The organism is Phytopseudomonas punonensis, assembly GCF_900142655.1.
GTDB classification, from domain to species: Bacteria; Pseudomonadota; Gammaproteobacteria; order Pseudomonadales; family Pseudomonadaceae; genus Aquipseudomonas; species Aquipseudomonas punonensis.
In genome coordinates this window covers 362,883-420,553 of sequence record NZ_FRBQ01000003.1, presented here as the reverse complement: position 1 = coordinate 420,553, position 57,671 = coordinate 362,883, and the positions used below count along the sequence as shown (strand labels likewise).

General features: G+C 59.5%; 51 protein-coding genes and 1 pseudogene (1 of these 52 only partly in view). 20 read left to right on the top strand and 32 right to left on the bottom strand.

The window, feature by feature from the left end:
* Positions 1-849, top strand: the 3' end of a protein-coding gene (locus BUC40_RS11965) for a GAF domain-containing hybrid sensor histidine kinase/response regulator (RefSeq protein WP_425272926.1). It extends 1,680 nt beyond the left edge of the window; 849 of the gene's 2,529 nt are visible here — the last part of the coding sequence; its start codon lies beyond the left edge, outside the window; the stop codon is at positions 847-849.
* Positions 850-863: 14 nt separating this feature from the next.
* On the opposite strand, the gene BUC40_RS11960 is transcribed toward BUC40_RS11965, so the two are convergent.
* Positions 864-1,130, bottom strand: a complete 267-nt coding sequence (locus tag BUC40_RS11960) for a DUF1652 domain-containing protein (protein ID WP_244160638.1) — start codon at positions 1,128-1,130, stop codon at positions 864-866.
* A 361-nt stretch (positions 1,131-1,491) separates the two neighbouring features.
* Between BUC40_RS11960 and BUC40_RS11955 the strand changes: the two genes are divergently transcribed.
* The 3 genes from BUC40_RS11955 (at position 1,492) to BUC40_RS11945 (ending at position 3,093) form a co-directional block, all read left to right on the top strand.
* A complete protein-coding gene (locus BUC40_RS11955; RefSeq protein WP_073265878.1) occupies positions 1,492-1,668 on the top strand; it encodes a con-10 family general stress protein in 177 nt (58 codons plus the stop codon).
* A gap of 415 nt (positions 1,669-2,083) precedes the next feature.
* Positions 2,084-2,488, top strand: coding sequence for a DoxX family protein (locus tag BUC40_RS11950; RefSeq protein ID WP_073265876.1), 405 nt, complete (start codon positions 2,084-2,086; stop codon positions 2,486-2,488).
* A 218-nt stretch (positions 2,489-2,706) separates the two neighbouring features.
* Positions 2,707-3,093 (top strand): NUDIX hydrolase, encoded by a 387-nt coding sequence (locus BUC40_RS11945; protein ID WP_073265874.1) that lies wholly within the window; start codon positions 2,707-2,709, stop codon positions 3,091-3,093.
* 18 nt (positions 3,094-3,111) lie between these two features.
* Here BUC40_RS11945 and BUC40_RS11940 read toward each other — a convergent pair whose 3' ends face one another.
* From BUC40_RS11940 to BUC40_RS11905, 8 genes are all read right to left on the bottom strand, one after another.
* Positions 3,112-5,559 carry a PAS domain-containing protein gene (locus BUC40_RS11940; protein WP_073266248.1) on the bottom strand — a complete coding sequence of 816 codons (2,448 nt, stop codon included), beginning with the start codon at positions 5,557-5,559 and terminating at the stop codon, positions 3,112-3,114.
* A 196-nt stretch (positions 5,560-5,755) separates the two neighbouring features.
* Positions 5,756-7,714 (bottom strand): HAMP domain-containing methyl-accepting chemotaxis protein, encoded by a 1,959-nt coding sequence (locus tag BUC40_RS11935; RefSeq protein ID WP_073265872.1) that lies wholly within the window; start codon positions 7,712-7,714, stop codon positions 5,756-5,758.
* 369 nt (positions 7,715-8,083) lie between these two features.
* On the bottom strand, positions 8,084-10,027 hold the full coding sequence (locus BUC40_RS11930) for a response regulator (RefSeq protein ID WP_073265870.1): 1,944 nt from the start codon (positions 10,025-10,027) through the stop codon (positions 8,084-8,086).
* Entirely contained in the window at positions 10,017-10,892 is an 876-nt protein-coding gene (locus BUC40_RS11925) for a sensor histidine kinase (protein ID WP_073265868.1), read from the bottom strand. Before BUC40_RS11925 ends, BUC40_RS11930 begins: the two co-directional genes overlap by 11 nt.
* Positions 10,885-11,895: an ATP-binding protein gene (locus BUC40_RS11920; RefSeq protein WP_073266246.1), complete on the bottom strand. Its 1,011-nt coding sequence runs from the start codon at positions 11,893-11,895 to the stop codon at positions 10,885-10,887. The genes BUC40_RS11925 and BUC40_RS11920 overlap by 8 nt, the downstream gene beginning before the upstream one ends.
* Complete coding sequence (locus BUC40_RS11915) at positions 11,892-12,296, bottom strand: anti-sigma regulatory factor (RefSeq protein ID WP_073265866.1); 405 nt, start codon at positions 12,294-12,296, stop codon at positions 11,892-11,894. Before BUC40_RS11915 ends, BUC40_RS11920 begins: the two co-directional genes overlap by 4 nt.
* A complete protein-coding gene (locus tag BUC40_RS11910; protein ID WP_073265864.1) occupies positions 12,293-12,655 on the bottom strand; it encodes an STAS domain-containing protein in 363 nt (120 codons plus the stop codon). Before BUC40_RS11910 ends, BUC40_RS11915 begins: the two co-directional genes overlap by 4 nt.
* 4 nt (positions 12,656-12,659) lie before the next feature.
* Positions 12,660-13,511: an STAS domain-containing protein gene (locus BUC40_RS11905; RefSeq protein ID WP_073265862.1), complete on the bottom strand. Its 852-nt coding sequence runs from the start codon at positions 13,509-13,511 to the stop codon at positions 12,660-12,662.
* Positions 13,512-13,852: 341 nt separating this feature from the next.
* Between BUC40_RS11905 and BUC40_RS11900 the strand changes: the two genes are divergently transcribed.
* The gene (locus tag BUC40_RS11900) at positions 13,853-15,499 is read left to right on the top strand and encodes a methyl-accepting chemotaxis protein (RefSeq protein WP_073265860.1); all 1,647 of its coding nucleotides are present in this window, start codon (positions 13,853-13,855) and stop codon (positions 15,497-15,499) included.
* 36 nt (positions 15,500-15,535) lie between these two features.
* Here BUC40_RS11900 and BUC40_RS11895 read toward each other — a convergent pair whose 3' ends face one another.
* From BUC40_RS11895 to pnuC, 8 genes are all read right to left on the bottom strand, one after another.
* Positions 15,536-16,189: a cytochrome c oxidase assembly protein gene (locus tag BUC40_RS11895; protein WP_073266244.1), complete on the bottom strand. Its 654-nt coding sequence runs from the start codon at positions 16,187-16,189 to the stop codon at positions 15,536-15,538.
* A complete protein-coding gene (locus BUC40_RS11890) occupies positions 16,182-16,790 on the bottom strand; it encodes an SCO family protein (protein ID WP_073266242.1) in 609 nt (202 codons plus the stop codon). The genes BUC40_RS11895 and BUC40_RS11890 overlap by 8 nt, the downstream gene beginning before the upstream one ends.
* A 120-nt stretch (positions 16,791-16,910) precedes the next feature.
* Positions 16,911-17,459, bottom strand: a complete 549-nt coding sequence (locus tag BUC40_RS11885; RefSeq protein ID WP_073265858.1) for a RipA family octameric membrane protein — start codon at positions 17,457-17,459, stop codon at positions 16,911-16,913.
* An 80-nt stretch (positions 17,460-17,539) separates the two neighbouring features.
* A complete protein-coding gene (locus BUC40_RS11880; RefSeq protein WP_073265856.1) occupies positions 17,540-18,049 on the bottom strand; it encodes a ferritin-like domain-containing protein in 510 nt (169 codons plus the stop codon).
* Positions 18,050-18,361: 312 nt separating this feature from the next.
* Positions 18,362-18,715 (bottom strand): DUF3509 domain-containing protein, encoded by a 354-nt coding sequence (locus BUC40_RS11875; protein WP_073265854.1) that lies wholly within the window; start codon positions 18,713-18,715, stop codon positions 18,362-18,364.
* A gap of 345 nt (positions 18,716-19,060) precedes the next feature.
* Positions 19,061-20,227, bottom strand: a complete 1,167-nt coding sequence (locus BUC40_RS11870) for a zinc-dependent alcohol dehydrogenase (protein WP_073265852.1) — start codon at positions 20,225-20,227, stop codon at positions 19,061-19,063.
* A 90-nt stretch (positions 20,228-20,317) separates the two neighbouring features.
* Entirely contained in the window at positions 20,318-21,361 is a 1,044-nt protein-coding gene (locus tag BUC40_RS11865; protein WP_073265850.1) for an AAA family ATPase, read from the bottom strand.
* Position 21,362: 1 nt separating this feature from the next.
* On the bottom strand, positions 21,363-21,956 hold the full coding sequence (gene pnuC / locus BUC40_RS11860) for a nicotinamide riboside transporter PnuC (RefSeq protein ID WP_073265848.1): 594 nt from the start codon (positions 21,954-21,956) through the stop codon (positions 21,363-21,365).
* A 174-nt stretch (positions 21,957-22,130) separates the two neighbouring features.
* On the opposite strand from pnuC, the gene BUC40_RS11855 reads away from it, so the two are divergent.
* The 3 genes from BUC40_RS11855 to BUC40_RS11845 all read left to right on the top strand — a co-directional run bounded on the left by BUC40_RS11855 (position 22,131) and on the right by BUC40_RS11845 (position 26,706).
* Positions 22,131-23,171 carry a LacI family DNA-binding transcriptional regulator gene (locus BUC40_RS11855; protein ID WP_073265846.1) on the top strand — a complete coding sequence of 347 codons (1,041 nt, stop codon included), beginning with the start codon at positions 22,131-22,133 and terminating at the stop codon, positions 23,169-23,171.
* 324 nt (positions 23,172-23,495) lie between these two features.
* Positions 23,496-24,656, top strand: a complete 1,161-nt coding sequence (locus tag BUC40_RS11850; RefSeq protein WP_073265844.1) for an L-talarate/galactarate dehydratase — start codon at positions 23,496-23,498, stop codon at positions 24,654-24,656.
* 250 nt (positions 24,657-24,906) lie between these two features.
* A complete protein-coding gene (locus BUC40_RS11845) occupies positions 24,907-26,706 on the top strand; it encodes a methyl-accepting chemotaxis protein (RefSeq protein WP_073265842.1) in 1,800 nt (599 codons plus the stop codon).
* A 122-nt stretch (positions 26,707-26,828) separates the two neighbouring features.
* On the opposite strand, the gene BUC40_RS11840 is transcribed toward BUC40_RS11845, so the two are convergent.
* Complete coding sequence (locus tag BUC40_RS11840; RefSeq protein WP_073265841.1) at positions 26,829-27,173, bottom strand: hypothetical protein; 345 nt, start codon at positions 27,171-27,173, stop codon at positions 26,829-26,831.
* A gap of 67 nt (positions 27,174-27,240) precedes the next feature.
* On the opposite strand from BUC40_RS11840, the gene BUC40_RS11835 reads away from it, so the two are divergent.
* From BUC40_RS11835 to BUC40_RS11825, 3 genes are all read left to right on the top strand, one after another.
* Positions 27,241-27,435 carry a hypothetical protein gene (locus BUC40_RS11835; protein WP_073265839.1) on the top strand — a complete coding sequence of 65 codons (195 nt, stop codon included), beginning with the start codon at positions 27,241-27,243 and terminating at the stop codon, positions 27,433-27,435.
* 154 nt (positions 27,436-27,589) lie between these two features.
* A complete protein-coding gene (locus BUC40_RS11830; RefSeq protein WP_073265837.1) occupies positions 27,590-27,814 on the top strand; it encodes a PLD nuclease N-terminal domain-containing protein in 225 nt (74 codons plus the stop codon).
* A 90-nt stretch (positions 27,815-27,904) separates the two neighbouring features.
* Positions 27,905-28,171, top strand: a complete 267-nt coding sequence (locus BUC40_RS11825; RefSeq protein WP_073265835.1) for a DUF1652 domain-containing protein — start codon at positions 27,905-27,907, stop codon at positions 28,169-28,171.
* Between the two features lie 2 nt (positions 28,172-28,173).
* Here BUC40_RS11825 and BUC40_RS11820 read toward each other — a convergent pair whose 3' ends face one another.
* On the bottom strand, positions 28,174-28,611 hold the full coding sequence (locus BUC40_RS11820; RefSeq protein ID WP_073265833.1) for a hypothetical protein: 438 nt from the start codon (positions 28,609-28,611) through the stop codon (positions 28,174-28,176).
* 218 nt (positions 28,612-28,829) lie between these two features.
* Between BUC40_RS11820 and BUC40_RS11815 the strand changes: the two genes are divergently transcribed.
* Positions 28,830-29,048, top strand: coding sequence for a hypothetical protein (locus BUC40_RS11815; protein WP_073265831.1), 219 nt, complete (start codon positions 28,830-28,832; stop codon positions 29,046-29,048).
* 118 nt (positions 29,049-29,166) lie between these two features.
* On the opposite strand, the gene BUC40_RS11810 is transcribed toward BUC40_RS11815, so the two are convergent.
* On the bottom strand, positions 29,167-30,072 hold the full coding sequence (locus tag BUC40_RS11810) for an SDR family oxidoreductase (protein ID WP_073266240.1): 906 nt from the start codon (positions 30,070-30,072) through the stop codon (positions 29,167-29,169).
* Positions 30,073-30,290: 218 nt separating this feature from the next.
* Positions 30,291-30,647 (bottom strand): annotated as a pseudogene (locus BUC40_RS11805) (FdhF/YdeP family oxidoreductase); the annotation flags it as partial.
* Positions 30,648-31,131: 484 nt separating this feature from the next.
* On the opposite strand from BUC40_RS11805, the gene BUC40_RS11800 reads away from it, so the two are divergent.
* From BUC40_RS11800 to BUC40_RS11790, 3 genes are all read left to right on the top strand, one after another.
* On the top strand, positions 31,132-33,639 hold the full coding sequence (locus BUC40_RS11800) for a mechanosensitive ion channel family protein (RefSeq protein WP_083593469.1): 2,508 nt from the start codon (positions 31,132-31,134) through the stop codon (positions 33,637-33,639).
* Between the two features lie 241 nt (positions 33,640-33,880).
* A complete protein-coding gene (locus BUC40_RS11795; protein WP_083593466.1) occupies positions 33,881-34,309 on the top strand; it encodes a hypothetical protein in 429 nt (142 codons plus the stop codon).
* 94 nt (positions 34,310-34,403) lie between these two features.
* Entirely contained in the window at positions 34,404-34,838 is a 435-nt protein-coding gene (locus BUC40_RS11790) for a hypothetical protein (protein WP_073265827.1), read from the top strand.
* A 46-nt stretch (positions 34,839-34,884) separates the two neighbouring features.
* Here the strand turns inward: BUC40_RS11790 and BUC40_RS11785 are convergent, their stop codons facing one another.
* The 6 genes from BUC40_RS11785 to ycaC form a co-directional block, all read right to left on the bottom strand.
* The gene (locus BUC40_RS11785) at positions 34,885-35,880 is read right to left on the bottom strand and encodes a GGDEF domain-containing protein (RefSeq protein ID WP_073265825.1); all 996 of its coding nucleotides are present in this window, start codon (positions 35,878-35,880) and stop codon (positions 34,885-34,887) included.
* Positions 35,881-35,884: 4 nt separating this feature from the next.
* Positions 35,885-39,964 (bottom strand): CHASE domain-containing hybrid sensor histidine kinase/response regulator, encoded by a 4,080-nt coding sequence (locus tag BUC40_RS11780; protein ID WP_244160637.1) that lies wholly within the window; start codon positions 39,962-39,964, stop codon positions 35,885-35,887.
* A gap of 63 nt (positions 39,965-40,027) precedes the next feature.
* Positions 40,028-41,653 carry a methyl-accepting chemotaxis protein gene (locus BUC40_RS11775; protein ID WP_073266235.1) on the bottom strand — a complete coding sequence of 542 codons (1,626 nt, stop codon included), beginning with the start codon at positions 41,651-41,653 and terminating at the stop codon, positions 40,028-40,030.
* 59 nt (positions 41,654-41,712) lie between these two features.
* The gene (locus BUC40_RS11770) at positions 41,713-42,771 is read right to left on the bottom strand and encodes an HD domain-containing phosphohydrolase (protein ID WP_073265823.1); all 1,059 of its coding nucleotides are present in this window, start codon (positions 42,769-42,771) and stop codon (positions 41,713-41,715) included.
* On the bottom strand, positions 42,761-45,232 hold the full coding sequence (locus tag BUC40_RS11765) for a sensor histidine kinase (protein ID WP_073265821.1): 2,472 nt from the start codon (positions 45,230-45,232) through the stop codon (positions 42,761-42,763). Before BUC40_RS11765 ends, BUC40_RS11770 begins: the two co-directional genes overlap by 11 nt.
* 335 nt (positions 45,233-45,567) lie before the next feature.
* Positions 45,568-46,200: an isochorismate family cysteine hydrolase YcaC gene (gene ycaC / locus BUC40_RS11760; protein ID WP_073266233.1), complete on the bottom strand. Its 633-nt coding sequence runs from the start codon at positions 46,198-46,200 to the stop codon at positions 45,568-45,570.
* A gap of 159 nt (positions 46,201-46,359) precedes the next feature.
* On the opposite strand from ycaC, the gene BUC40_RS11755 reads away from it, so the two are divergent.
* The gene (locus BUC40_RS11755; protein WP_073265819.1) at positions 46,360-47,265 is read left to right on the top strand and encodes a LysR substrate-binding domain-containing protein; all 906 of its coding nucleotides are present in this window, start codon (positions 46,360-46,362) and stop codon (positions 47,263-47,265) included.
* A gap of 90 nt (positions 47,266-47,355) precedes the next feature.
* Here the strand turns inward: BUC40_RS11755 and BUC40_RS11750 are convergent, their stop codons facing one another.
* Positions 47,356-47,715, bottom strand: a complete 360-nt coding sequence (locus tag BUC40_RS11750) for a hypothetical protein (protein ID WP_073265818.1) — start codon at positions 47,713-47,715, stop codon at positions 47,356-47,358.
* Positions 47,702-48,175 (bottom strand): hypothetical protein, encoded by a 474-nt coding sequence (locus tag BUC40_RS11745; RefSeq protein ID WP_073265816.1) that lies wholly within the window; start codon positions 48,173-48,175, stop codon positions 47,702-47,704. The genes BUC40_RS11750 and BUC40_RS11745 overlap by 14 nt, the downstream gene beginning before the upstream one ends.
* Before the next feature lie 180 nt (positions 48,176-48,355).
* Here BUC40_RS11745 and BUC40_RS11740 point away from each other — a divergent pair, with 180 nt between their 5' ends.
* Complete coding sequence (locus tag BUC40_RS11740) at positions 48,356-48,910, top strand: nucleotidyltransferase family protein (protein ID WP_073265814.1); 555 nt, start codon at positions 48,356-48,358, stop codon at positions 48,908-48,910.
* A 174-nt stretch (positions 48,911-49,084) separates the two neighbouring features.
* Here the strand turns inward: BUC40_RS11740 and BUC40_RS11735 are convergent, their stop codons facing one another.
* Positions 49,085-49,969, bottom strand: coding sequence for a serine hydrolase domain-containing protein (locus BUC40_RS11735; RefSeq protein ID WP_073265812.1), 885 nt, complete (start codon positions 49,967-49,969; stop codon positions 49,085-49,087).
* A gap of 280 nt (positions 49,970-50,249) precedes the next feature.
* Positions 50,250-54,293, bottom strand: coding sequence for an ATP-dependent RNA helicase HrpA (gene hrpA / locus BUC40_RS11730; RefSeq protein WP_073265810.1), 4,044 nt, complete (start codon positions 54,291-54,293; stop codon positions 50,250-50,252).
* Positions 54,294-54,637: 344 nt separating this feature from the next.
* On the opposite strand from hrpA, the gene BUC40_RS23155 reads away from it, so the two are divergent.
* From BUC40_RS23155 to BUC40_RS11720, 3 genes are all read left to right on the top strand, one after another.
* Positions 54,638-55,321, top strand: a complete 684-nt coding sequence (locus tag BUC40_RS23155; RefSeq protein ID WP_244160636.1) for a DUF6119 family protein — start codon at positions 54,638-54,640, stop codon at positions 55,319-55,321.
* Positions 55,322-55,354: 33 nt separating this feature from the next.
* A complete protein-coding gene (locus BUC40_RS23150) occupies positions 55,355-56,221 on the top strand; it encodes a DUF6119 family protein (RefSeq protein WP_244160635.1) in 867 nt (288 codons plus the stop codon).
* A gap of 292 nt (positions 56,222-56,513) precedes the next feature.
* Entirely contained in the window at positions 56,514-57,065 is a 552-nt protein-coding gene (locus BUC40_RS11720; protein ID WP_073265808.1) for a GFA family protein, read from the top strand.
* 106 nt (positions 57,066-57,171) lie between these two features.
* On the opposite strand, the gene BUC40_RS11715 is transcribed toward BUC40_RS11720, so the two are convergent.
* Complete coding sequence (locus BUC40_RS11715) at positions 57,172-57,621, bottom strand: hypothetical protein (protein ID WP_073265806.1); 450 nt, start codon at positions 57,619-57,621, stop codon at positions 57,172-57,174.
* Positions 57,622-57,671: the final 50 nt, after the last annotated feature.

Here is a 57,671-nt window from a genome sequence, read left to right as displayed (position 1 = left end):
CTCGGACCGATGATCGAGGTGGTCATCGAGATTCCGGAGCGCATGCCTACCGTCTTCATCGACCCGCACCAGCTGGAGCTGGCGGTGCTCAACCTTGCCGTGAATGCCCGCGATGCCATGGGCGAAAGCGGCCGCCTGCGCATCGTCGCCGAGCTGAATGAACTGACAGGCAACGATTGCCCAGGCCTGGGGGCTGGCCAATATGCACGCCTGGTGGTGAGTGATTCAGGCTGCGGGATGGACGACGAAACACTGCGCCGCTGCGCCGAGCCGTTCTACTCCACCAAGGGAGTGGGCAAAGGCACCGGCCTTGGCCTGTCGATGGTGCAAGGTTTGCTGGTGCAATCGGGCGGCGGTTTCGCCATCGACTCAACCCCAGGCAAAGGCACCCGGGTCAGCCTGTGGCTGCCGACCACCGACGCACCAGTAGCCTGCGAAAACCCCGAGTTTGATGAAGAGGTACCACGCGCGCCACGGCCAACCCATATTCTGCTGGTCGATGACGAAACCCTGGTGCGCGATACCACCAGCCTGCAGCTGCACGAGCTGGGCTACGAGGTGACGGAAGTGGACTGCGCGGCAGCCGCGCTGAAGCTCATCGACGAAGGCTTACGCCCGGATGCGCTGGTGACTGATCACATCATGGAAAACAAAACCGGCGCGCAGCTCGCTCAGGAACTGCGCCAGCGGATGCCGGATCTGCCAGTGCTGATCATCACTGGCTACGCCAACCTGACGCCCAGCCAGATCAGCAGCTTCGAGGTGTTGGCCAAACCCTTCCGCCGCCGCGACCTGGCCGACCGCCTGGCGCAATTGCTGAGCCCTGGCGCGCCGACCGACTCGGTGTGAGTCGGCTCCCATCATCAGGCCAGGCTAACAGCCTCGCGTTGCGCGCCAATCGCGCCCCGCTCCTGCAGGGCGAGCTGACCGCGTACACGCATTACCAACTGCGATATGCCGCGCGAACTGGATAGCTCGTGGTGCGGTATGTCTGCGATACGGATCAACAGCCGATGATCATCCGGGGCACGGAGTTCGATGGTGGCAGTGCCGTCGGGGCCGATCGTGCAACGACAGTTCAGGGGCAGAAAGGCGGATTCGATAATCTGCCGTTGTTCGAGAATGGACATCATCGTGCGTTACCTCTAGGTGGCGGAGCGGCTGGCGAAAACGTTTACACACCAAGCGCCCTGCATCGATTTATTGTGTGCCACTGGCAGCAGAATTAATTCGATGCATCAGCAGTGCCAGATATTTTATTCAAGCAAATCAATTACCACTCTTATATAAATCATGCACCTTGCAACAAGCGGCTTATTTATCAGGGCATTCTGCACGAAAGACCTACCTCTACAAGTATTGCGCGTGTACAAGGCTATTTATCGATAGCCCAAGACCGCCTGTCTTCTACGTCGAACGAAAGAGAACAAATTTGCTTCGTACTCATGAGGCTTGTTCTCACACTGACAATCACAATCGAGGAAACTTAACATGGCTCATAGCAACCCCGGCAACTTTGCCAACGATCCAGCCAAAGCATCCGAAGCGGGCCGCAAAGGCGGTAAACAGAGCGGCGGCAATTTTGCCAATGACCGCCAGAAGGCCGCAGAAGCAGGTCGCAAGGGTGGCCAGAACAGCCACGGTGGCGGAAGCAAGCGCGCCTCTTGAAGCCGGCAGCAACCACAAGGCCCGAATCATTCGGGCCTTGTGGTATTTGCGCTTTATTAATGCTGGGTGAGAAACTTCTGATAAAAAACCTGTGCAGATACTTAGACGGTCGTTCATCAAGCACAACCACTCACCATTCCTTACATGTACAAAACCATATAAGCGTACAACTTTATACGACTCACTATAAGTTCGTGAGCGAAGCACTATTTGAATACACCCCATCTCCTTCTGAATCTATGCAATTCATTTACCGTGCGTACTGATCACCGCCATCACGGCGAAGAAATAGGTTTGCGTACCACAAACAGTAAATCATGCCCCTGTGCATTTATATGGCGCGGTAACGCACAGCGATCCAATACAGCGCGCCGGCTCCCCAGCACAGTGAAGCCTCCAATAAAGGAGGTGAACCATGAAACCTGAAAATACCCACCAGAGCCGCATCGACTGGGTACTGCTGTTTCTGCGCGTCAGTGCCAGCCTGCTGCTGCTCGTAGTGCACGGCCTGCCAAAGCTGCTCAACCTGCAAACCGAGATGACAAAGATCGAAGACCCGCTGGGCCTGGGCCCGGTCGTGACCCTTAGCTTTGCGGTATTCGCCGAAGTGCTCTGCCCGCTACTGATCGCCCTGGGGCTGTTCACGCGCCTGGCCTGTTTGCCGATCCTCGCGGTGCTGGGGGTATCGCTGGCTCTGGTACACCCGGAATGGAGCCTGGCCGACGGGCAGTTCGCCTGGCTATTGGCGATCATCTTCGTCACGCTGCTTATCGGCGGTGCCGGCCACCTCGCGCTGGGCCGCAACCTGCGTTGGCAATGACGAGCGCCGTCAGGTAAATCCATCACAGACCGCGAGGTTTCAACCCGGCAAGCGTGACCCACACCAAGAGCGCCTCGTCACCACTCTGTAACAAAACTGAAATATGCCTAGAATGCGCTTATCGGTCATGCGCTCGGAGAAGCGCAAACCCAGAAACAGCCCGAACTTTCTGCCATTTCAGCAACCTATGCACATCGCAAATGACAGTTGGGAACCTCATGATCAAAACCACCAAACCCCGCGCCACCGTGATCTGCCAGCAGCAGGACAAAGTGCTGCTGGTGCGCAAGGCCGACGCGAAATGGACGCTGCCCGGTGGCAAGATCGAAGCCCATGAACGGCCGGCACAAGCTGCCCTGCGTGAGCTGTGCGAGGAAACCGGGCTGGATAGCACGGCGCTGGAGTTTCTGGCCCTGCACGAGTTCGACAACCGCCCCCATCACGTCTTTCGCGCCACGGTGCCCGAGTACCTGGCCGCGCAGCCGCAGAACGAAATCGCCGATTGCCGCTGGTTTTCGGCCGTCGACCTGGACAAGGCGATCAAGAAATCGGCGCGCAAGCTGCTCCAGCTGTACTTCGCAGGCAGCGAAGGCAAGCCAGCCTGACAGCCTTCGGCAGCGCGCTCAGCCGAGCTTGTCGCCCTCGATCATCTCGTGGATGCGGTTGGCGATTGCCTGCATGGTGAACGGCTTCGTCAGCAGACGCATGCCCGGCTCCAGGTGACCGTTGCCGATCACCGAGTTCTCGGCGTAACCGGTAATGAACAGCACCTTGAGCTCGGGCCGCTCCACGCGCGCCAGGTCGGCAAGCTGACGGCCATTCATGCCACCCGGCAGGCCAACATCGGTAACCAGTAGATCGACGCGCGCATCGGACTGCAGAATCTTCAGGCCAGACGGGCCATCACCGGCCTCGACCGTGGTGTAGCCCAGCCCCTCGAGCACTTCGACCACCAGCATACGGATCGCCGGTTCGTCATCGACGACCATCACCGTTTCACGGCCCGCGGGCTGGTCGCCGTTTTCTGGCTCGACCGGCTCGATATCGGCTTCATCGCCGTCGTACAGACGCGGCAAATACAGGCACATGGTGGTGCCCTGGCCCACCTCGGAATAGATGCACACCTGCCCGCCGGACTGGCGCACGAAACCGTACACCATCGACAGTCCAAGGCCCGTGCCCTCGCCCAGCGGCTTGGTGGTGAAGAACGGCTCGAAGGCGTGCTCGATCACCTCTTCGCTCATGCCGGTGCCGGTATCCGTCACGCACAGCGACACATACTGGCCGGGCGGCACGTTGCGGCCACGAGCGGCGTAATCATCGATCCACTTGTTGCCGGTCTCGATGGTCAGGCGACCGCCTTGCGGCATCGCATCCCGGGCATTGAGGCACAGGTTGAGCAAGGCGTTTTCCAGCTGCGGGCCGTCGATGAAGCTCGACCACAAGCCTGCGGCCAGCACCACTTCGGTGGTGATATGCGGCCCCACGCTGCGGCGCACCAACTCTTCCATGCCGCTGACCAGCCGGTTGACATTGGTCGGTTTAGGGTCAAGCGTCTGCCGACGGGAAAACGCCAGCAGCCGGTGAGTCAGTGACGAAGCGCGGCGCGCAGCACTCTGGGCAGCGCTGACGTAGCGGTCAAGATCGCCCAGGCGGCCCTGGCCGAGGCGCATCTGCAACAGCTCCAGCGAACCACTGATGCTGGTCAGCAGGTTGTTGAAATCGTGGGCGATGCCGCCGGTAAGTTGGCCGACCGCCTCCATCTTCTGCGACTGGCGCAAGGCATCCTCGACAACGTGCAGGCGCTGCTGCTCCTGCAGCCGCTCGGTGATGTCGTAGACGAACTGGTATGCGCCGATCTGCCGGCCTTCGCTGTCATTGAGGCGGCTGAAATGCATCTCGTAGTGGCGCGTGCCGTACTCGGTATCGAGCGGCACGACCACCTCGAACTCCTCGCCGGCGAGGGCGCGCTGCCAAGGTGCAAGAACGCTTTCCAGGTGCTGCGGCTGGTTGGCTAGGGCCTCCTTGAGGCTCTCGCCGATTTGCGGACGGGTGCCGAAGACCCGCTCGTACTCGCGCATGCCCGAGCCGTTAATGGCGATCCAGCGGTAATCGAAGCCCATGATGAAGATCAGCGCATCGGCGCCATCCACCACGCCGGCCAGTACGCGGCGCGCTTCGTTGGCGTCGCGCACCCGCGCTTCCAGGGTTTCATTGAGCTGGCGCAGCGACTCCTCAGCCTGCTTGCGCTGAGTGATGTCCTGAAACAGCACGGCAACCTGCTTGCGGCTCGCCGGGCCGACGCGAAAGGCGCTGATCTCCAGATGCCGCCCGGTGGCGATCAGCTCCTGCTCGAAGCGAATCGACTGCCCGGTATGCAGCACATGGGCGTAGCGCTCGACCCAGCTGTCCGCCTCCTCACCGACCATCTCGCGCAGCTTCTGGCCGACCACGTTGCGAATGCCCGCGTGCTCGGCATAGGCCGGGTTGGCCTCGATGTGGATGTAGTCGCTGAGCGGCCCGTGGGGACCATCGAAGAACTCGATGACGCAGAAGCCTTCGTCCATGGTGTTGAACAGGAACTCGTAACGCTCACGTTCCTGAGCGAAGGCGTGCTCGACACGGCGCTGCTCGGCGATGTCGATTTCCTGGATGAACAAGCACTCGACATTGCCCTCGGCATCGAACTTCGGCTGGTAGCTGAAATCCAGCTGCTGGCCAGGCTTGCCGGGCACCTCGAAATTGCGCGCGCGCACTGCCCGCCCACGCCGGAAGGCCTCTTCGAGCAAGTCGATAAAACGTCGCGGCATCCGCTCGGCCAGCACCTCACGGGCCGGCCGGCCGAGCACATCGCCGAGGCCGAGCAGGCGCTGATACGCGGGGTTGAGGTGTTCGAAACGCAGATCGGCGCCGCGCAGCACTGCCATGGCCGCCGGCGCCTGCTGGAAAATCTGCTGAAACGGCTTGTCGCCCGCCTCGGCCGCAATGGCCAGGCTGGCCTTGAGCCGGGAGTTTTCTGCCTCGAGTGCATGCAAGCGCTGCCGAAGTGCTTCGGCGTCATCTGATATCACGATAGGAACCGAACAGGCAGGAAAATGGGGGGCCAAGCGAAGCGCCATTGAAGCCTGTATGGCAGCTTTTGGCTACCGAAGTGCCATTTATATTCGCGGCCCTGCAGCCGCCCTGTACAGGCGAACTTAGGCTCGCCCCAAGCTCCCGCGCAGGCCAGCAGACCGTACGCCACTCAAGCAGCGTACGGGCGGCGTTTCATGCCAGTTTGAAGCGATTGACCTGCGCTTGTAGATCCGCACCGAGGCGCGCCAGGTCGATGCTGGCTGCCGAGGTTTCCTCGGTAGCGGCGGACGATTGCTCGGCCACATCGCGGATGCTCGAGACGCTGCGGTTGATCTCTTCGGCGACCGAACTCTGCTGCTCGGCGGCGGTGGCGATCTGCTGGTTCATCTGCTGAATTTCCGACACTGCCGCATTGATCGCATTGAGCGCGTCATTGGCATGCTTGGCGGCTTCTACGGTGCTCTCCGCCTGGGTGCAGCTGTGGCCCATCATCGCCACGGCTTTTTCTGCGCCGCTCTGCAGGTTACCGATCAGCCCTTCAATCTGCTGGGTGGACTCCTGGGTGCGGCGTGCCAGGGCACGTACTTCGTCCGCCACCACGGCGAAACCACGGCCAGATTCACCGGCACGGGCCGCTTCGATAGCGGCGTTGAGCGCCAGCAGGTTGGTCTGTTCGGCGATGCCCTTGATCACGTCGAGCACGGTGCCGATATTGCCGCTGTCGTGCTTGAGTGCTTCGATGGCGTGGGCCGAATCCTCGATGGAAATAGCCAGCGTCTCGATGCGCGACACCGCCTGCTGTACCGTCCGCTGGCCCTGCTGGGCCTGTTCGTCGGCATTGCTGGCAAAGGTGGCGGCCGACTCGGCATTGCGCGCGACATCGAGCACGGTGGCGGTCATCTCGTTCATCGCGGTGGCCACCTGCTCGGTTTCCATGCGCTGCTGGGAGACCCCGGCGCTGGTCTGCTCTGTCACTGCGGAAAGCTCTTCAGCAGCGGTAGCCAGTTGCGCCACGCCGTTGCCCAGGCGACCCAGCAGATCGCGCAGGCTCAGGGTCATGTCCTGCATGGCCTGCATCAGCTGGCCCAGCTCGTCGTGACGATCCGGCACGATATCGGCGGACAGGTCACCATTGGCCACCTGACGCGCCACACCAACTACACGCTGCAGCGGCCCGACGATCATTCGGGTGATCACCAGCGCGCACAGCACGCCTAATACGAAGGCGATCGCGGCAGCGCCGAACAGCATGCTCCTGGCGCGACTGGCATCGCTATTGAGCAGATTCAGCTGCATTTCCAGAGACTTTTCTGATGATTCAGCAACCTCGCGCGCCCGCTGATTCATGTCCTGTTCGGTAGCGGTGTAACCGCCAATCGCCTTGCGGGTATTAGAGAATTGTTCGTTATAAGCCTTCAACTGAACCAGCGCGGCCTCGATATCTGCCTGGTCAGCCGGGTTGCTGAGCTGACGATTCAGGGTGTGTCCCTTCTGTTCCAGCGAGGCGAAGTGCTGCTGCAACTGGGTGGCGGACTTCTCGTCATTGCGCAGCAGGAAGTTCTTTTCCTGGCGGCGAGCCTCTAGCAGCTCCATCGCCATGGAGTTGGCCTGATTGGCCTGATCCAGTACGTCGATGCTGACTTGATCACCGGTCGAGCGGATCTGTTCGGTGGCGGCCTTACGCAGCCGCTCCTCCAGAACCGAGAAACGCTCGAGAGCAGCACGTGCAGCGGCTTCCATTGCAGCCTGTGCGTTTTTGTTGGCGTCGGTGGCTTGTTTGAGGCTCAGCAGCTTTTCACGGTAGCCCTGCAAGTCATCCTGCACGGAGCGCATCATCGCTTTCGTTTCGGGGTAGAGCATCTTGCCTTCGCTGACCTTCGCCTGTTGCTCGGTCTCTTCGGTCAGAGCAATAGCCTGTTGCATGTACTGGTCATCGTCACGCAGCAGGAAGTTCTTTTCCTGCTGGCGAGCCTGATTGAGCTTCGCATCGATGCTGCTCACGCCCAGCAGAATGTCGATGCGCTGTAACGTGGTTTGCAGGGCAGAATGGCCGACCCAGACGATAGCCAGGGTAATGAGCAGAACCAGACCGAAACCACTGAACAGTTTCTTTCTGACGCTCATGTTGAGCAGTAGGTTTCCAACAGGCATGGGTAACTTCCCCCGATAAATGCAATAAGGCCAAAAAGATCGAGGTCACGCGCGCCCAAAAGAACGCACCAACTCCAATGCCGGAGCCATTGCGGCGGTTTTCTACGGCATGACCCACCTATCGGCGGGCAGACCGGAAACTGTAAGTTTTGTAAGCAGCAATAACCAGCGCTCGCTGAAGTCATGGTGCTTACGGCCACAACAAAGGTGCGCAAGGACAGAAAATCGCGAGCGGTGGCCCTGCGTTAGCAGCCAGCTCAATACACGATGGGGTGCGTGGCGCGGCTGGAAAGCTAGCGCCAGTCATTGAGAGGAAGGATCAGAGCCCGAGGTAGGGGCCGCGTGATCGCTCGGCAGGAGGCAAGCCGGTCAGTGTCCGGGAAGCGAGGCGCGTACTTTTTCCAGCAGCTCGTTCATCTTGAACGGCTTGGTCAGCAGCGCCATGCCGTCATCCAAGAACACCTGGCGGTTGATGGCCTTTTCGGCGTAGCCGGTCATGAAAAGAATCGGCAGCTCATTGCGTAGGGCTCTCGCCCGCTCAGCCAGCTCTCGACCATTCATGCGCGGCAAGCCGACGTCGGTTAACAGCAGGTCGATGGGCGCCGCGCTTTGCAGGTGAGCAAGCGCGGTTTCCACATCCGCTGCCTGGGTGCAGCGATAGCCGGCCTCTTCCAGTACCTCGGCGACAAAAATACGCACCGAGTGCACGTCCTCGACGATCAGTACATGCTCACCCGCGCCGCGATGGTCACCGTGCTCGGCAACGCTCTGCTCCAGCAACGGCTCGCTACTGACCGGCAGCATGATGGTCACTTCGGTGCCGCGCCCCGGCGCGCTGCGAATGCCGGCATGGCCACCGGACTGACGAGCGAAGCCATAGATGGTCGACAGCCCAAGGCCGGTGCCGTGGCCCACGGGCTTGGTGGTGAAGAACGGGTCGAACACCTTGTCGATCAGCGCGTGCTCGATGCCGCTGCCGTCATCGCGTACCGACAGGGCGATGTAGGCGCCGTCGGCCAGATTCGGGTCGCCGCTGGAGTGCGCGGTATAGGTAGTGACCCAGATATGTCCACCGCGCGGCAGCGCATCACGGGCGTTGATGACCAAATTGAGCACCGCACTTTCCAGCTGGCTAGGGTCGACCAGCGCGATGGACGGTTTGCCGTTGAGCTCCAGGGTCAGGGAAATCTGCTCGCCGATGGTGCGCATCAGCAGTTCTTCGAGCGAGCGTATGCGCTCGTTGACGTCGACGGCGCGATTATCCAGCGGCTGTTTGCGTGCGAAGGCCAGCAAGCGGTGAGTCAGCGCTGCGGCGCTCATCGCCGAATTCAGCGCAGCATCGGTATAGAGCTGCACCCGATCGAGGCGCTGCTCGGCCACGCGCTTCTGGATCAGCTCCAGGCTGGTGATGATGCCGGTGAGCATGTTGTTGAAGTCGTGGGCGATACCGCCGGTGAGGTTGCCCAGCGCTTCCATCTTCTGCATCTGCAACAGCTGCGCTTCGGTACGCGCGCGCTCGGCAACCTCGTGAGCCAGCTGGTTGGTGGCATCGTCGAGCTGGGCCTTTTGCAGACGCTCGCGGCGGCGATGCTCGGTGACGTCCTCGACGAACACCAGGCTCAACCCAGACGCCCGATACGGTGACACCTGCCACTCGGTTTCCCGCGCTTCGCCGTGCACCTGCATGGTCAGCGAGCCCTTCCAGCGCTCGCCAGCCACCAGGCGTACGCGCAGTTCATCGAGCATCGCCGCCTGATCATCGGCAAAACAACCACGCAGCGCTTGGCCTGCGATCTCGCCCTGAATCAGCTGGGCGAAAGCATGGTTGCATTCGTGCACCGCCAGATCGGCATCGAGCACGGCGATCGGCGCGGTGACGTTGACGAAGATCTCCCGGAAGCGCGCCTCACTGGCGCGCAGGGCGACTTCGGTATCACGCACGCGCAATAGCGTGCGAAGCGTGGCCAGCAGCACGTCGGGGTCGACCGGGTGGACAAGATAGGCGTCGGCGCCGGCTTCGAGACCGGTGACGATATCGCCAGTCTGGATCGACGCTGCCGACACATGAATCACCGGCAACAGCGCAGTGGCGGTCTCGGCGCGCAGCAGGCGCACGATATCGAAGCCGCTCATGTCCGGCAGGTTCACATCGAGAATCAGCCCGTCAATCGGCTCGCTGTGGATCAGCGCCAGGCCGTCGGTGCCGGTACCAGCCTCCAGCACCCGATAGCCATGGCGCTCCAGGCGCCGGCGCAGGGCGTAGCGAGTGGCGGCGTTGTCATCGACGATCAGCAGCAGGCTGTCAGTTTTCATCGGCAACCTCTGCCGCAATGGCCAGCGGAATGATTACGTAAAACATCGAACCAACGCCGGGCTCGCTCTGCACGCCGACTTCGCCGCCGAGCAGCGCCGCAAACCGTTTGCACAGCGACAACCCGAGGCCAGTGCCACGCAGGCGTTTCTGCAACGGCGAGTCGATCTGCGAGAAATCTTCGAACAACGTGCCGTGTAACTCGGCGGCGATACCAATGCCGGTGTCGCTGACCGCGAAGCGCACGCGGTCGGTGCCCTCCAGCTGCGCCGATACTCGCACTTCACCGCGGGCGGTGAACTTCAGCGAGTTGGAGATAAAGTTACGCAGAATCTGCGCGAGCTTCTTGTCGTCGGTATACAGGCGCGGCAGGCCGACCGGCTCTTCGAAAATCAGGTCCACCGCGCTGGCATCGACGATGGGCCGAAACATGCCACGCAGCGCCGAGAACAGGTCGAACATATCGAACCAGGCCGGGGAAATGCTGATGCGCCCCGCCTCGATCTTGGCCAAATCGAGCAGGTCATCGACCATGTCGCTCAGCTCGCGGGCCGCGGTGCTGACGAACGCCACCTGGCGATGTTGCTCGTCGCTCAGTGGGCCGTCCAGCTCATCGCTGAGCAGGCTGGTGATGCTCAGAATCGAGCCCAGCGGCGTGCGAAATTCATGGCTCATGTACGACAGGAAGCGGCTCTTCAGGTCCGAGGCTTCGCGCAGTTCCTCGGCCTGGTTGTCGAGTTCGGCATACAGGGCGAGTACACCCTGATTGGTTTCGTCGAGCTCGTCACGCAGCGCGGCGCTTTCCTGCTGCAAGCGAGCGATCAGCGCGACCTGCTCGGCGTGGGTGAGGTTTTCCGACTCAGCCATGGCTGGCCTCCAGAGCGATGACCACGACCGTGACATCGTCACGGCCACGGCAGAAGTCTCGGTGCAGCACGGCAGCGATCACTGCGGGATGACGATAGGCGAGGCCCGGGTAGTCGGCCAGGCTCCAGCGCGACTGCAGCCCATCGCTGTGCATGATCAGCAACTGGCCGGTCACCTGCTCGAAGTCGAACGGCTGCGCCTTGCGGTACTGCGCGCCGACGATGCCAGGGTGCGAGGCGAGCCCGCGGGTTTTGCCCGCGCTTATCAGGCTGGCCGAGATGTTGCCGATGCCGACGAAACGCAGGTTGCCGGTGTCGAGGCGCGCCTGGGCAATGGCCACCGCGCCGCCACGGCTGCCGTGCATGGCGCGGTGCAGGTCTTCGATCAACAGCAGAGGGTCGTTAAACGGCCCGTAGGCAAACGCCTGCGTGCCCGCCAGGGCGGCCTGTTCGGCTTCCTCGCCATGGCCCAGGCCATCGATTACCAAGGCGCTGATAGCGTTCTCGCCCAATGCCACGTGCCAGGCATCGCCACACGCCGGGTCGCCATTGAGTGAATGCTGGCTGACGCCAATCGGCAGATCCGGCTTTTTAGCAGTGCGCGGGTAGAAGCGCGCGAGCAACACCGCGCCGCGGGAGTCGGCATAGGCATCGAAAACGTCCGCCTGACGAGTGATGGCGCCCAGGCCGATGCCCTGGGTGCCGCCAGTGGAATAACCGTCAGTCAGGCAGGCATCGAGGTCGAAGCCCGCAGCACGGTCCACGGCGATGACCTCAATACCGGCGCCATTGCTGCGCGGCAGCACCCGTAGGTGCAGTTCACCGCGCTCGGCATGCTTGAGCAGGTTGCTGGCCAGTTCGGTGACCACCAGCGCGACGCGCCCGGCATCCACCTCATCGAAGACCTGCGCTTCGGCCAGCTTCTGCGCGGTACGCCGGGCGTAGCCGACCTGGCTGTTGTCGTCGATGGGCAGTACCTGGGTCACGCTGCCACTGATGTTCATGTCCATCGGGTGATCGTGATCCTCGTGCCCTCGCCAGGCGCGGTGTCGAGTTCGAACTCGTCGACCAGACGCTTGGCGCCGGTGAGGCCGAGCCCCAGGCCGCCACCGGAGGTCCAGCCATCGGTCATGGCCAGTTTGAGGTCGGCAATACCGGGGCCTTCGTCACGAAAGGTAAGGCGCAGGCCGACGCGGGTGCTGTCATCGAGCACTTGCCAGTCCATGTCACCGCCGCCGCCGTAGACCATGGTGTTACGCGCAAGCTCGCTGACGGCGGTTACCAGTTTGGTCAAGTCGATCAGCCGCATGCCGCACTCGGTGGCCAGCTTGCGGGTGGTCTGGCGAGCCAATACCACGTCCTGCTCGATGGCGATCGGTTGGGTACCGCTGCTGCGCACGATCATCGCCGCGCCACTCGCTCGCGTAACAACTGCATACCACGCTCGACGTTCAGCGCAGTGCTCACGCCCGGCAGGGTCATGCCCAGCTCGACGAGGGTGATCGCTACCGCCGGCTGCATGCCGACGAGCATGGTTTCGGCGTCCATGATGCGCGACAGGCCGGAAATAGTGCCGATCATCCGGCCGATGAACGAGTCGACCATGTCCAGCGCAGAGATATCGATCAGCACGCCACGGGCCGAGGTTTTGCTGATCAGCTGAGCCAGGTCGTCCTGCAAGGTCAGCGCGAGTTGATCATGCATGTCAACCTGAATGGTCACCAGCAGAAACTCGCCCATCCGTAGAATCGGGATGCGCTCCATGGGCTCAACCCGCTTTTTCGAGGTTAACGCCCAGGCGGCTCAGCGCCAGTTTCAAAGCGTCCGCCAGGTTGGCCTTGGTCACTACGCCCTGCAGGTCGAGGCCCAGGTGCACGATGGTCTGAGCGATCTGCGGCCGCACGCCGCTGATGATGCAGTCAGCCCCCATCAGGCGGATGGCGGTAACGGTTTTCAACAGATGCTGAGCAACCAGGGTATCGACGGTCGGCACGCCGGTGATGTCGATAATGGCGATTTCCGAGCCGGTATCGACGATGCGCTGCAGCAAAGACTCCATCACTACTTGAGTACGTTGCGAATCGAGGGTGCCGATCATCGGCAGCGCCAGCACGCCATCCCACAGTTTGACCACCGGAGTGGACAGTTCCAGCAGTTCTTCCTGCTGACGCTTGATCACCGCCTCACGCGAGCGCTGGAAGGTGCGGATGGTGTGCATGGCCAGGTTGTCGAACAACTCGGAAACGTCCAGCACCTGCTGCGCCTGCTCTTCGGGCTGGTCGCGGTAGTGGCGTTGCAGCAGCGCGAACAGCGGGCCCTTGAGGGCGAAGATGAAATTGGCGGTCTGGTGCGAGTCATGACCAAGCAGCGCGCGGCTGGCCGACAGGCGCTCGAGGAACTGGCGCACCGCTTCCCAACCGGGGGTGGCGATGTTCGAGCCGTTCTCGCTTTCCAGCGCATTGAGGGTCAGTTGCAGGAATTCGGAGGTCTGCTGCTGCAGATCCTGTTCCTTCAGGTTGCGGGTCGAACCGCTGGCCTCCAGGCCCCTGTTCCACTCAGCCAGCAGTTGCGCCTGATTGGTCTTGATCGCCTGGATGGTGCCGGTCTGCAGTGCTGCCATGAGCCATAACTCCTAATAAGGATACAGGCCGATTTCACAACCGGCGTGAAACAGTGACATTAGAGGTAGAACAATAGTTGGAGCGGGTTTCAGGCGCGCATAGTAAGGGGAAATGCAGCGTGTAAAGAAGCAAAAACCGCCGTCAAAGTGACATCACCCGCAGTGCCACTGACGGGCGGCTAAAACGCCCTTTTACAGGACGCCGCGAGAACTTGTACAAGCGGCTCTAACGCGCATGCTTTGGGGCGTGCGTACAAGCTGCCCAACGGTCACGAAACATGGCAGCATGAAATCATTAGCGCCCTTATACTGGCGTCACTCCAATGACATGGAAAACACCCATGCGCCTCGACACACTGACACTCAAGACCCGCCTGATCATCGCAGTGGCCATTCCCTGCATCGCCTTGATCCTCGTAGCCGTAACCAGCCTCAATAGCATGTCGAACATGCAGAAAGAGGCCAGTGCGCTCTATCTCAATACCTCCGCCCCCATGCGTGCGATGGCCGAAGCGGCCTCGCGAATCCCGCGCATGCGTGTGGGTATTGACATGATGCTGCTGCAGGACACCGCCCTGCGTGACGAGCGCGGAGTCAAAACGCGGGTGCAAGAGGCGCTCAACGAGGATATCCCCGGCATGCGTGACGCCATGCGCCACGCTGTCGAGGCGCAGGTCAACCCAGAGCGCCGCGCCCAGGCGCAGCGCCTGCTGGACCAATTCGAGACCATGGTCAGCGCCGAACTCACGCCGATGCTGCAGGCGCTGGACGCCGGCGACATGCCCAAGGCGCAGCAGATCTACCGCGACCAATACGCCAAGAGCTACGGTGTGATGCGCGCGGGCGCCAACGAACTGCTCGATACCCTGCTCAAACAGGCCGAACAGCAGAACCAGGCTAGCGTCGACAACTATGAGCAGGGCCGCGTGCAGCAGCTGACGATCAGCCTGCTGGGCCTGCTAGTGTCCTTCGTCGCCTCCTGGCTGATCGTCACCAACCTGCGCCGCCGGGTATCGCTGTTGCAAAGCAGCCTGGGCAACGCCGCCGACAACCTGGCCTTGAATGCCCGTATCGAACTAACCGGCAGCGACGAGCTGAGCGATATCGCGCAGAGCTTCAACCGCTTTCTGGCCCGCGTGCACGGCATCATGCAGCAGCTGGCCGGCAACTCGCGGGAGCTGTCGAACATGGCCCGTGAAGTTGCCGAGCGTGCTCAGTTGACGCAAAGCAACTGCACGGCGCAGAGCGACCGCACCGTACAGGTCGCTACCGCGATCCACGAGTTGGGTTCGACCGTCAACGAAATTGCCGGCAACGCCGAGAACGCTGCCCGCGTGGCCCGCGAAGCCACCGACCACGCCAATGCCGGCAGCGAAGTTGTCGATCAGGCCAACCGGCAGATCGACTCGCTCAGCGGCGAGCTGGAGCAAACTGCCAAGGTGGTCGGCGCACTGGCCGGGCAGATCGAAGCGATCAGCGCCACCCTGGGCACCATCCGCAGCATTTCCGAGCAGACCAACCTTCTGGCTCTGAACGCTGCCATCGAAGCCGCCCGTGCCGGCGAGCAAGGCCGTGGCTTCGCTGTGGTCGCCGATGAAGTGCGCACCCTGGCCAGCCGCTCCGGCGCCTCGACCGAAGAGATCCAGAAGGTCATCGACCGCCTGCAAGCCGAATCCCGGTCGGCGGTCGAAGCCATGGCCAAGGGCCGCCAGCAGAGCGAGCGTGTGGTCGAATATGCCGGCAAGGCCTCCGAAGCGCTGGCGCAGATCAACGGCCATATCAGCCAGATCAGCGACCAGAACATTCAGGTCGCTACCGCCACCGAAGAGCAATCCTGCGTGGTCGAGGAAATCAACCGCAACGTCGAGCAGATCAACCAGTTCACCCAGGAAACCACGGTGATCGCCGATCAGCTGAACGACGCCAGCAGCAACCTGCAAAGCCTGTCGCGTCAGCTCGACGAGCTGGTGGGCAACTTCAAGCTGTAATCCTTGCGCCGCCAGCATCACGCTGGCGGCGTATCTTCAAAGCCTTGCCGTGCTTGTCGATGACAGCAGGCGCGCGCCCAGCACCACCGCCCCACCCAGATACGCCACGCCGCTCCAGGCTGCCATCAGAATCCCGCCGAAACGCTGATCCTCCAGCTGCTCGAAGCCAAACGCGCCCAGGCACAGTTCAGCCGGGTAGATGAGCTTTGGCGCCATGATCAGCACCACGCCGAGCATGGTCATGTGCACGAACGTCAGGAAAAAACCGAACAGCGCGGCCACCAGGCCACGCCGTGACTGACTGGCGAAACCAAGCAGCCACACGCCCAGCCCGACCGCAAGAAAGCTCAACTGCTGAGCGACGAACGCCCACACGTTAAGCGCTGCAGCCTCGTGCAGCTGCGGCGCATGCCAGCCCCACACAACCAGCATTTCGGCGGCGAACACCACAATGCTCCAGATGCCGATATGGCGCATGCCATCAACCCGCAACCCCGAACGCGCCAGGCCAATGGCGAGCAGCGGTGCAGCGAGCGCCACCACACCGAGGTGCAGCAGCATATGGGCGGAGAACGCAGTGCGGCTCATTGCTGGCAAAGGCCCCAGCCAGCAGGCACCGAGCATCAGGAAACCGAGAATCAGTGGCCAGTTACGCCCGCGGCGAGGCGCACTGGTTTGCGAATCAGCCATCACGCGCATCTGCCATCGCGCGGGAAATCTCCTGCACCGCTTGAGCGGCCGTCATCTGGAGGGAAATCAGGCCGGCCAGTTCACCGTCAGGGTTCATCAGGTAAATGGCGCCGGTGTGATCGAGCATGTAGGTATCGCCCATCGGCACCTTCCTGAAATACACCGCATAGGCATCGGCAACCTGGCGGATCTGCGCGGCGCTGCCGGTCAGGCCGAGAATACGGTCGTCAAAGAAAGTGGTGTAGGCCGCCAACACCTGCGGCGTGTCACGCTCGGGATCGAGGCTGATAAACAGCGGCTGCACCTGATCGCCCTGTTCGCCAAGGCCATCGAGCACCTTGCTGATCTGTACCAGTGTGGTTGGGCAGATATCGGCACAACGGGTAAAGCCGAAGAACATCAGCAGCCATCTGCCGGCAAAGGTCTGCTCGCTCACTGCCTGCCCCTGCTCATTGATCAACTCGAACGGCCCGCCAATCTGCTCGCCCGGCTGCAGAGCTGCGGCGACCGGCGTGCGCGCCGGCCATAGCTGATAGGACAACGGCAGCGCCGCCAGCAATAGGAGTATGCCGATAGCGCTGGCGATCAGGGTGCGTTTCACGCGTGCGGCCTCCTCGTCGGCTGCCGGCAGCGCCACGCTGCCGGCTCTCTGCTACTGACTACGACCAGCCAGACAGAGTGCCCACAGATAAAGGTAACGGCGCGTCTCCAGGCGCGCGCCTCAGACCTTGGCCGACGAAGACAGCTGCAACCACACCGAAAACAACCCCAGCCCCGCCCAGAAGATGGTGAACAGCCAGGGCGAACGCAGCGAAAAGCGCAGCGATTTGAAGTAGCGTTCCTCGCTGGACTCATGCTCGCTGAACAGCGGCGACTCGTCATAGGCGTGGCCGAACTTGGGTTCGCTGCGCAGCAGTTGCTCCTGCTTGAAGTGCCAGTGGCCGATGATCGCCGACGACGCCCTGATGCCAGGCCAGGCATTCAGCGAGCTGACGATACCGAGCAATGCCAGCAAGGTTGGCACCACCAGCGTGAACAAATCGCCCCAGCCCGGGTTGGTGTTGGCCATCGACGATGCATAAGCAATGACCAGAAAGGACTGCGCCGCCAGATAGGCGTTGGTACGGTCAGCCAGCAGGTTGGTTTCGTAGTGGATTTCCCGGCGGTAGAAATCCAGACGCTCTTTGGGCGTGCCGAACATCAGTGAGTCGGAGACTTCGGTAGTTTCAGCCGAAAGTTCGGGATCTGCGGTGGTGATGATTCTGGACAAGTAGGCGCTACCAGGTACGGCGGTGAAAAGAACGCTGCGGTGCCGCGGCGAGTTGTGGATCGCAGCGACACCGAGAGTGGTTAGCGCTTGGCTTCGGTGTCCGGCGCTTCGGAGCGGGTCAGAAACGCTTCGGTCAGTTGCGGCAGGTGATCCTTAATCCACTCGGCCATCGCTACTTCCTGGGGCAGGATGGTTTCGCAGACACGCTGGGTTTCCTTGTCACCGGTCGCCTTGGCGGCGGCGATCAACACTGTGTAGGAAGCGATTTCCAGGTTCTCGAAGACATAGCCACTCATGGCGCCCTTGATGACTTCATCGCTCATGACCGAGCCGCCAACGGCCTGGCCAAAAGCAGTGAGCTTGCCGGCAATATCCTTGAGCATCGAAGGTTTTTCACCGAGGCGTTCCAAGCAGCCTTCCAGCAATTCACGCTGGCCTCTGGTTTCCTCAATGTGCTGCTCGATACGGGTTTTCAGCTGCGGGTAATGCTCGAGACGCGATGCCTGCGCTTTGAGCATTTGCTCGGCCTGCTGCTCCATCGCATGGGCGTCGCGCAGCCAGCTCAACAGGTTTTCAGTTTTGGTCGCCATGGTTATTCGCTCCCGGGTTGTTTGTCGATTCATTATTGGGAACGACGCTGCGCGCAATACGTTCGTTATTAAGGACGAGCGGTTATTGAACAAGCGAACAATTACCCGCACACCAGACACATGGCCTTCTCTAAACAACAAACACGCTCACAACCCACAACATGCACAACTTCTACAGCAATAAATAAAGCTATACAAAGCTCAGATCATATATAGGTAATTGCACAAGTTAATGTTACAGATTACGCGGCATTATTTTATTCCCGGCAATAAAAAGCCCCGCTAATGCGGGGCTCGATACAGCCTATGCGCTCAGGCCGTAGGGCGCTGGCGGCGATCCAGATTGCGGCGCGTCCACATCAGCTTGGCAGCGGTCGGACTTACCGGTGCACCAGTGAACGTAGGCAGCTTGCGGCGTACCCAGCGGGCGCCAGCGCCCTTCCAGGAGATCTCCCCGCTAACCAGCTTTTGGTCGCGCTCCAGCTCGTGCGCCAAGGCATGCAGCTCGGCCTGGTCGACCACCGTGTGGCGGTCGATGGCGCGAATAAGTTGAGTAGCGCCACCCTTGGCAACTGTCAGTAGAAATTTTCCGTCCGGGCGCGGCGTCAAAGTGATTTCATGATCGGGCAGCGCAGACGCAAGCACTTCAATAGCAACAGCAGTCATCGGAAAACTCCCTTGGTGAATGACGATTTAACGTCATCTGCTATTGCACACTGCATGCCAACAAAAAGAACTTACGAAACACTTATAAACTGGGCCTTTCGGTCAGCTTTTCCAACAATCGATATTGCAAAGTGCAAGATGCAACTTGAACGGCGCCGCATTTTGCATGCCATCAAAATACAACTACACATCAAACACCCTGCCGCCTATACAAAGAGCTAACCCCCAGTAAATTTACAATGCTTACGAAATTAACGGAGGATTCTCCTACATCTATGGAGAGCCCGCTGAGGCTGTTAATTAGCTGCGGAAGGGGGAACCGCCTTACGACGGTTCCCGATGGATTCACGGGCGCAGAATCACCTTGCGGCAATCGTCTTCCTGCTTGTCGAACAGGCGATAACCTTCTGCAGCATCGGAAAGATTCATGCGATGGCTAATGATTACCTCTGGCTGCAGCACTCCGCTCTGAATGCGTTCGAGCAGATCAGGCAGCAAACCGTGCACATGGGTCTGGCCCATCTTGAAGGTCAGGCCCTTGTCGAAGGCATCGCCAAACATGAAGCCGTGAATGAAGCCTGCGTACACGCCCGGCACACTCACAGTGCCGCCGCGCCGTACCGCAGCGATGCACTGGCGCAACGCCTTGCCACTGCTGCCCTCGAGCTTTAGTTGAGTGAGCAGGGTTTCTGTGGCGCTACCTTTGGCCTCGAAGCCGACCGCATCGATGGCAGCGTCCACACCGCGATAACCTTCGGTCTGCTCGATGATCGCCTCGGCCGGATCATCCACCTTATCGAAGTTGATAGGTACTGCCCCGTAGGTGGCGCGGGCGTATTCCAATCGATAGGGCTGGTTGTCGACCATGAATATCTGCTTGGCACCGAGCATCCGCGCACAGGCCGCCGCCATCAGCCCCACCGGGCCAGCGCCGTAGATCGCCACGCGGCTGCCTTCCTTCACCCCACCATTGATCACCGACTGGTAGCCGGTCGGCAGAATGTCGGTGAGAAACAGCACGCGCTCGTCATCGAGCTCATCGGGGATCTTGAATGGGCCGGCATTGGCCTTGGGCACGCGCACCAGCTCGGCCTGGCCGCCGGGCATGCCGCCATACAGGTGGCTGTAACCGAACAGCGCGGCGCCGGAGGGAATCTGCTTCTTGTTGAGAATGGCACCGCGGCCATCGTTGGTGGTTTCGCAGGCGGCATGCAGGTTCATGTCGCAGAAGAAGCAACTGCCGCAGGCGATCACGAACGGCACGATCACTCGGTCGCCTTTGCTCACGGCGGTAACAGCGCTGCCGACTTCTTCGACGATGCCCATGAATTCGTGGCCGAACACGTCGCCGTGTTTCACCTGCGGGATCTTGCCGCGGTACAGGTGCAGGTCCGAGCCGCAGATGGCCGTGGCGGTCACCCGCAGGATGATATCGTCCGATTCCTGGATGACGGGGTCGGCTACGTTGTCGACGCGAACGTCGTGGCTGCCGTGATAGGTCAATGCGCGCATGCTGCTCTCCAGAACGAGGGTTTGAGTGCCTGTCCTAGAGTCCGAGGAAATGCCGAGTCCTTTGGTTCAGCCGCCGGGATGAGTGGCCGCTTACGCTTGTGGGCAGGGCCTTTGCAGGATTTCGAGAGCCCTGGCGACGCGCTCGGCGAGTGAGCCACGCAGCTCGTGATAGGCCCAGCCACGGGCCTGTAACTCGTCGCGATACCAGGCCTGCTGACGGCGACGAAAGGTTTCGTCCTGGCGGGTGCCGTCCTGCACGAAGGGAAAATCGTCCGCACATAGAAAGATATGTTGGTAAGGCCGCTCGGCCAGGCGCTGCAGCTCGGGCTCGGCACACCCGAACATCGCGTCGCTGTAGAAAAGCGTGGTCAGCGGCGAGGTATCGCAGACCAGATAGCGATTGGCGCGTTCGGCAGCGGCGTTCTCGCGGGCGACCTGAGTGCGACCGATATGCAGCAGGTCGTCGTATTCGAGCGCGCCGCTCCGAGCCTCCCAGCACTCGCGCCCGTACTCGGCGACATGCACGCTGCCCAGCGCCCCCGCCAGAGCTTCGGCCAGGCTACTCTTGCCGGTGGACTCGCCGCCCAGCAGCACGATGCGCTCGACGAAATCGGCATACACCGGCGGCGCGAGAAACGCCTTGAGGCCGTGGGGATCCTCACGCAAGCGGTTGCCCGAGATAGGCACGGCAGTGCGTGCCTGATCGACACAGACATGCTGCACCGGGTGACCGAAGCACGCGGCCAGGTGCGCGGCGAAGCCATCGCCATAGCTTTCGCTGGTGAACACCGCATCCACCGTCGTGCCGAGCACCGACTGACACAGCTCGGCGACGAACTGGCGCTGCTCAACCTCGGGAGCATCGTTGTGCGGCAGATCGGGCAGCACCCGGCCCTCGCCGCGGCAGGTCTCGATGCTTGATTGAGTGATCACCAGCGCCGGCACGTCGGGGAAACGAGCCTGCAACCAACGGGCGCGCCGCTGCGCATCACAGCCCGGCAATTCCGGCAGCGAATAGCAGAGCAGATACAGCTGCTCGCAGTGCGCGAGCGCTTCGTCGATCAACCGTTCATGGCCAAGGTGCAACGGCGAGAACTTGCCGACCACCAGGCCGCGTCGAAAGGTTTTGCTCATTTCAAACCGCCTGCTGCGCCGGCTGCTCACAGGCGACTTGAGCCTGAGCCTCACGGCGCCAGCGATACAGGCCATACCAGGCATTGCACCAGAACAGGCAATACAGCCCGGCAGTCAGGTACAGCTCGCGGGAGGCGAACAACGGCACCGCCAGGGTGTTGACGAGCAGCCAGCCGTACCAGGTCTCCAGGCGCCGACGCATCAACAAGAACTGCGCCAGCACGCTGAAGGTCAGCACCAGAGAATCCATCAATGGCGCGTAGGCATCGGTGAAGTGATGCAGCAGCAGGCCGTAGCCGGCGGCCACGACAATCGCCAGGCCCAGATACGCAAACAGCGTCGGTAACGGCGTCCGGCTGATCGGCAACGCAGCGCCAGCATTACCGCGCTGCCACGCCCACCAACCCATAGCGCTGGTGACAATGAAAAAGCTCTGCAGCGTGACATCCGCATATAGCTGCACAGTGAAGAACAACCAGCCGAACAGCAGACACCCGACGATGCCCACCGACCAGGTATGCACACTGTTGCGCGCCGCCAACAGCACAGCTATCAGGTTGGCGAAATTGGCGACCATTTCCAAAGTAGTAGGCATCAACGGATCCTTGTCAGGGCAGCCATGTGGCCTGTCAATCGGGTCAGGAAAAAGTGGGCGGCATGCGGGTGGCCGATGCCGGCGCGCAGCATAGCGCAATGCCCCGTATGTTCGAATGCGCCCGCGGCCTGGCTTGCTAGTATTGCGCCTGGCAAACCTGGCGCTGGAGCGCACATGAATGATGACCAGCAAACACCTCGCACTCGGCCATATGCGTTTTCAGGCAAGGCACCGACCCTCGCGGATGTAGCCAAGGTCGCGGGGGTTTCGCCGATCACCGTGTCGCGCACCCTCAACCAACCGGAGATCGTGCGCGCCGAATTGCGCGAAAAGGTCTTCCGTGCCGTGCAGCTGACCGGCTACGTGCCGGCCATGCTGGCCAACGCCGACGCGCAGCGCAGCCGGCTGATTTCCCTCCTGGTGCCGACCGTGGCCAATTCGATTTTCGCGGAAACGGTGCAGACGCTGATCGACACACTCACCGAAGCCGGCCACGAAACCCTGATCGGCCTGACCAACTACAGCGCCGAACGCGAAGAACAGTTACTCGATACCATTCTGCGCCGCCGCCCGGACGGCATCGTGCTGACTGGCACCCTGCACACCAAAGCCAGCCGCACGCGTTTGTCACGCTCGGGCATCCCTATTGTCGAATCCTGGGACCTGGCGCCGCGGCCGCTGGACATGCTGGTGGGCTTTTCCCATGAGGCGGTCGGCGTGGCCACCGCGCGCTACCTGACCGGTAAGGGCTACCGCCGCTTCGCCGTGGTGACCCTGGATGACCCGCGTGGCCACCGCCGCTGCGAGAGCCTGATCGGCGAACTGGCGAGCCAGGGCATTGCCGAGGTGCCTCGCGTGGTGTTGCCGCCACCAGCAACGGTCAACCTTGGCCGCGAAGGACTACATCGCGTGCTCGCCGCCGGTGGGCATCCCGAAGTGCTGGTGTGCAGCTCCGATACCTTGGCACATGGCGTATTGGTGGAAGCAGCCGAACGAGGGATTCGCGTGCCAGACGATCTGGCGGTGATGGGCTTTGGCGACCTGAATATCGCCGCGCACTTGCATCCATCGCTATCTACAGTCCGCATCAACGGCGCCGAGATCGGCCTGCAGGCCGCCCGCGCCTTGCTGCAGCGCCTCGACCATCCACACGAGGAACCGGTGAAGGTGCACATCGATACCGGCTTCAGCATCGTCGAGCGGCAGAGTGCGTGAGGGCCGCCCCATATTTCCAGCCCCGACTTAACTGCTTGGCTGGTGAGTGGCGTTAGCTGCCTTTTGTAGGGTGGACGACGCTTCACCTACGCGGCCCGACCCGTCCACCGCTCGGCATCGCAATGGTGGATGAAAAGAGCGTCATCCACCCTACCTAGCTGATCCACCACAGGTAAAGCAGGGATGGCTGCTTTCGCCTGGAAGTCGCCCTGTAGCTCCACCCGATCCCTTGAATGATTACCTAATCAGCTTAACGTCCGGACTCACGCCAGTGATTTAGATCTTCTGGCGACCCCAACAAGAACGTCAAGCGAGGTAATCCGCGTGAATGAACACACCCTCCCCCATGGCTGCGCAGACCAGGATCAGATCGCCTGGATTCGCGTTGCGTCGGTCTTTCTGCCTCTGGCCAATCCGATCAGCGATGCCAAGGTGCTCACCGGCCGGCAGAAGCCGATGACCGAGATCGCCATGCTGTTCGTGGAGATCGAAAGCAAGGACGGCCACCGCGGCCTGGGCTTCAGCTACTCGAAACGCGCCGGTGGCCCCGGCCAGTTCGCCCATGCTCAGGAAATCGCCCCGGCGCTGGTCGGCGAAAATCCCAGCGACATCCAGAAGCTGTGGACCAAGCTGTGCTGGGCCGGCGCCTCGGTGGGCCGAAGCGGCCTGTCGACCCAGGCCATCGGCGCCTTCGACGTGGCCCTGTGGGACATGAAAGCCAAGCGCGCGAACCTGTCCCTGGCCCGCCTGCTGGGCGCCCAGCGCGACTCGGTGCGCTGCTACAACACCTCGGGAGGCTTCCTGCACACGCCGCTGGATCAGCTGAAGGTCAATACCGATCTGTCCCGCGAGAAAGGCATCGGCGGCATCAAGCTGAAGGTCGGCCAGCCCGACTCGGCTCTCGACCTGCACCGCGTCAGCACCATTCGCCAGCATCTGGGCGACGACTTCCCGTTGATGGTCGACGCCAATCAGCAATGGGATCGCCCCACCGCCCAGCGCATGTGCCGCAAGTTTGAGGAATTCAACTTGGTGTGGATCGAGGAGCCACTCGATTGCTACGACGCCGAAGGCCACGCCGCCCTGGCTGCCGCATTCGACACGCCGATTGCCACCGGCGAAATGCTCACCAGCGTGGCCGAGCACGCCGAGTTCATCAAAACCCGCGGCGCCGACTATCTGATGCCGGATGCACCTCGCGTAGGCGGCATCACCCCATTCCTGAAAATCGCCGCGATGGCTGAACACGCCGGGTTGATGCTCGCGCCGCACTTCGCCATGGAGCTGCATGTGCACCTCGCTGCCACCTACCCAACCGAGCCGTGGGTCGAGCATTTCGAATGGCTTGAGCCACTGTTCAACGAGCGCCTGGAAACGTGTGATGGCCGCATGCTTGTGCCCAATCGCCCAGGCCTGGGTCTCTCGCTTAGCGAAAGAGTGACCGGCTGGACCGCGCAACAGGCGGAGTTTGGCCAGCGCGGCTAAGCTTCAATCTGGATGACCCACTACCGGCCCCGTGCCGGTAGCTGTGTTGTAGAAGAAGTAATTGACGCCATTTTTTTGTGTAACCACTCTTTAACGGTAATAGCCGAGGCACTACACTCCGCGCCCTCGCGGTGGAACATCCGTTAAATCGCGTGGAACGTCGGCGAACAGAGCGTCCTTTGTTAAAGGTTCTGCGCTTCTGGTCGAAGTAATGGAAATCCAAGGATTATTTCTCTGTCAGGAGCTGCGCATGCAGTCGTTAAAGTCGCTGTACGATTCCATCGAGATGCACTTTTTCGATACCTTGACCAAGAAGCTGTCCAGCCTGTTTCTGCTTGTTATCGTCAGCGGTTTGCTGGTCTGGGTGGCCCTCAGCCTGCGTGCCGACATCGTACAATTGCTGCACGGCGCACAACTCGACCCGGCCCTGCTCAAGCAGGTCGAAGGCAAGCTCGATACCCTTGGCACCGCCCTGACGCTCAGCGCCCTCTTCACGCTGTGCATGGTCAGCTTCATGGTCTGGTACTTCCGCCACCTGATCGTGCGCCCGGTCGACAACATGACCCGCGCCCTGGAAGAAATCGCCAGCGGTGAAGGTGACCTGTCCCGCGATCTGCCGCTGCTGACCCATGACGAAATCCGTACCCTGGCCAGCACCTGTAACCGCTTTCTGGCCAAGCAGCGCGAAATCATCAGCAATGTGCAGGCATTGACCGTGCAGATCGCCGTCGAATCTGCCCGCTCGCTGAAGAACATCAGCGACTCCAGCGACAGCGCTACCCACCAGGCGCGCTTCGCCAATGAAGTGATGAGCGAGAGCAACATCGCCGTCGGCCGCATCGATGAGGTGTCGCAGCAGACCCAGGCGATCTCCGCGACCACCGCGCACAACCTCGGTATGGCGCAGGACTCCTACGCAGAACTCTTGGAAGTCACCGGCAACATCAGCTCCATTTCCACCAGCCTCAACGAATTCAGCACCCTGGTCTCGGCGCTCAACGAGCGTTCCTCGAACATCAAATCGGTGGTCGGGCTGATCCAGCAGATTTCCTCGCAGACCAACCTGCTGGCCCTCAACGCGGCCATCGAAGCGGCGCGTGCCGGGGAAAGCGGTCGTGGTTTCGCCGTGGTCGCCGATGAAGTGCGCACCCTGGCGCAGAACGTCAGCCGCGCCACCGGTGATATCTCGCAGAACATCGACGCCATGCTCAAGGAAGTCAGCACTACCCACGAGCAGACCGCGCGCATCAGCCAGAGCGCCCGGGAAACCCAGGTAGTGGTCGAGCGTGCCACTGGCCACTTCGAGGCGATGATCGGCGACTTCGAGTCGACCACCAGCAAGCTGGCCGAGATCGCCGAGCATATCCAGCAGGTCGCCGATGCCAACACCGGCATCAATGACCGCGTAACCCAGATCCACGCCGACAGCCAGGCCATCGACCAGCGCATGCAGAGTTCGGCAACCGCCACGCGTGATCTGTCTGGCGTCGCTGAGCGAGTGCAGGAGTTGCTGGGTCGCTTCGTGCTCGGTCACGGTGAACTGGACGCTGCCATCACCCGCGCGACCCAGTGCCGCGACGCGCTGCAAACCCGCCTTGCGACGCTGCAACGCGAAGGCGTGAACCTGTTCGACCAGAACTACAAGCTGATCGCCAACACCGACCCGAAGCAGTACCTGACCGGTTATACCGAGCGTTTCGCGCAGATCTGCCAGGAAGAGATCGACAAACTGACCAAGGGCACGCCCGGCGGTATCGTCACCTTTATCGTCGACAACAAGGGCTATTGCCCGGTGAACAACAGCTGGGTGTCGAAGGCACCTACCGGCAACCGCGCCGTCGACCTGCCGGTATGCCGCAACAAGCGCATGTTCTCCGATCCAGTTGGCCTGCGCGCTGCCAGCAACACCCAACGCTTCCTGCTGCAGACCTACCTGCGCGATACCGGCGAGATCATGACCGAGATCGACGTGCCGTTCTTCTTCGAGGGACGCCACTGGGGCAACATGCGCATGGGCTTCGACGCCTCGCGCCTGCTAGGTAAATCCTGACTCTTTGCCGGCTAGGTGTCGCGCGACCTGACGCAGCTGCCGCTAGCCCCTCCCCTAAGACCAGTTTCGCTCTGGCATGAAAAAGCCCCGTATCGACGGGGCTTTTTCATTGGCTGCCTGGCTCACGGATGCAGCTCGTCCAGGTTGCGCCGCGACCACATCATCTTGGCGGCGGTCGGGTTCACCGGAGCGCCGGTAAAGGTCGGCAGCTTGCGGGTCACCCACTGGGCGCCAGTACCTTTCCAGTTCACCTGACCGCTGACCAGCTTGCGATCACGAAGAATTTCACGCTGCAGCGCCCGTGCGCCCTCTGCGGTATCGATGGACGCCTTGTCGACGGCTTTGAGAAAGATCTCTTCGCCCTCTCGGCTGATGGTCAGTAGATACATGCCATCCGGGCGTGGCGTGATGGAAACGGTGTGATTGGGCAATGCGCTGCTCAAATGATCGATAGCGGCAGTATTCATGGGTAGATCCTTTATTGGCTAAGCAGGCTTTTAGTTATCGTGCGTCCATAAAAGGAGTGCATCACATATGCCAACTTTATTTAAAAAAACACGCGCCATTTTGCTGGAGATCGAGCCGCTTACGCTTGAACACTTCATTGCACTTTGCATGAAGTGGCAGATAGGCACGGGCATCGCGCATGTTGTGATGCAACCGCCTATATCCATATCGCGCATATATGCCGCAACACCGACCATCTATTCAGGCGAACTTAATGAGTGATGGTCACTTCGTAATAGGACAGCGCCTTGCGCCGTAGCACGTCGATAACAGCAGACTTGTCTGCCGTCCTCTTTATAGGCGATACGGCCAGGCAGTTTGCATCACCACCGGCAAGGCCCGGCATCTCGAGCCTTGCCACGACAGGAGCCCCACCATGAGCGACCCAATCCTGCTGTTCTGGCTCGGCGCATTCGTCGTCATCGCCTTTGTTGACCTGGTGACAATCATGAATCTCTGGCGCAGCGAGAAGAGCTTCAATACCCGATTGATGTGGGCACTGCTGATCGTTCTTGTGCCAGTCATTGGTTTGATCATCTGGGGCTTTGCCGGCCCGCGCGGTATGCCAAAGCCGCCTACTTCGCCTGAACAAAGCAAATAGCCAGCCCTGTTTATAATTGACAATGACCGTTGATCCGCCACTATTGCCGGTATTAAAGGAGTAATACCGAGAGCAATTATTGTGGCCGCAATGAGATTCCTGGACGCAGCAGCATTGCTGTACAACTATTTTCAGCCTTTTGTTGTACACGTGTCTTTGCAGTCGCCATTTACTATGTGCGTAATACTCAAGGAAAGTGATTCAGCTACTTCAATTGAGGTCAGTGACATCCCGTGCAAAACATCACTAACCCCGACCGAAGTGTTTGCCATCATTGAGCTGATAGAAAACCGCATCCGCAGTGAGAAGCCCGAACTGTTCAGGCTCCACTGCGTGAACAAGATGCGCCGCACCTGACCTCATACCTCGGATGCGCGCCGGCGTTCCTGATGCACCGCATCGAGCAACACCACCAACTCAGCGGCCGATGGCACGGTACGCCCGCCTAGCTCGTCCTGCACGGAGGCTTGCACGCTTGTGGTCTTGAGCCCGAAATTGTTCAGAGCCGAGGCCAGTATCTGATCATCCAAGCCCTGTTGATCGAGCACCCGCAGCAGGCTATCCCAGACATCACGCAGATCGGCCTGATGGTCACGTCCGTCTGGCCAGGCGTGGCCCACACGCGGCTCCGGGTGCATTTCCGCCACGGTAACTTCGCCTTCGTAGGCACGCACCCAACCACCTTTCTCGGCCACTCGGCCATCGCGTGAAGCGCGGTGCCAAGCCGCTTGCGCCAGCACTGGCGAGGTGGTTGCACATTGCAGTTCATCGTCGAGATAAATTCTGAATTCGCCCATGGTGTTCTCCCGCATGGTGGTTATTGGCTGTCTCTAAATTCGATCCGGGTGAGGCCCATAGATTCCGGTTTTCTGCAGTGCAAACGCCCGAAATACGCGCTTTCGAAGCATCCGGACACAGTCCATCAATTGTTCGAACTCGCAGGCCGATCGAGGCCTCGTAACTATCAGGGGCGTGCATCTAAAGGCCTGTTCACTCAGCCAAAAGGGACTCTCCAATGAGCCAGAAACCTATCGACCAGACACCACCGAACAGCCCTGCCAAGGACGTGGAAGGCGAAGACGTCAACGTGGTGAAAAAGGAAAACCAGCGCCCCGGCGAAAAGACCGAAGCGGTCGACCGGGCGATTACGCCGACCTCGATCAAGACCAAGGAGCAGGAAGCGGAAAAGATTCGTCAGGCATCCGAACAGGCCAGACGCAAACTCGACGATTGAGCGACACCGCTATCGCTGGCTGGCCATATCGTCGGTCGATCAGCGCATTTACTGAATCAGTAGCAACCGAACGCAATAAGATGCGGCCCACAGCGGGCGTACTGCAGGCCGCAACAGGTTATGGCAGCGGGTTGCCGCCGGTAACCCCAAAGGTTTCACCCGTGATGTAGCTCGACTCCTGGGAAGCCAGCAACACATACAACGGTGCACATTCGGCAGGCTGGCCCGGGCGCTTCATCGGCACTTGGGAGCCGAAAGTCGGGATCTTCTCGTGCGGCTGACCATCGGTGGGCTGCAGCACTGTCCAGATCGGCCCCGGCGCGACCGCGTTGACGCGAATGCCCTGTTCGATCACTTGGCTCGACAGCGCCTTGGTGAAGGCGACGATGGCAGCCTTGGTGGAGGCGTAATCAAGCAGCGTGCCGGACGGATCATAGGACTGGATCGACGCCGTGTTGATGATCGCCGCCCCCGGTGGCATATACGCCACGGCTGCCTTGCAGAGCCAGAACATGGCGTAGACATTGGTCTTGAAGGTGTGGTCGAACTGCTCGGTAGTGATCTCCGAAATATGCTTCTGGGTGATCTGCTTGCCGGCCACGTTGACCAGAATGTCCAGACCGCCAAGTGCACTGACGGCATCGCGTACCAGCGATACGCAAAAGGCTTCGTCTTTCAGGTCGCCGGGAATGGCCACCGCACGACGCCCCTCGGCCTCGATCAGCTTGATCACTTCCTGGGCGTCCGGCTCTTCCTCGGGCAAGTAGTTGAGCACGATGTCCGCACCTTCGCGGGCATAGGCGATGGCTGCGGCGCGGCCGATGCCGGAGTCGGCGCCGGTGATCAGCGCCTTGCGCCCGGCCAGGCGCCCGAAGCCGACGTAGCTCTCTTCGCCATGGTCCGGTTCGGGGGTCATTTTCAGATCCAGGCCTGGCTCGGTCTGGCGCTGTGCGGGAAATTCAGGTTGCGGGTACTGGGTCAACGGGTTCTGCATCGCGAACTGGTTGGTGGTGTTGCGGGTCATCGGATTCTCCTGCTGGTTGCTGGTGGATTCACGGTTGCCGCCACGTTTGAAGCGCAATCGCCGCAGGTAAAATCACCTGCGTTCCAAGTTGGGAGGAAAGCCCGCCGCTTGAAGTTCAACCCGTCCGAGCAGTGGGCAGAAACCGCTCTATCTCGAGGATTGCCCCGCCGTTTCGCTTGTTCAAACAAGCGCGACGGTTGGAGCATTGTTGAAGCCGATCAACGCTGCGCGGCGATCAACATCGTCCGCTGCGGGCGCGCATCGCCGAACGCCACCGCGCTGCTCAGCCTCAGCCTCAGCCTCACCGGAATCGATTTGGCCGCAGGTACCTTGCTGCGCTCGGCGTGGTGCCACAGCGGCACCAGCGGATTGCACTCTGGGTAGTAAGCCGCGCAGCAGCCCTGGGGAATGTCGTAAGCGAGAATCTGCAGCGGCCCGACGCGTCGCTCGACCTCGGGCTCCACCGCCGTGGTCACATCCACCCAATCACCGCCCGCCAGCCCCAGGCGCACGATATCGTAGGTGTACGTGGTGGTTACCGAGCGAGTGCCATGCACGCCGCGGAAGCGATCGTCGATGTAAAGGAAAGCTGTCAAAGCATGGACATACACAAACTTGGCGGCAGCCTTGGGCTCACGCTAAATTTATGATGTCCATGGATATGCAGAGGTGAAGAGTATTCGAACAGTTCGCATACGAAAAAACCGCAGCCAACGAACCTGATTACAGGCCATCTCCGCATCGAAGCTGAGCTGTCGGCAATGGGCAAGCGTGGTGTCTACACTGGGTCGCTCGACTAATGCGCAAGGAGCTCGATCAAGAAGGCGTTAAAGGCTGGTCTCCAGCAGTCGCCACGCCCTACTCATTGCTGCATCGATAATACGCTTTGGATCGCTCAATCGTCACTGAATTTCCAACATGCCTTAGGTGCGAATCGTGCAGGGCTGGCTGTGTTCCGTGTCTGCCGATTCCTCATTGAGGGAAGAGGTAGATTAAGGCGTTTACTGCGGGTATGAGGTTTTTAGTCTAGGTTTTAGCGGTGACAGCTTCTGCACCTCGATGACCAAGCAGATAACCGAACTGCTTACCACGGACGATCCGATAATGCGCGTGATGCAGAATTTAACCTTGCCTTACACTGTTTGGTGGTGGGTCACGGCTGCATTTCTTATGTGCATTACGGGGTTAACCAATGCAGCCCCCTTTACCGACAGTACAGTAACACCGGACACACCTTCGACCAGAGCAGAGCCCATTGCTCTGACGCATATTCTAGAACGTGCCGAAGAAGATCAGCAGCGAGTGGACTGGGCAAAGCGTCTGCTGGCCTCGCCTGACCCGGTTGAGCACTTAAGTGTTTCGCTCAATGACATTGCTCGACCAGTTCACGCCAAACAGCAGACTTCACACAGCGTCTTATATGGTGAATTGCCCGTAATGCGCATTGAGAGCCTGGCTCGACATTGGCATTTCGATGCTCGTCGCCTAGAGCGCTGGGAAATGGAGGCGCGCCGCGCATTTGGCCCCTACTCCGGCAGTGCGCTGCAATTGGCTCAGCGCCGCTCCGTCTGGGCATCTACTCAGGCTGCGGGGTTGCTAGACGAGCTACCTCCAGTTCTCTCCGATCGCATCGATAGCATACTGATGCAGATCACGGCTGCCGAGTCCGGTCTAAGCGATGAACTTGCTCGGCAGTTCGCGCTCATGCAGCAAGCAAGTGACCTCAAAGCCCTTATCGAAGCAGGTAGCAACGAGGTGGCTGCAGCACTTGATGATTTGGATCGGCGTTTGTTAAGAGTTGATGTAGCGCCTCTATGGCAGGGCTTTGGGCCTCGTACAGAAGAAGCTTCAAGTTGGTCTGCCATATGGCGAGGCCTGGAGATAGAAGAACAATTCGCGCGCGACTACCACTCGGCTGGTACTCGCAATCAGCAGGCTCTCACGCTGCTGCAGATTCTGCTGCTCCCGCTAATTTTATGGCTGGTCGTCCGTAGCCGTCGCACGATGCCCCAAAAGCAAGAAGTGCATCACATGGCACGTGCATTACGACGGCCTTTCTCAACCTGGCTGCTGCTATGCATGCTTGCCGTCTTGGTAATAGAGCCAGATGCTCCGTTGTTAGCTCAAGAAGCCGCGCTGCTGGTAGCGCTAATACCCGTCCTACGGTTGTTGCCCAGTGGTGTACTGCGCGCGCTTGGAATGTGGCCATATATTGCTATCGCGATGTACGGCCTTGATCGCCTTGGAATTGTGACTGCGGGCGATACCGAGATCTATCGAACTTACCTTCTTGCAATGACTGGCCTTGCACTGATGCTCACCCTCTGGTTGTTGTGGCATGCAGCCCCATCAGCCCAGAAGCGTGATAGTCGATTGCAACGAATAATGCGCCCCATTGGCTGGGCAGCGTCAGCAATGCTGATGGTAGCCGTTGCCGCCAACATCCTCGGGAATATTTCATTGGCCGAGACGCTGACCAGTGGCGTAATCGATAGCGGATACATGGCCCTGTTGCTCTATGCAGGTGTGTCCGCCTGTGTGGGACTGTTTCGTGCCTTGCTAGGGCAACCCGAACTTGCCAATCGTCATTTTGTGCTGCATCAGGAAGTGGCTTTGCAATCGGCATTCACTCGCCTATTGATGTTTGGCGCAGCAATTGGCTGGCTCTTATACAGCATGGATAGATTCCGCGTGCTGCGACCGCTTTATAGCGTGAGTAGTGCAGTCATGGAGTTTGGCATTGAGGTGGGAGAGGTTTCGGTAAACCTTGGTGATTTGCTGGTATTTATGCTGTCGGCCTGGCTCGCCTTGTGGGCGGCTCGTGTCGTACGCCGACTGCTTCGTGCAGAACTACCCAACCATGCCAAGTTGCCAAGAGGAGTCGGCAATAGCATTGCATCGCTTAGTTACTACGCCGTTCTGCTATTCGGCTTGTTGGTGTCACTGTCTGCGGCAGGGTTCAAGGTCAGTCAACTGGCCTTGATATTCGGCGCATTGGGTGTTGGCATAGGATTCGGATTACAGAACGTGGTGAACAACTTCGTGTCCGGTCTGGTGCTTATGTTCGAACGGCCGATCCAACCTGGAGACCTAGTCGATGCGGCTGGAACGGCTGGTACGGTGCGCGAGATCAGCTTACGCTCAACCATAATTCGAACGGCCGATGGTGCAGATGTGGTCGTACCTAACGGAATGCTACTCAATTGTAACCTTACCAACTGGACTATGTTTGATAAAAGTCGCCGCATTGAAATACCGGTACACGTCGCCTACGGTTCTGCTCCATTGATGGTCATGAGCGTCTTGAGTAATGCCTTGCGTGAAGTGCCAGGTGTGGCAGAACAACCTGCTCCCCTGGTCATGATGACCGGCTACGGTGACGGCGCCCTAAACTTCACCATAAGCGCATGGACGCACGATATAAGCATCTGGGCAAAGCTACGTGGCGAGATACTTACTCGACTACTGGCAGCTTTACAACAGGCAGGCATCTCGGTGCCTTACAGACTGGTAGATGTAAATCTGCATAACGTGCAAGAGCAAAAACCACTGCAGCCGTCAACTTAATGATGTAAGGGTGATTCAAACAACTTTATCCGTAGCACATTTGAATTCGTTTCAACATCAAAAGGTGTGACCATTTTTCTCGCGTTCTTCAACGACGACAGCCGGTACTAGTTTCAAACTTCTATGCTGCTCCAAAACCAGTGCTTTGTGCTTCGAGGTGGTCACCGGGCTTGGATAGTTTGAAACGATGGTTTCTATGGTTTCCATCTGACGCAAGAGGCAGAATACTCAGGTCGTGGTCATGGCAAAAATCAGCACAAAGGATCAGCAGGCCTTATTTGGGCTTGTGCTGTTTATCGGCATTCCCCTATTCGTCTTCCAAAAAGTATCTGAAGCGGGTGCCTGGCCGGCTCTGCTCGGCACAACAGTTTCAGCTGCCGCCCTTTATCTACTCTATCGATATCGTAAGCGCGCAAACCGCCTGAAGTATTTGCGCAGTCGCTACGGCGACGAGGCGACGGTGCAGGCGATATTCAATGGGAACATCTGGGATGGCATGACGCAGTCGCAACTCATCGACTCGATTAGCGCCCCAAGCGCTATCGATCAGAAATATCTGAAAACTAAAATGCGTGAGGTCTGGAAATATCGCCTTCAAGGCAAGAACCGCTACGGATTGCGTATCACCATTGACGATAGCGTCGTCAATGGCTGGGAATCAAAGGGCTGAGTCGCACAGGGAATCTAGTTTATGCGACCCAGGGGGCTCTATCTAACACCTTGGTTCCTCAAGGATCTGGATCAACGACGCAAGGATGCAAAGCATGCTGTACCACACCCTCAAGTACGGTATTTGCCCGGACGAACTCGTCCGAGTTCTAGGACTGGCGATGGACAAACACCGCCACACCCTCCTGGCAGTACCAAGGGACATTAGAAACCTCAACGCCCCTCTGGAGAAGCTTCTTGGCGCCATGACTGCAAAGCAGCTTCTCAATGAACACGAGGTAACGGTTCTCAGGCATGGCGGAGAAAGAACGATCCATCTTGTCTCGCTATGCGGCTGCAGTTCGTTTCAGACGGGCTCGATAGTTCTGCCCTGGTTACCGCCGGACAATGTTGTCAAAGCGCGGGACAGATACCCAAACGCAGACACATACTTCATCCCGGGCGATGGCCCAGGCGCACCTTACCGGGCGCTTGGTAGAGATGAACTATCGCGGTATCTGGCGACTTACCCCAACTCGAAAGCGATCTGAGAGAGGCCAGATCGCCTGCAGCTCGGCATGACGCGCCAGGTGTATCTCAGTTGGAGCTTGTGAGCATGCCCGGTTCATCGAAGGCTCGCGCTTCTATCGCCTCGAACCGACTGCTGTTACGTCCAGATTGTTTGGCGGCATAGAGCGCCTTGTCTGCCACGCTGAGCAATTGGGCAGCGCTGAACAGCAGCTCCGATGGGTTGGCTGATGCTTGATTCAGCAGGCTCCAGCCGGCGCTCTGTGCATCGAAACTCGCCACACCCACTGACACAGTCACAACGCCAAGCTCACTCGTGGCATGCGCAATGTTCAAGGCGCGTACATTTTCGATGACCTTGTCGGCAACCCGGCATGCGCCATCACGCGTGGTTTCGGGCAGCACGATCGCGAACTCCTCGCCCCCATACCGTGCCGCCAGATCCATGGGGCGCTCTGCACAGCGTGCAAGCACGCGCGCGACAGCGCTCAGGCATTCATCGCCCATAAGATGGCCGTAATGGTCGTTGTAGCGCTTGAAGAAATCGATATCGAGCAGTAACAGCGAAAACGCACGTTGCGTGCGCAGTACCGACTGCCATTCGCGCTCGATCGACTGATCCAGCGCACGTCTGTTGGCCAATCCGGTCATGCCGTCGGTCTGCGCCTGGCGGTTCAATCGGTCCATTGCCAGCTTCAGATGAAGATGGGTTTTGACCCGCGCGGCGACGATGGCAGGGCGGATTGGCTTGCCGATGAAATCCACGGCGCCGAGCTCCAGCCCCTCCTCCTCCATGCTCGCTTCGGTATGGGCGGTGACGAAGATCACTGGAATGTTGCTGGTCGATGGGTCGCCCTTGAGAATGCGGCAGACCTCAAAGCCGCTGATGCCTGGCATCTGCGCATCAAGCAGTATCAGGTCGGGCTGCTGCTGACGAGCCAACTCAACAGCAGCGTCGCCCTGGGTCGCGAACAGAACCTGACCAAGCCCCGAGATGGCCTTGCTGACGGCTCGGACGGCAGAAACATCATCGTCAACTATCAATATCGTAGTAGCGCGCTCCATCGTTTTAACGCTCCTTGGTCTTGGCGCGGGCCTGGTTTAGCAACACCAGCGCCGACGCGTAATCCAGATTGTCGACTGCCTGCCACATCTCGGCCACTTGAGAATCACCCGCCATCTCGCGAATGGCACTGGCTGCATGGGCAAAGGTTTCCAATGCAGCCATGTCGCGGTTGCGCAATTGTTCTTCAAGCACGGCAAGCGCCCGGTGCGCCTGGGCTTGATCGGTATCGTCCGCTGGCAACGAGGGTGCCATCTCGCGGAACTGGCGGGTGTGACCCTCCAGCTCGGTATAGGCAGCCAACAGCGCCTCGAGCGCAGGCTTCGTAACGGCATCGGCCGCCCCCTCACGCAGTAGCTGCTCTGCATTTCCCGCGCGAGTGGCGAGGTCCTTGGCACCCAGCAACGCCGCGGTTCCCCGTAGCTTGTGCAAGCGCGCCGCCAGCTCTTGGGGAGGCTGCGATAGGAGGCGGCGGTCAGCTAGCTCCACGAAGTCCGCGAAGAAACGCTTCAGCGAGGACTGGAACAGCGCCTGATCATCTCCCAGCCGATGTGCGACATCCTGGCCATCAATTCCCTCAATAATGGGCCAATCGTCCGGGCCTTTGTTTGGCGAAGACAGCGGCAGCACCGATAACGGACGCCCACGCTTGCGCTCGACGGCAAGGCGCAGGGCACGGATCAGGGCAGAAGGTTCCAGAGGCTTGGTCAGGAAATCATCCATGCCTGCCGCCTGGGCCTGCTGACGTTCCTCGGCCATGGCGCCGGCCGTCAAGGCGAGCACAGGCAGAAGAGTCAGCCCAAGATCGCTGCGTAGCCTGCGGGTTGCTTCATAGCCATCCATTTCGGGCATCTGCACATCCATCAGTACGGCATCGAAATGATCGGGCAGCCGCTCGAGACGCTCAAGGGCCTCACGACCATTGCCGCATGTCTGCACCTGGGCACCTTGCTGGGCAAGCAGCAAGCTGGCGACCTCGAGATTGATGGCGCTGTCGTCGACCAGCAGTACCTGCATGCCCTCCAGCCAGCGAGCGACAGAAGTATCGAACTCGCTGGCGTGATTGATCCGCGTGGTGTCGCCATCGCAATACGCCAGGCACTCGTTGGCGGCATTGAACAAACGCGCACCGTCCAAGGGACTGGGTACTACTCGCTGCCAAGGCTCTAAGGGTTCGCTTTGCATGGCGGATTGATGCGCGTGCTCAACCAGCAGTAGAGGCAGTCGCTCGCAGCCAGAACGCTGCAGCACCTGCCGCAATACCCGTGCCTGGCCGAGTGAGGCGAGTAAGACGTCTGGAAGGCGATGCTCCTGTGTACAAGGCCGCTCCAGCAGCGCCTGCAAATCGGTCGGACCAGCTACATCAGTCGTGCGCCAACCAAGACCTTTGGCAAGCCGAGTAAGCTTTTGAGCCTCATCGAGACCATCACCGAGCAGCCATACATCGAGCGCTTTATCTGATCGGGCGTGCTCGTCCGACTCATTCGTTATTTGCAAAGGCAAATCGACAGTGAACTCGCTACCGGCCCCCAACTGGCTGCGAACCCCGACTCGCCCGCCCATCTGCTCGGCAAGGCCGCGCACGACCGACAGACCCAGGCCGGTTCCGCCGAACCGCCTGGTAGTGGAGGCATCAGCCTGAGTGAAGGGTGAGAACAGTTGCTCGGCAACGTCCTCGGCGATACCGCAGCCGGTGTCAGCGACCCCGATGTGCAGCCAACAGGCTGCATCGGGCTGCTGATCACAGCCCAGAGTGACTTTCACACTGCCAGTGGTGGTGAACTTGAGCGCATTGCCGATCAGGTTCATGAGGATCTGGTTGATTCGTAGCGCATCACCAAGCAGTGAGCCTGGCAGTGGCCCGACCGTTTCGACGGTAAACTGCAGCCCCTTGAATTCGGCCTGAGGGGTGAAGAGCTGGACGAGGTCATCCATCACCTGGCCAGGGCTGAATGGCGCATTTTCCAGCTTCATCGCACCCGCTTCGATTTTCGCGATATCGAGAATGTCGTTGATGATGCCCAGCAGCGATCGCCCAGCGATCTGCAATTTTCCAAGCAGCATGCGCTGCTGGTCATCCAGCGGTGTGTTCTGCAGCAGATGGGCCACACCGATTACCGCATTCATCGGTGTGCGGATTTCGTGGCTCATATTGGCCAGAAACAGGCTCTTGGCGGCGTTGGCGGCTTCTGCCTGAGCTTTGGCTGCGTGCAGTTGCTCGCTGCTCTGCAGCCGCTCGGTTACGTCTTGAGCGATGCCCAGATAGCCGCTGAGCTCGCCCGACTCCATGCGGATTGGCGTCACGACCATCGACACGGGGACCTGTGAGCCGTCCTTGCGGACATAGGTCCACTGGCGTGTTTCAGCGCCTTCCTTATCAGGCTTGTATCGAAACACATCTACCCCTTCCAGGGAGTCGCCATATTCTGCCGTGAGCTCTTCTACGCGCGCCTCTATTTCGGACTGAAGATGGAAGTCGAGAACGCTCTTGCGGCCGATGGTTTCTTCCGCACTGTAGCCAAGCAACAGTTGCGCACCACGGTTGAAGACGATGATTTCGCCCTGCACATCGGTCGCGATGATCGACACTTCCGAGGATGCGTCCAGCACCGTTTGCAACAGCCCGGCCACCCGAGACAGTTCGGCCGTGCGCTCACTAACCTGCTGTTCCAGCTCGGCATTGAATTCCATCAGGTAGCGCTGCACGCGCTTGCTGTCGCTGATGTCGTGCATCATCTTGGCCGCGCCCAGGATTCGACCATCAGCCTCCCTGATGAAGCTGCAGGTGATGGTCACGTCGATCAACCGCCCGGACTTGTGCAAACGCTGGGTTTCCAGCGGCGCCCCGCGATCACCCCGACCAACGCGTTCGAGTAACTCTTCATCCTCGGCGAGCCGCGCTGCAGGTACCAGCAACGGCGCCAGCGGCCTGCCCAGTACCTCTGCCTCGTCATACCCGAACATCACCTCTGCGGCGCGGTTCCACGTAATGATGCGGCCATCGAGAGCTTCACCTATGATGGCATCGCTGGAGTTCTCCACGATCGTGGCCAGGCGCCCTTGCTCAGCAGCTACTTGCTGCTTGCGTTGGCGAGCGACCAGCAAGGTGCCGACCAGGCCGGTCAACAGAATGCTGGCCAGCAGGCCAATCAGAAAAAAGCGGCCCGGTGGCGTAGGGTCGACAGCTTCGACGAAAAGCGGGTGAGCGCTTACCTCGAGCCGCCAGAGACGGCCATAGACTTCGCGCTCAAGCGAGCGGGTATGCAACAACTCAGGCTCAGGGCCGTCTTCCAGAGTTTCGTAGATCAGCTGCTCGCCGGTGGAGGCGACATCGTAGAGCTTCAGATGCAGGCGGTGGTCAGGCAGGTTGAGGTTTCCCATCACCTCGCGCATGACCAAAGGAGCATAGGTCCAACCAATAACCATGGCTTCTCGCTGCGATTCCGGCGGTATTTCCGGCGTGCTGTAAACCGGCAGCAAAAACAGGAAAGAGCTGAGCTTTTGGCCCGAATCCTGAAGCAGAGTTATAGGACCTGAGAGAGTCGCTTGCCCTGTCCGCATCGAGCCAACTGCTGCAATGCGTCGGACAGTTTCCGAAGCAACATCCAGCCCTATTGCCTGTACATTGCGCTCAAGTGGGTCAATAAACTGAATGATGAAGCGCTCTCCATCATGCTTTTGGAACTGCTTAACGCTGAATTCAGGTTGTCCTTCAACCCGAATTTTTTTGACGTAGTCGGCTTCGTTTTCAGCCGCGACACGACGAATAAACCCAAAACCACGAGCCCCTGGGTACTCCTTATCCAAATTGCGACCTTGGCTATAGCGCCGCATGATGCTAGTGCTGACATTGTTCGCATCGAGCATATGCACCGCACCGCGCATACCGCGGAGCCGATATTCGTAAACGCGTAGCCTGGCGAACAAATCAATTTCGACCTCTCGACTTACATCCGCCAGCGCACGCTCCACATGTTTCTCAATTTCCTTGTCTTGCTCGCGCTCGACTAACCAACTGATCGTTACACCAAGCATCAGCACAAAGGCCATCCAGAAGGTGATGCGTGCCGGCGAGAAGACTTTCATGGGCTGGGGCTCTTGGCGTGTCGGGTAGTTTGACGATGATTGGGAGGCTTTGCCTACGCGGTTCTAGACTTTGAAGCGCGCCACCGTCCCCTGCAGATCGAGCGCCAGATCCGACAGCGCACGACTCGCCAGGCTGGCTTGCTCCGATCCCGCCGAGTTCTGCAAAGAGAGGTCGCGGATATTGACCAGGTTGCGGTCGACTTCCCGCGCCACATGGGTTTGCTCCTCGGTCGCACTGGCGATCACCAGATTGCGCTCGGTGATATTGGCAACCGACTCGATGATCTGCTCCAGAGCGGATCCAGCGCTCTGAGCCACATCCTGACTCTGTTTGGCGAGGCCATTGCAGGTCTCCATTGAGCTAACCGCTTTGGCTGTATCCATTTCGATATCGCCGATCATGGTCTCGATCTCACGCGTGGACTGCTCGGTTTTATGGGCAAGCGCGCGTACCTCGTCGGCCACCACCGCAAAGCCGCGGCCGGCCTCGCCTGCGCGAGCGGCCTCAATGGCCGCGTTGAGCGCCAGCAGGTTGGTCTGTTCGGCGATGCTGCGGATGACATCGAGCACCTTGCTGATGCCGTTTATCTTGCTGGCCAGCACGTCGACGTTCGACGATGTCGAGTCAACGTTTTCAGCCAACTGCGTAATAGTCGACAGCGTCAGATGAATACGCTCATCGCCGAACTTGGCGACGCGATCAGACTCCTGGGAACTCTTCGATGCACTCGCCGCGTTATGCGCAACCTCCTCGACCGCACTGCTCATCTGGGTAACGGCGGTAGCAGCCTGATCGATTTCAAGGCTCTGCTGGTGAAGATTGCGCGCAGAGCTTTCTGTAACCGTGGACAGTTGTTCTGCCGCCGAGGCCAATTGACTTGATGCCTGGGCAATCTGGCCAATGGTACCGTGCAAGCGTGCTTGCATACTCTGGAGCGCTTTGAGCAGCCGCGCGAGCTCGTCATTGCCTTCGGACTCGATGTGCACCGTCAGGTCGCCCTCAGCCACCGAGTCTGCGACCTGCACGGCATCGGCCAACGGCCGGACGATGCTACGGGTCAACATCGTCGCCAGTAAGACGGTAGCGATCGCGGCCAGCGCCATCGCCATCACGGTTCCGTGCTGTGCAACGCTGTAAGCGTCACTCGAGGCCCTGGCAGCAGCCGCAGCGCCGACGCGATTAAGCGCGATCAGCTCGTTCAGGGCGGCGATCATTTCGTCGGCTCGCTGGTTCAAGCCGGAATAGACGATGGACATTGCAGCTGAGCGGTCGCTTTCTGCAAGATCCCTGGTCAGTTGCTGCTGCAACTCGAGGTACGCCTGTTCGGCCATTTCGAAGCGCTGAAATTGCTGTTCCTCCTCTGCGGAGCTGACAAGCGCCCGGTAACCAGACTGGGCCTTTTGCAGTTCTTCGCGCAGCGCCTGTGCAGTAGCGAAGCCGCTTTGCAGTTGCTGCTGATCTTGGCTCAGCAGCAACCTTAGGGTGGCGGCACGAAGTCGCAAGATATCCTCCGAAACGTCACCCAATGCATTGAGGCTGGGTACCCAGTTCTGCTCGACCTCGCTGGATCGCTCATGCATGACCGACATCTGCATGAGCGCGAAACCACCCAGGATAAAGACCAGAAGCGCAATAACCGAAAAGCCCAGTGCAGCCCGTGGAGCGATGGAAATCGATCTTGAGTTCATCATCTAATACTCGTGGTAATGGGTGGTTCTGCTGGTACTACGGGTAAATCGGTATCGCGCTACGGATCACCGAGGCGCTGACGAATCGCTTCGATATCGGAGATCAGGGGATCCAGGATTGCGACAAGCTCAGGATCAAAATGCAAACCTGACTGCTCATGGATATGAGCGAGCGCCCGCTCGACTGGCCATGCGGACTTGTAGGGGCGCTCCATACGCAGCGCGTCATAGACGTCGCAGAGCGCCACGATGCGGGCACTCAGTGGTATCTGCTCGCCCTGCAGCCGATTGGGGTAGCCACTGCCATCCCATTTCTCGTGATGATTGAGCGCAATTTCCGCGGCCATCCGGGTGAGCGCCGAGGGATGATCATCATTGAGTATCGAAAACCCTATGAGTGGGTGCTCATTCATGATCAGCCGCTCCTGCTCGGTCAGAGCGCCCGGTTTGAGCAAGATGCTGTCGGGAATGCCGATCTTGCCCACGTCATGCATGGGGGCTGCCTGGCGAAGCAACTCGATCCAGGCCTCATCCATGCCAATTACGCTGGCGACAAGAGCGGAGGTTTCACCGATCCGGTTGATGTGATTGCCCGTCTCGTTGTCACGATAAGCTGCGGCTCGGGTGAGCGTACGGATTACCGCGCCATAACTCTCGTCGAGCTGCGCCGTACGTTCACGCACTCGGTCCTCAAGCCCGGCCTTGGCGCTCAACAAGGCTGTTCGCGCCTCGCTCAGCGCCAGGTTGCTGCCTACACGCAGGATGATTTCAGGCAGATCGACAGGTTTGTCGATGTAATCGTTGGCGCCCAGTTCCAGACCGGTACGGCGGTTCTCGGCATCCCCCAGTGCAGTGATGATCATGATCGGGCTGGCACTACGGTCCCGATCCGCAAGCTGACGAAGGATCTCGAAGCCGTTCGGCGCCGGCATGTCGATATCCAGCAACAGCAAATTCCAGGGATTCTTCTTCAGCCAGTCCAAGGCAACGGCCGAATCCGAAAAGCTGATGGTGTTGCGCAGGCCGAATGCCTTTAGGCTCGACTCCAGCAGACGTACATTGGCAACCACATCGTCAACGATTACGACACGACAATGGCTGAAGTTCTTAGAGAGCACCGCCTACCTCCTTGTTAGTCAGGGCATCGACCAGTTGCTGGAGCTCCAGCCCATCGATCGGTACCGACAGCAGCCCATTCGCGCCGAGGGCCACCATCTGCCTGACTTGATCCTCCTTGCAGAGTAGAACAACTGGCACACTCGAGAGCTGCGGCGTGCGGCGGATCTCGCTCAACAACTCGGCCGCATCCAGGCCGCTCAGATCGCCACTGATAAGCACCAAATCCGGGCGCTCGCGTAACAGTGCCTTGAGCAGATGCTGCCCGCGATCGAACTGCTCGACCGTGATGCCCTGCAATGCGCTGTGTACCGCCTCGATGTTGGTCTTGTCCTGATCGCCGAGATAGACACGTATCGCCCTGGCTCGCTCCGGCACGCTTTCGATGTAGAGAGGCAGCTCGATCCAGAACTGGCTGCCCACACCGACCTGACTGTGGAAGCCAAGTTCGCCGCCCATCAACCGAGCATAGTCCCTGCAGATGGATAGACCGATTCCAGTACCCGGTATCGAGGTCTTCTCCTGCCCAAGGCGCTGAAACGGCTCGAACAGGTGTTCGTGGTGCTGCGGCGCAATGCCCGGCCCTGTATCACTGACGGTCATCCGCACGGTGCTGTCGCGCAGGCTGCAGGCAAGGCTAACGGTGCCCTGACGGCTGTACTTGATGGCGTTGGATAGCAGGTTGAGCAACACCTGACGCAGGCGGCGCACATCGGCCCTCACGTGGAGTGCTTCAGCTGGCAGGTCCAGGTGCTGAGTCAAGCCATGGGCGGCCATATCCAGTGTCACAAGCTCGGCGCACTCATGCATCAATGCAGCAGCGTCGACCTTGCGCATATCGAGACGAAGCTGTTCACCTTCAGCTGTCGACCAGTCGAGAATGTCGCCCAGTACCTGATTAAGGTGGCGACTGGCGAGGAGTATCTCTTCCAGATAATCCTGGTCACCGTGCTCTGCCCGGGTACTTCCCTTCATGCGGATCAGCTGTGCAAAACCCTGTATCGCATTGAGTGGGGTTCGCAGCTCATGGCTCATGCTGGAGATGAAGCGCGATTTCGCCAGATTGCCCTGCTCAGCATCCTGGTTGGCACTGGCCAGGCGGGACGAGCTGCACTCAAGCTTTTCGCCCATCACCAGCACATTATCGATGATCCCCTGTAGCTCGACGATATTCGTGTCGGGCCGCGCCGGACGCCATTTACCAGCACCAATGTCCTGCAGCATCGAGTCGATGCCGAGGATCGGGGTATTCAGCTTGTCGCTTAGGATGCGGATTCGTCCCCACATCAGGGCGAAAAACACCAGATAGAACGCGACCAGACCAGCGATCAGCAGATACCCGATGGATCTGTACTGGCCGGCCAGTGTGTTGGTTTGCTGGAAGACCTGTTGTTCCTCGACAACGGTCAGAAGTTGCCAGTTCGTCGCTTTGATAGTGGCCCATGCCGCCAGGTGCTCGTGACCACTTAGCGATATGGACACCACCCCGCTCTCACGGTCAGCCATCGCTTTTGCTAACGGCCGGGTATCGGCTCGCTCGAGCAAGTTGAACGCATCGGGGATAAACAAAGGCTCATCCGACGATGTGGTATCTGTCCTGACGCCCTGTAATCCAAGGTCAGTCTTGCCGTCTTCGGAGAGCGCAATCACACCCATGTGCTTATCAACGATCAGGGTATAGCCGCCCCAAGGCATATCCAGGCTATTGAGATGTTCGAGCAGTTTATCGATGGTGATGTCCAGCCCTACCACGCCTTTGAGAAAATCTCGCAGGAAGACCGGTGCGATTGCCGACAATATCCAGCCCTGTCCGGCCGGATCGAGATAAACGTCAGTCCAAGTGGGTTGCCGCTGAGGATTGTGCGTTTCGGTCGCCAGATAATAGAAGTTGAAAGAAGGAATCACCGTGCCTGGAGGGAACTGGTGCAACGTATCGATCCACGGGTAACTACGGCTGTAGCTATCCCAGCTGTTGAAGTAGATGCTCGATACCAGATCGTTATTGCGAACGGTTTCGCGCATGAACGGATCCAGCTGCGCCAGACCGGCGACCTTGCGCAAATCCTGCTTCGCCAGTGGCGTGGCACTGGAGTAGAACGAGGCAGAACCACCGTCGTCGTACTCGCTGTAGCGAACGCCATTAGCGCTTTCGCCAAGTTTGGCAGGAGGTAACGCCTGAGTGGAGCGCAACGCATCTTGCGCGAGGGAGGCATAGGTATCTGCCAGCTTGGCGATGTGACTGAGCTCGCCTTGTAGGATTTGCGTTTCTTGAGCGGAGGATGCCTTGAGGTTATCGAGTACCACTGATCGCAAGTTGGCAATCTGAGCATCGCGGATCGAGGCGTTGGTGTGCAAATAAGCCGCAATAAGCAGCGTTTCCACCAATAGGAGTGGGATCAATGCCGTTTGAACGAAAAGGCTCCATATCCAGCGGCGGATACTCACCTTTGCCCCACTTTTCATGGCACACGCTCCGCCTAGCTGCAGCCGAACAGACGTAATGCCAATATAGTGGCACTTCCGATATTTTCTCACACCTAGCGAATAGTAGTAGGCCTGACTCAAATCAATAGAAGGTAGCGACATGCACGTTGCTGCAAGGGGCTTCCTTGTGGATCGCTATTCCGAGCACTAGGAATCGGCTGATTCGGGCTAACGGCCCTGTGGTCTGGTGAGCCATTAGTGAGCGGGTGTGTCAGGCGCAGGCAAGCGAAACGGCGTGCTGCCGCTGCGCTGGCGAGGTTTCAAGGCCATGCAAAAAGGCACCTGCGAGAGGTGCCTTTTTCGAGTCGGCTGGCTTACTTGTTGCCGGTCAGCGCGGAGTAGCTGGTCATCAGGTTGCGGTAGTCCGGGATGTGGTCCGAGCAGATCTTCGCCAGGCCTTCCACATCGTTACGCCAGTCGCGGTGCAGCTCGCAGGCCACGGCGAACCAGTTCATCAGTTGGGCGCCGGCGGCGGTCATGCGCTGCCAGGCAGAGTCACGGCTGATCTGGTTGAAGGTGCCCGAAGCATCAGTGACCACGAACACATCGAAGCCTTCTTCGATGGCCGCCAATGCCGGGAACGCCACGCACACTTCAGTTACTACGCCGGCGATGATCAGTTGCTTCTTGCCGGTGGCCTTGATGGCTTTGACGAAATCTTCGTTGTCCCAGGCATTGATCTGGCCAGGGCGAGCGATGTACGGCGCGTCCGGGAACATCTCTTTCAGCTCGGGCACCAGCGGGCCGTTGGGGCCGGTTTCGAAGCTGGTGGTGAGGATGGTCGGCAAGTCGAAGAATTTGGCGATATCGGCCAGGGCCAGCACGTTGTTCTTGAACTTGTCCGGGTCGATGTCACGTACCAGCGACAGCAGACCGGCCTGGTGATCGACCAGCAGAACGGCGGCGTTGTCTTTGTCCAGGCGGTTGTAGGCGATGGAGTTGGTCATGGTGCGATCCTCTTTCTTGGGTGGTTGCCGATTCATTCGGCTGATTCGTTTGGGTGGCTTGCAGTTGTCGCTGCATGTGGGAAAGATTAAATTCGACACCCATCTCGCACCAGACGGCAAAAATCGCCTCTAGCGTTCCATTTACAGAACGGTAAACCCATGGAAGATTTGAACACGCTCTACTACTTCACCCAGGTGGTGGAACATGGCGGCTTCGCCCCGGCCGGTCGTGCGCTGGACATTCCCAAGTCCAAACTCAGCCGGCGCATCGCCCTGCTCGAAGAGCGTCTGGGTGTGCGCCTGCTGCAGCGCACCAGTCGGCATTGCTCGCTGACTGAGATTGGCCAGGAGTACTACCAGCGCTGCGTGGCCATGCGCGTGGAGGCCGAAGGCGCTGCCGAGGTGATCGAGCGCAACCGCAGCGAACCGCGCGGCCTAGTGCGCCTGGCCTGCCCGACCACCCTGCTCAATTCCTGGGTCGGGCCGATGCTGACCCGCTTCATGCTGCGTTACCCGGCGGTGGAGCTATTCATCGAGAGCACCAACAGGCGCGTCGACGTGCTCCACGAAGGCTTCGACATCGCCCTGCGTGTGCGCTTCCCGCCGCTGGAAAATACCGACATGGTGATGAAGGTGCTGGGCAACAGCCGCCAGTGCCTGGTCGGCCGCCCGGACTTTCTCAAGCAATTGCCAAAAGGTTTTCAGCCCGCTGACCTGAGCGCGCTGCCGAGCCTGCATTGGGGTGGCTCGCAGCGTGAGTACCAGTGGGAACTGTTCGGCCCGGGCGACGGCAAGCTGCTCATCCCCCACCGCCCGCGCATGGTCACCGACGACCTCATCGCCCTGCGCCACGGCACGCTGGCCGGCGTCGGCATCGCCCACGTACCACGGGTGGCGGTGCGCGAGGATCTCGACGCCGGCGCCCTGGTGGAAATGCTGCCGGGCTGGGAACCCAAATGCGGCATCGTCCACGCCATCTTCCCGTCACGCCGTGGCCTGCTGCCGTCGGTGCGCACGCTCATCGACTTTCTGGCGGAGGAGTTTGGGCAGAGCGATATGGCGTAAGTCAGTAGCCATGGCTTGCTCTGCTAAAGGGTGGACAAGTCGAGTGGCAACAAGGCGCGCCATCCCGATCCACCCTTCGCTACCGCTCTCTTAAACGCCTGGGTGAAGCTGCGCAGCCGCGAGGCCGAACACCGCCGCCAGCGCGATCAGCAGAACCAGATTGAGGAGTATCCGCCGCCCCTTGGAAAAGCCGAAAAATTCCTTGGCGACAATTCCTGCAAACACCATCGCCACCGCCACAAACGCTGGCATGGACACCAACCAGTCGGCGACTCGGCTGTTCATCAGCAACGCACTGTCCGGGTAAAGCCCCTGACTGATGGCCATGTAACCGGGCCTTGCCTCGACAAGCCCCCAGTACGCCGCCACGGTAATCAGCTGAAGCACAAGCAGGATCAGGTTGCAGAAGGTCTTCAGGCGGGGGAAGCGCCCCACGTCACGGCTGTGCACAGAGTGCCCTCCCGTTCTGGGTCTTGCCCATCATGTCCTTGATCACGCCACGAATCTTGGTGTCAGCCAGTTGCCCACCTTTGGACTCGACCTTGATGCGGCTGAGCGAGAACGTGGACTCGTTGTTCGCATCGAAGATGGTGAAATTCACGTCGATGGTACCGCTGAATGCCAGCGTGCCCTTCAATTCCACCTCGCCCAACTTGCCGACTAGCGAAGAGCGGCTGCACAACCAGACGTGCTTGGTGGTATCGATCTTCATCCACGCCGTTTCAATATGCCCGGCGATCAACGTGCCGCTGTTGCCACCTATTTCGAGACCGGAGGCAATGCCAAAAGTCTGCGGCTGGTCGCTGCTGGAACGTCTTAGCTGGATATAAACGCCACTGAACAGGCTGAAACCAATACTGGTCTTGGGCAGTGCTGCGCCAATACCGCTGGCCAGTATTTTCATTTCCATCACATGCTCCTTATGTGTACGCAGGTCGGTGACGATGTTGCTGAACAAGCATGACGAAGCAACACGCAATCCACCGTGAATGACCACGCACAAAAGAAATAAATCCCTGGTGCGCCGCTCAATCCACGATCACATTCGTAGAGCCGTGGATGACCATGCTGCGCCTGATACGATTCGCCCATGAACCACCTCACCTGCATTCAGACTCTGCTCAGCACTGACGAACATCGCTGGCGAATACTGCAGCACCTGCGCGACCTGCACCTTCCGGATGGCTGGGTGGCCGCGGGCTTCCTACGCAGTGCTGTCTGGGATCGCCTGCACGAGCGGACGCATTCACCCTTGCCGCCTGACATCGATGTGATCTGGTTCGATACGGACAGGGCGTCGCAAGAGCAAGACAGTCAGCTCGAAGCCCAATTGCAGCGCGTCGACAACACGCTGAACTGGTCGGTGAAAAACCAGGCACGCATGCACCTGCGCAATGGTGATCGACCTTATGAATCAGCGACGGATGCAATGACGTACTGGCCCGAGACCGCAACGGCAGTCGCGGTGCGCCTCAATGCCAACGACGAACTGCAGATTGCCGCGCCATTTGGCCTGGAAGACCTGTTCGACCTCGTGGTACGGCCAGCCGGAAAGTTTCGAGACGAGAAAAGGCATCTGTTTCTGGAGCGCCTGCAAAGCAAACAGTGGCTAGCCAGATGGCCTGATCTGACCGTGATCGACTAAACCAGCCTTACCAGGCAAGCCGCTTGGGTCGAGCGCAGCGTTACCGAGGGCAAGGTCGACGCGCCTGCCCATGGGCCTGGCCGTAGGGTGGACAACGCTTTTATTGTCCACCGTTCCAGCACCGCGATGTTGGCTGGGTTAAGCGTCAGTCCCCTAGCCGGGGTCATGTGACGGCTAGCGACAGCGACCAAGCGCAGCGACCAGTTCAGCTTCCACATCGCCTTCGCGGGCGTCTTTCTGAAACACCGCGCAGGTCGCCGTGCCGGCATCCGTAGTGCAGCGGTACACCGCAATCACGCTGCCCGGCCCTACCCCGGTATGACCGCTGAGAACCAGGCCACCCTCGACGGCGCCCTGCATCAAGCCCAGGGCATAACCCGCTACCAGCCACGGGCGCCCTGCAAGGGGGCCACCCAATATGCGGCGCTTCTGCATCTCGACCAGCAGCGTTTCCGGTAGCAAGCCTGTGCCCAACAGCCGGTCCAGCAGTAACGCTGCATCGGACACACGGCCAACCAACAGGCCGTGATAAACCCAGCCGGGGTGATAAGCGGCGGCACTGCCCATATCGACGCCGCGCAAATCCGCCGGCGTCTTGGCCAGGCGAACAGCGGGCACACCAAGAGGCTGCAATACCCGCTGCTCGATGGCCCGCTCCAGCGTGGTGCCGGTGAGTGTCTCGATCAGCCGAGCGATATACAGATAGCCGACATTGGAATAACCCCAACCGACTCCAGGCTGATAACGCAGACGCGTCGCGTCGAGGCGCTCAAGCATTTCGTTGGCTGACCACGGCTCATCGCCACGGGCAACGGCGGCGTGGTAGTCGGCCAGTTCGCCATAATCGGCCAGACCCGATTCATGCCTGAGCAGTTGCCGCAAGGTGAAGGGGTCAGCGGGCAAGACCTCGTCCAACGCCAGCAGCCCATCACGCACCAGAGTCAGCGCCGTGGCGGCGAGCACGGTCTTACCAAAGCTCCACCATGGCACGATCTGCTCCGACCGGGCCGTAGCGAGAAGCTGGCTATTGATAACCAGTGAATTGGAAAGTGCTGACATCACCTGTCTCCGTGGGTTGGCGAAGCGTCCTGAGCGAAGCGGCGCAAGGTGCAGCAGTTAGTTTTATCGGCCTGTAAACTGGCAGGAAGTAGGAAAAAGCGGACAGTGCGTAGCGTTTATTTTGTAGGAGGGGCTTTTTAGGGCGCAAAGAGCTCGGGGCTAAAGCCCCTCCTACGGATTATGCAAGCGGCTGCTCTCGCTACTTTCCGTCAAGTCGGTGAATCAAACACACTGAGCCGGCCCTGAGCATCGCAATTCCACGACCGGCTGAACGCCTGCATCAGCCCTCCACCTGACTCCACTGCTTGCTCAGGCGCTTGTCCGACACCGCCATCTTCGTGCCCAGTTGCTGGGCCCAGAGGGATACGCGGTACTCTTCGAGCATCCATCGGTACAGGGTCAGGTTGGGGTCACGCTTACCTTCCTGCAGGTGCTTGCCGAGGCGCGCCTGGTACTGCTCCCAATAGCCGGCCAGCTCGCCGCTCCACACGCGGTCGCGTTGCAGTTGCGCGGCGATCTTGTCGAAGCGTTGTTCGATGGCCTTGAGGTAGCGTGGCACTTCCTTGAGCCATTCGGCCGGGGTTTCGCGCACGAAGCCGGGATAGACGAGATTGCCCAGCTGCGCCTTGATGTCGTTGAGCGCCACGGCCTGGGCCAGGTCGATCTTGCCCTTGAAGCGCTTCTGCAGGCCGTGCCACAGCTTGAGAATGTCCAGGGTAAGGCGCGCCAGCTTCTCGGCGTGCTCGGTCCAGGCGCCGCGCTTCTTCTCGGCCAGGGCGGCCAGGGCTGCGCCATCACGGGGCAGCGGCTGTTCGCCGTCGAGGATGCAGCTGTCCAGGCTGGCCAGCAGTATGTCTTCGACCAGTGCATCGACGCGGCCCAAGTCGCGGTGCAGCAGGCCCAGCTCAGTCAGCCCAGGCAATTTGCCGCGCAGGAACTTGGCGGGCTCGGCCAGCTGTTGCAGCAACAGGCGCTGCAGGGCGCGACGGTGTTGGAACTCGGCTTCGGCCTGGGTCGGGAAGCGCCCTTCCTTGACCACAGCACCTTCTTCCACCAGCGCCGGGAACACCGTCATCGACAACCCGGCAACCTTCTGCTGAGTCTTCTCGGCAACCTGGGCGAAGCCCTTGGCTTCAACCGGCTTCTGCACCTTGTCGGTTTGCGGGATGGCCAGCGCGGCCTGGCTGGCCTCGGCGAAACGCGCAGTCAGCTCGGCCAGGTCGCGGCCTTCGCCGAGCGGCTTGCCGTGGGTATCGACCACCTCGATGTTCATCTTCAGGTGGCTTTCCAGCTGGCGGGTCGCCTCGACCCACGCCTCGCTGTCGATCCGTGCGCCGGTCATGCGTTGCAGTTCACGGGCCAGGCTTTCTGGCAGGCTGCCCTGGCCGAAGGTGAGTTTGCTCAGGGCGGCGCCGACGAAGTCCGGCACCGGCACGAAGTTCTTGCGGATGGCCTTGGGCAGGCCACGCACCAGGTCGATGGCCTTGGCCTCGATCAGCCCCGGCACCAGCCACTCCAGGCGCTCGCCCGGCAGCTGCGGCAACAGCGGCGCCGGCACGCGTAGGGTCACGCCGTCGCGTGGGTGGTTGGGCTCGAAGTGATAAGTCAGCGGCAACTGCAGCTCACCGATATGCAGGGTGTCCGGGTACTGCGCGGCGGTGACTTCCAGCGCCTCGCGGGCCAGCACGTCCTCCTCGCGCATCATCAGCAGTTGCGGGTCCTTGGCGCTCTCGCGCTTGTACCAGCTCTCGAAGGTGGCGGTCTGGTAGATGTCCGCGGGAATGCGCGCCTCGTAGTAGGCGAACAGGGTTTCCTCGTCGGCGAGAATGTCGCGGCGACGCGCCTTGGCTTCCAGCTCGTCGAGTTTTTCCAGCAGTACGCGGTTGGCGTTCAGGCACTTGGCGCGGCTGTTGATTTCGCCACGCACCAGCCCTTCACGAATAAACAGCTCACGGGACGCCACAGGGTCGATGGGCCCGTAATGCACCGGGCGACGACCGACCACGATCATGCCGTACAGGGTGACCTGCTCATACGCCACCACCTGGCCGCGCTTCTTCTCCCAGTGCGGCTCGAAGTGGTTCTTCTTGATCAGGTGGCCGGCCAGGGGCTCGATCCAGTCCGGCTCGATCTTCGCCACCTGGCGGGCGAACAGCTTGGTGGTTTCGACCAGCTCGGCGGCCATGATCCAGTTGGGCTTCTTGCGGCCGATCACCGACGACGGATGCACCCAGAAGCGTCGCTGCCGAGCACCGAGGAAGTCGCCCTCCTCGGCTTTCTGGCCGATCTGGCTGAGCAGGCCGCTGAGAATCGCCTTGTGCACGGCCGCGTAACCCTTGGCGCGCTGCGCGGCTTCGCTGGCTTCGGCCTGCTCGCGCAGGATCACGTTGACCTTGGTGTCGGTGGTCGCCTGCACCTGGGCCTGCGCAGGCTTGCCGCCGTCCGCCGCCTGAGCGCCAGCCTTGCCGGGCGCCAGCTGCAGATCCTTGGCGAGCAGCACCAGCTGGCGATGGGCATCGCGCCATTCGCGCAGGCGCATGTAGTTGAGGAAGTTCTTCTTGCACCAACTGCGCAGCGGGTTGGAGCCCAGCTCCTGGCGCTTTTCCTCGAAGCCACGCCACAGGTTGATCAGCGCGGCGAAATCCGAATCCACGTCCTTCCACTGCGCGTGGGCCTGGTCGGCCGCCTGCTGGCGATCCATCGGCCGCTCGCGCGGGTCCTGCACCGACAGCGCGCTGGCGACGATCAACAGTTCCGGCAGGCTGCCGAGCTTGGCCGCTTCGAGCACCATGCGGCCCAGGCGCGGGTCGATGGGCAGGCGCGCCAGCTGGCGACCCAGTGGCGTCAGCTGGCCTTCTCGATTGACCGCCGAAAGCTCTTGCAGCAGGTTGAAACCATCGCTGATGGCCTTGCCATCCGGTGGTTCGATAAAGGGGAAATCCTCGATACTGCCCAGGCGCAGATGGAGCATCTGTAGGATCACCGCCGCCAGATTGGTGCGCAGGATTTCCGGATCGGTGAAGCTCGGCCGGCCGAGGAAATCCTCCTCGCTGTACAGGCGCACGCAGATGCCCGGCTCGACCCGCCCGCAACGGCCCTTGCGCTGGTTGGCGCTGGCCTGGGAGATGGCCTCGATGGGCAGGCGCTGCACCTTGGCGCGGTAGCTGTAGCGGCTGATGCGCGCCGTGCCGCTGTCGATCACGTAGCGAATGCCGGGTACCGTCAGCGAGGTTTCCGCCACGTTGGTGGCCAGCACGATCTTGCGCCCGGCCATGGGCGCGAAGATCTTCTGCTGCTCGGCCGGCGTCAGCCGCGCATACAGCGGCAGCACTTCGGTAAAGCGCAGGTTGGCCTTGCGCAGTACCTCGGCAGCATCGCGAATCTCGCGCTCGCCGGGCAGGAAGATCAGCACATCGCCGGGGCGCTGGCCGACGCTCTTCTCATGGGCGGCGATCTCGTCCAGCGCAGCGAGAATGGCCTGGTCGACGGTCAGGTCGTCGAGCAGGCTTTCGCCCTCTTCGTCCACCTCGGCGGCCAGCGGGCGGTACCAGGTTTCCACCGGATAGGTGCGCCCGGAAACCTCGACGATGGGTGCATCCGGCAGCCCGTCGCCACCGAAGTGCTTGGAAAAGCGCTCCAGGTCGATGGTCGCCGAGGTGATGATCACCTTGAGATCGGGGCGGCGCGGCAGCAGGGTTTTCAGATACCCCAGGAGAAAATCGATATTGAGGCTGCGTTCGTGGGCCTCGTCGACGATAATGGTGTCGTACTTTTCCAGGTAGCGGTCGTGCTGGGTCTCGGCGAGCAGAATGCCGTCGGTCATCAGCTTGATCAGCGAACTGTCCTTGCTCTGATCCTCGAAGCGCACCTGGTAGCCGACCAGCTCACCGAGCGGTGTGCCGATCTCCTCGGCCACCCGCGTGGCCACGCTGCGCGCCGCCAAACGCCGTGGTTGGGTATGACCGATCAGGCCGTGCTGGCCCCGGCCGATTTCCAGGCAGATCTTCGGCAGCTGAGTGGTCTTGCCCGAGCCGGTTTCGCCGGCGATCACTAATACCTGATGCTTTTCCAGCGCTGCCTTGATCTCGTCGCGCTTGGCGGCAATCGGCAAGGCGTCGTCATAACGCATCACTGGCACGCTCAAGCGCCGCGCCTCGACCTTGGCGCACGACGCCTGCAAACGCTCCAGCCACTGCGCCTGCTTGGCCTCGTCGGGCTTTTTCTGCAGCTCGTACAACTGCCGACGCAGACGATGGCGGTCGGCGATCATGGCGTGGTCGAGGTTCTTCTGCAGGGCGGCGATATCGAAGGGGGCGTCGGTCATCAGGCTCGGGGCGGGTCGCGGAAAAGCGGCGATTGTCGCAGATTCCGGGGGGTGGGGTGCAGGGTGGGCTGTCGATGGAAATTGAGGAAAGAGTAAGTTAGCGAAGGATGGCTTTTAGAACCTGTCGGCTTGGAGCAGAAAATAAATCTGCCCAATCCGTACCCGTTTTCACCCATTTCATCAAACCAGCATCATTGCCATAACTAGTGATAGCATTTAGCCTTATAGGAAACGATAGCTAGGCTGCCATTCATTTTAATCACGGCGACATCCAAAGGAGAAACTCCTCACTTGAGGATGAATCTCATAACTCCAGAACGAAGTCACATACAAAGGGAATTGTCATGGCTAACACTTATAATATCTACAAAGTCAAACCAACCAAACTGGACCAACTAAAGGAAAAATTAACATCCGTTGGGCTAGTAGAGCAAAAAACGCTACAAAAGGACGGATACTCAAAAACATTTTACTTTTCAGAAAAAGTAGAAGGTAATGAAGTTTGGTGGTGGAAGACATACCGCGACTTCTTCAACAAAGACGTAGAAGAGCCAAAAAATATTTTTAACTTCGCAGTATTAATTTGTATAAACACTTTAGAACCCGAGAAGATATTTGCCGTCAGCTTAGGCAAATCACACTTTTACCTCTCAAAATTCATACAACTAGATTTTGGTATTGATCTCGCTCTACATATGGCTGATGAGAGCTCGATACTGCTCAAGAAAAGCCGGTATTTTACTGGCACAAAAAGGCAAGACGTATCTTCATACCAACAATTCCAAATAAATAACTATGAAGCCGGAGAATCTGTAGATCACATAAAACTGAAGGCCGCAAATAAAACATTATGGGGTAAACGCAATATAATTTTTGCTGACTCTATCCAGATGGACATGGACAAGCAACCCATGCACCTCCCTGAAATATTCAAAATAATTGAAGCCAGTTTCAAGGATGATCAAATAATACATCTTCCGAAACTAGAATCGGCCAACTCTGATATAGCAGACGATCTAGACACCTAAACTTTTAATCATCTGAAAAACGGTGAAGGGAGCGTGGACATCGATCAGTTCCATGTAAGCGGTGTATCCATATGCTTTAACTTTCATGACTATGACTATGTCATCAAGGCAAAGAGTAGTGAGGGGAGAATCGTAAGCAAGCCCCTAGGCAACACTTTGGAAATTGAAGGCATCTCGGAATTCCTAGCTGAAAACCCCGACATTGACGATATAAACAATGTAACAGTGCAGTTTAAAAGCGAGGATACAGGGCGCTTTACTAGAAGCCTAAAAGAGCTTCTGGACATACCTATCACGTGGGATGAGCAGCAATATTTTTTGAAAAACGGCGAATGGTTCTTTTTCAACCAAGTCTTCATGGATTACCTGAAACGCTCTCTTAGCACTATTGATATAATTATAGAAGAACAACTGATTGAGGCAGACTTCATTACTTGGCAAACTAACAAGCGAGCGAATCAACAAAACGGAGATGACAAAGTTGACTATCGCGAAGCATATTTCAATCAAAAAATATGTAACGATCGCGGATATACACTTTTAGACCGTGAGTTAACAGCTATTCGCTCGCTAGATCAAAAAAGAAGAGATTATCAAATTGAAATAGCAGACCTCTATTATAAAGGCGAAATAATTTCCGTAAAGATCTCAAAAAAGAAGCCCGAGTTAATCTACAACATTGAGCAATCGAAAGACTCAATAACCCTCATCAAAAACAACAAAATAAAGTTCAACAAGAAGCTGACTTCGGCGGCGCTTTGGTTTGTATTCGAAGAAGACGTTAAAAACATCACAGATGTAAACTCTATCCAATTCCTACTAGCAGTCGAAGCCTGGAAGAAATTAGTTAGCGGATACGCGCTTAAGCCCAAAATCTATATATCACGCCACATTAAATAAAGAACCCACCTCTTCAAATATCATCGAGTGCTACGGCTCAATGCGACGTTAATTGCGGTCTGCCGCCTATTTATTTTCGTTAGTACTGCGCGCCTGATGAACAGCTCTCCCAGCGCCATTGTCTCAAAGCTAGGCGCCAGCCGAACGGCGCTGGGCTTCCTTCCTGGCAGGGCGATACGATGCCGATCAACCTCGATAGCAATCGATGACGAGAGAATGGCTTTGCGGCTCAAAGACGCCTGTTGTTTGGGGCGTCAGAAGGCAGCAAGACCAATCTTCAAGAAGTGGCAGCTTGGCTAAGAACGTTGTGACGTGCGATTGCGCAAAGGTTGCCATCGAACTCGATGGGGCGCCGTTCATCTCCACCGAATGCCATTGCAACAGTTGCCGGGAAGCGGCGGCACGTCTTGAGCAGCTGCCGCTTGCGCGGCCAATGCTGGAGCGCAATGCAGGCACGCAGTTTGTGCTCTATCGCAAAGACAGGATCCAAATCCTGCGCGGCCGGGATCTTCTGGAGGCTTTCCGGCTCGGGCCTAAAGCTCCAACGCGCCGCGTAATCAGCCGGTGCTGCAACAGCCCGATCTTTCTCGAATTCCAGAGCGGCCACTGGCTCAGCCTTTATTCGAGTCTCTGGCCCGCAGAGACACGGCCAACGCCGCAGCTGCGCACCATGACCCGCGACAGAAGAGACCAACTGGCGCTCGATGAGAGTGTTCCAGCGGGCACGCTTCAGACCTGGCGATTCTATGCAAAGCTGTTGGCCGCGTGGATTGCCATGGGATTCAAATCCCCCAGGATCTGCATTGGCGAGGAAGCTGAGCGCGAGAAAACAACCAGAAAATAATCTGCGCCTTTTTAGAACCAATTACGCCTCGCCAATGCGCAACATGCTCGCCATCACCCACGAAGCCAACGTGCTGGGCCAGAGCCAAGCCTGAGCGAGCACTGGGTCAGTTGCCTGGCCCGACCCGCTGCACAAGCACTTCTTGCTGGGTGTACATATCCGTCAGCACCACTTCGCCATCGGTGAGATCCGGAGTGATCATCACCGAGCGAATCAACCGCACCGACTGCCCTTCTCGCGCTTGAATATTCTCGAACGCCACCACGATCGACTTGTTACGCCAGTGCCCGACATCGAAGCCACCGGCCGCGATGAACTGGCCGATATCACGCTGATCGTTGAAGGCCGATGCCGGCAATACCAACGGCTGATCCTTTAGGAACACCTCGTAGTACTGGTGGCTGCCCGCCGGGAAGTTACGCACGATCACATGCTCGATGCGCCAGTGGTAAACCGAGTTCTCGTACACCACCTTGCGCTCCATCGGCTTGCCGGTGCAGGCCGTGAGCACTGGCAGAAGCATGGCGCTAAGGCAGAGGCCGAGCTTATGCAGCATGAGGGTCGGGTCCAGGAAAGGCAGCGGCACTGGCCAGAATGTAAGGCTAA

Excerpts from the sequence above, each read along its gene's own strand:
- BUC40_RS11960 (WP_244160638.1), bottom strand. The coding sequence starts at position 1,130 with ATGTCCATTCTCGAACAACGGCAGATTATCGAATCCGCCTTTCTGCCC.
- BUC40_RS11955 (WP_073265878.1), top strand. The coding sequence starts at position 1,492 with ATGGCTCATAGCAACCCCGGCAACTTTGCCAACGATCCAGCCAAAGCA.
- BUC40_RS11950 (WP_073265876.1), top strand. The coding sequence starts at position 2,084 with ATGAAACCTGAAAATACCCACCAGAGCCGCATCGACTGGGTACTGCTG.
- BUC40_RS11945 (WP_073265874.1), top strand. The coding sequence starts at position 2,707 with ATGATCAAAACCACCAAACCCCGCGCCACCGTGATCTGCCAGCAGCAG.
- BUC40_RS11935 (WP_073265872.1), bottom strand. The coding sequence starts at position 7,714 with ATGCCTGTTGGAAACCTACTGCTCAACATGAGCGTCAGAAAGAAACTG.
- BUC40_RS11930 (WP_073265870.1), bottom strand. The coding sequence starts at position 10,027 with ATGAAAACTGACAGCCTGCTGCTGATCGTCGATGACAACGCCGCCACT.
- BUC40_RS11925 (WP_073265868.1), bottom strand. The coding sequence starts at position 10,892 with ATGGCTGAGTCGGAAAACCTCACCCACGCCGAGCAGGTCGCGCTGATC.
- BUC40_RS11920 (WP_073266246.1), bottom strand. The coding sequence starts at position 11,895 with ATGAACATCAGTGGCAGCGTGACCCAGGTACTGCCCATCGACGACAAC.
- BUC40_RS11915 (WP_073265866.1), bottom strand. The coding sequence starts at position 12,296 with ATGATCGTGCGCAGCAGCGGTACCCAACCGATCGCCATCGAGCAGGAC.
- BUC40_RS11910 (WP_073265864.1), bottom strand. The coding sequence starts at position 12,655 with ATGGAGCGCATCCCGATTCTACGGATGGGCGAGTTTCTGCTGGTGACC.
- BUC40_RS11905 (WP_073265862.1), bottom strand. The coding sequence starts at position 13,511 with ATGGCAGCACTGCAGACCGGCACCATCCAGGCGATCAAGACCAATCAG.
- BUC40_RS11900 (WP_073265860.1), top strand. The coding sequence starts at position 13,853 with ATGCGCCTCGACACACTGACACTCAAGACCCGCCTGATCATCGCAGTG.
- BUC40_RS11895 (WP_073266244.1), bottom strand. The coding sequence starts at position 16,189 with ATGGCTGATTCGCAAACCAGTGCGCCTCGCCGCGGGCGTAACTGGCCA.
- BUC40_RS11880 (WP_073265856.1), bottom strand. The coding sequence starts at position 18,049 with ATGGCGACCAAAACTGAAAACCTGTTGAGCTGGCTGCGCGACGCCCAT.
- BUC40_RS11875 (WP_073265854.1), bottom strand. The coding sequence starts at position 18,715 with ATGACTGCTGTTGCTATTGAAGTGCTTGCGTCTGCGCTGCCCGATCAT.
- BUC40_RS11870 (WP_073265852.1), bottom strand. The coding sequence starts at position 20,227 with ATGCGCGCATTGACCTATCACGGCAGCCACGACGTTCGCGTCGACAAC.
- BUC40_RS11865 (WP_073265850.1), bottom strand. The coding sequence starts at position 21,361 with ATGAGCAAAACCTTTCGACGCGGCCTGGTGGTCGGCAAGTTCTCGCCG.
- pnuC (WP_073265848.1), bottom strand. The coding sequence starts at position 21,956 with ATGCCTACTACTTTGGAAATGGTCGCCAATTTCGCCAACCTGATAGCT.
- BUC40_RS11855 (WP_073265846.1), top strand. The coding sequence starts at position 22,131 with ATGAATGATGACCAGCAAACACCTCGCACTCGGCCATATGCGTTTTCA.
- BUC40_RS11845 (WP_073265842.1), top strand. The coding sequence starts at position 24,907 with ATGCAGTCGTTAAAGTCGCTGTACGATTCCATCGAGATGCACTTTTTC.
- BUC40_RS11840 (WP_073265841.1), bottom strand. The coding sequence starts at position 27,173 with ATGAATACTGCCGCTATCGATCATTTGAGCAGCGCATTGCCCAATCAC.
- BUC40_RS11835 (WP_073265839.1), top strand. The coding sequence starts at position 27,241 with ATGCCAACTTTATTTAAAAAAACACGCGCCATTTTGCTGGAGATCGAG.
- BUC40_RS11830 (WP_073265837.1), top strand. The coding sequence starts at position 27,590 with ATGAGCGACCCAATCCTGCTGTTCTGGCTCGGCGCATTCGTCGTCATC.
- BUC40_RS11825 (WP_073265835.1), top strand. The coding sequence starts at position 27,905 with ATGAGATTCCTGGACGCAGCAGCATTGCTGTACAACTATTTTCAGCCT.
- BUC40_RS11820 (WP_073265833.1), bottom strand. The coding sequence starts at position 28,611 with ATGGGCGAATTCAGAATTTATCTCGACGATGAACTGCAATGTGCAACC.
- BUC40_RS11815 (WP_073265831.1), top strand. The coding sequence starts at position 28,830 with ATGAGCCAGAAACCTATCGACCAGACACCACCGAACAGCCCTGCCAAG.
- BUC40_RS11810 (WP_073266240.1), bottom strand. The coding sequence starts at position 30,072 with ATGACCCGCAACACCACCAACCAGTTCGCGATGCAGAACCCGTTGACC.
- BUC40_RS11800 (WP_083593469.1), top strand. The coding sequence starts at position 31,132 with ATGACCAAGCAGATAACCGAACTGCTTACCACGGACGATCCGATAATG.
- BUC40_RS11795 (WP_083593466.1), top strand. The coding sequence starts at position 33,881 with ATGGCAAAAATCAGCACAAAGGATCAGCAGGCCTTATTTGGGCTTGTG.
- BUC40_RS11790 (WP_073265827.1), top strand. The coding sequence starts at position 34,404 with ATGCTGTACCACACCCTCAAGTACGGTATTTGCCCGGACGAACTCGTC.
- BUC40_RS11785 (WP_073265825.1), bottom strand. The coding sequence starts at position 35,880 with ATGGAGCGCGCTACTACGATATTGATAGTTGACGATGATGTTTCTGCC.
- BUC40_RS11780 (WP_244160637.1), bottom strand. The coding sequence starts at position 39,964 with ATGAAAGTCTTCTCGCCGGCACGCATCACCTTCTGGATGGCCTTTGTG.
- BUC40_RS11775 (WP_073266235.1), bottom strand. The coding sequence starts at position 41,653 with ATGAACTCAAGATCGATTTCCATCGCTCCACGGGCTGCACTGGGCTTT.
- BUC40_RS11765 (WP_073265821.1), bottom strand. The coding sequence starts at position 45,232 with ATGAAAAGTGGGGCAAAGGTGAGTATCCGCCGCTGGATATGGAGCCTT.
- ycaC (WP_073266233.1), bottom strand. The coding sequence starts at position 46,200 with ATGACCAACTCCATCGCCTACAACCGCCTGGACAAAGACAACGCCGCC.
- BUC40_RS11755 (WP_073265819.1), top strand. The coding sequence starts at position 46,360 with ATGGAAGATTTGAACACGCTCTACTACTTCACCCAGGTGGTGGAACAT.
- BUC40_RS11745 (WP_073265816.1), bottom strand. The coding sequence starts at position 48,175 with ATGGAAATGAAAATACTGGCCAGCGGTATTGGCGCAGCACTGCCCAAG.
- BUC40_RS11740 (WP_073265814.1), top strand. The coding sequence starts at position 48,356 with ATGAACCACCTCACCTGCATTCAGACTCTGCTCAGCACTGACGAACAT.
- BUC40_RS11735 (WP_073265812.1), bottom strand. The coding sequence starts at position 49,969 with ATGTCAGCACTTTCCAATTCACTGGTTATCAATAGCCAGCTTCTCGCT.
- hrpA (WP_073265810.1), bottom strand. The coding sequence starts at position 54,293 with ATGACCGACGCCCCCTTCGATATCGCCGCCCTGCAGAAGAACCTCGAC.
- BUC40_RS23155 (WP_244160636.1), top strand. The coding sequence starts at position 54,638 with ATGGCTAACACTTATAATATCTACAAAGTCAAACCAACCAAACTGGAC.
- BUC40_RS11715 (WP_073265806.1), bottom strand. The coding sequence starts at position 57,621 with ATGCTGCATAAGCTCGGCCTCTGCCTTAGCGCCATGCTTCTGCCAGTG.